The 56,445-nt window shown below is 66.5% G+C and carries 59 protein-coding genes (2 of these 59 cut by a window edge); 42 read left to right on the top strand and 17 right to left on the bottom strand.

The window, feature by feature from the left end:
- The 4 genes in view from G6N32_RS07445 to G6N32_RS07430 are tightly spaced (at most 16 nt apart) and all read left to right on the top strand, a layout consistent with a single transcriptional unit that may run on beyond the window.
- Positions 1-195, top strand: the 3' portion of a protein-coding gene (locus G6N32_RS07445; protein WP_115316551.1) for an alpha/beta hydrolase family protein. The gene continues 990 nt to the left of window position 1, outside the view; the window shows 195 of its 1,185 coding nt (coding positions 991-1,185); the start codon falls outside the window, past its left edge; its stop codon occupies positions 193-195.
- Positions 196-1,407 (top strand): CaiB/BaiF CoA transferase family protein, encoded by a 1,212-nt coding sequence (locus tag G6N32_RS07440; RefSeq protein WP_115316552.1) that lies wholly within the window; start codon positions 196-198, stop codon positions 1,405-1,407.
- Positions 1,404-2,309 (top strand): hydroxymethylglutaryl-CoA lyase, encoded by a 906-nt coding sequence (locus G6N32_RS07435; protein ID WP_115316553.1) that lies wholly within the window; start codon positions 1,404-1,406, stop codon positions 2,307-2,309. The genes G6N32_RS07440 and G6N32_RS07435 overlap by 4 nt, the downstream gene beginning before the upstream one ends.
- A gap of 16 nt (positions 2,310-2,325) precedes the next feature.
- Positions 2,326-2,691 (top strand): Hsp15 family ribosome-associated heat shock protein, encoded by a 366-nt coding sequence (locus G6N32_RS07430; protein WP_115316554.1) that lies wholly within the window; start codon positions 2,326-2,328, stop codon positions 2,689-2,691.
- A 14-nt stretch (positions 2,692-2,705) separates the two neighbouring features.
- On the opposite strand, the gene G6N32_RS07425 is transcribed toward G6N32_RS07430, so the two are convergent.
- Positions 2,706-3,587, bottom strand: coding sequence for a cyclopropane mycolic acid synthase family methyltransferase (locus G6N32_RS07425; protein ID WP_083120983.1), 882 nt, complete (start codon positions 3,585-3,587; stop codon positions 2,706-2,708).
- Positions 3,588-3,808: 221 nt separating this feature from the next.
- On the opposite strand from G6N32_RS07425, the gene G6N32_RS07420 reads away from it, so the two are divergent.
- The 23 genes from G6N32_RS07420 to G6N32_RS07315 all read left to right on the top strand — a co-directional run bounded on the left by G6N32_RS07420 (position 3,809) and on the right by G6N32_RS07315 (position 25,424).
- Entirely contained in the window at positions 3,809-4,468 is a 660-nt protein-coding gene (locus G6N32_RS07420) for a TetR/AcrR family transcriptional regulator (RefSeq protein WP_115316555.1), read from the top strand.
- A 16-nt stretch (positions 4,469-4,484) separates the two neighbouring features.
- Positions 4,485-5,729 carry an acyl-CoA dehydrogenase family protein gene (locus tag G6N32_RS07415; protein ID WP_115316556.1) on the top strand — a complete coding sequence of 415 codons (1,245 nt, stop codon included), beginning with the start codon at positions 4,485-4,487 and terminating at the stop codon, positions 5,727-5,729.
- 1 nt (position 5,730) lies between these two features.
- Positions 5,731-6,702 (top strand): phosphotransferase family protein, encoded by a 972-nt coding sequence (locus tag G6N32_RS07410; protein WP_115316557.1) that lies wholly within the window; start codon positions 5,731-5,733, stop codon positions 6,700-6,702.
- On the top strand, positions 6,699-7,055 hold the full coding sequence (locus tag G6N32_RS28760; protein ID WP_232077552.1) for a DUF6285 domain-containing protein: 357 nt from the start codon (positions 6,699-6,701) through the stop codon (positions 7,053-7,055). Before G6N32_RS07410 ends, G6N32_RS28760 begins: the two co-directional genes overlap by 4 nt.
- Positions 7,052-7,435, top strand: a complete 384-nt coding sequence (locus G6N32_RS07405) for a nuclear transport factor 2 family protein (RefSeq protein ID WP_115316559.1) — start codon at positions 7,052-7,054, stop codon at positions 7,433-7,435. Before G6N32_RS28760 ends, G6N32_RS07405 begins: the two co-directional genes overlap by 4 nt.
- A gap of 15 nt (positions 7,436-7,450) precedes the next feature.
- On the top strand, positions 7,451-7,981 hold the full coding sequence (locus G6N32_RS07400; RefSeq protein WP_115316560.1) for a YceI family protein: 531 nt from the start codon (positions 7,451-7,453) through the stop codon (positions 7,979-7,981).
- Between the two features lie 73 nt (positions 7,982-8,054).
- On the top strand, positions 8,055-8,459 hold the full coding sequence (locus G6N32_RS07395; protein WP_115316561.1) for an Rv3143 family two-component system response regulator: 405 nt from the start codon (positions 8,055-8,057) through the stop codon (positions 8,457-8,459).
- Positions 8,460-8,618: 159 nt separating this feature from the next.
- Positions 8,619-8,978 (top strand): NADH-quinone oxidoreductase subunit A, encoded by a 360-nt coding sequence (locus tag G6N32_RS07390; RefSeq protein ID WP_102807480.1) that lies wholly within the window; start codon positions 8,619-8,621, stop codon positions 8,976-8,978.
- Positions 8,969-9,523 carry a NuoB/complex I 20 kDa subunit family protein gene (locus G6N32_RS07385; RefSeq protein WP_036339917.1) on the top strand — a complete coding sequence of 185 codons (555 nt, stop codon included), beginning with the start codon at positions 8,969-8,971 and terminating at the stop codon, positions 9,521-9,523. Before G6N32_RS07390 ends, G6N32_RS07385 begins: the two co-directional genes overlap by 10 nt.
- Positions 9,520-10,185 carry an NADH-quinone oxidoreductase subunit C gene (locus G6N32_RS07380; RefSeq protein WP_115316562.1) on the top strand — a complete coding sequence of 222 codons (666 nt, stop codon included), beginning with the start codon at positions 9,520-9,522 and terminating at the stop codon, positions 10,183-10,185. The genes G6N32_RS07385 and G6N32_RS07380 overlap by 4 nt, the downstream gene beginning before the upstream one ends.
- Positions 10,185-11,483 carry an NADH dehydrogenase (quinone) subunit D gene (nuoD, locus tag G6N32_RS07375; RefSeq protein ID WP_115316563.1) on the top strand — a complete coding sequence of 433 codons (1,299 nt, stop codon included), beginning with the start codon at positions 10,185-10,187 and terminating at the stop codon, positions 11,481-11,483. The genes G6N32_RS07380 and nuoD overlap by 1 nt, the downstream gene beginning before the upstream one ends.
- A 7-nt stretch (positions 11,484-11,490) precedes the next feature.
- Positions 11,491-12,222, top strand: coding sequence for an NADH-quinone oxidoreductase subunit NuoE (nuoE, locus tag G6N32_RS07370; protein WP_115316564.1), 732 nt, complete (start codon positions 11,491-11,493; stop codon positions 12,220-12,222).
- Positions 12,222-13,547: an NADH-quinone oxidoreductase subunit NuoF gene (nuoF, locus tag G6N32_RS07365; protein ID WP_115316565.1), complete on the top strand. Its 1,326-nt coding sequence runs from the start codon at positions 12,222-12,224 to the stop codon at positions 13,545-13,547. Before nuoE ends, nuoF begins: the two co-directional genes overlap by 1 nt.
- Complete coding sequence (locus tag G6N32_RS07360) at positions 13,547-15,943, top strand: NADH-quinone oxidoreductase subunit G (RefSeq protein ID WP_115316566.1); 2,397 nt, start codon at positions 13,547-13,549, stop codon at positions 15,941-15,943. The genes nuoF and G6N32_RS07360 overlap by 1 nt, the downstream gene beginning before the upstream one ends.
- The gene (gene nuoH / locus G6N32_RS07355) at positions 15,940-17,166 is read left to right on the top strand and encodes an NADH-quinone oxidoreductase subunit NuoH (RefSeq protein ID WP_115316567.1); all 1,227 of its coding nucleotides are present in this window, start codon (positions 15,940-15,942) and stop codon (positions 17,164-17,166) included. The genes G6N32_RS07360 and nuoH overlap by 4 nt, the downstream gene beginning before the upstream one ends.
- Positions 17,090-17,680, top strand: coding sequence for an NADH-quinone oxidoreductase subunit NuoI (gene nuoI, locus G6N32_RS07350; RefSeq protein WP_410432556.1), 591 nt, complete (start codon positions 17,090-17,092; stop codon positions 17,678-17,680). The genes nuoH and nuoI overlap by 77 nt, the downstream gene beginning before the upstream one ends.
- Positions 17,677-18,423, top strand: a complete 747-nt coding sequence (locus tag G6N32_RS07345) for an NADH-quinone oxidoreductase subunit J (RefSeq protein ID WP_115316569.1) — start codon at positions 17,677-17,679, stop codon at positions 18,421-18,423. Before nuoI ends, G6N32_RS07345 begins: the two co-directional genes overlap by 4 nt.
- Positions 18,420-18,719, top strand: a complete 300-nt coding sequence (gene nuoK / locus G6N32_RS07340; protein WP_115316570.1) for an NADH-quinone oxidoreductase subunit NuoK — start codon at positions 18,420-18,422, stop codon at positions 18,717-18,719. Before G6N32_RS07345 ends, nuoK begins: the two co-directional genes overlap by 4 nt.
- Before the next feature lies 1 nt (position 18,720).
- A complete protein-coding gene (gene nuoL, locus G6N32_RS07335) occupies positions 18,721-20,604 on the top strand; it encodes an NADH-quinone oxidoreductase subunit L (RefSeq protein ID WP_115316571.1) in 1,884 nt (627 codons plus the stop codon).
- A gap of 5 nt (positions 20,605-20,609) precedes the next feature.
- Positions 20,610-22,169, top strand: a complete 1,560-nt coding sequence (locus G6N32_RS07330; protein WP_232077551.1) for an NADH-quinone oxidoreductase subunit M — start codon at positions 20,610-20,612, stop codon at positions 22,167-22,169.
- A gap of 35 nt (positions 22,170-22,204) precedes the next feature.
- The gene (gene nuoN, locus G6N32_RS07325; protein ID WP_232077720.1) at positions 22,205-23,728 is read left to right on the top strand and encodes an NADH-quinone oxidoreductase subunit NuoN; all 1,524 of its coding nucleotides are present in this window, start codon (positions 22,205-22,207) and stop codon (positions 23,726-23,728) included.
- Complete coding sequence (locus tag G6N32_RS07320) at positions 23,728-24,486, top strand: enoyl-CoA hydratase (RefSeq protein WP_163789174.1); 759 nt, start codon at positions 23,728-23,730, stop codon at positions 24,484-24,486. The genes nuoN and G6N32_RS07320 overlap by 1 nt, the downstream gene beginning before the upstream one ends.
- A 44-nt stretch (positions 24,487-24,530) precedes the next feature.
- Positions 24,531-25,424, top strand: a complete 894-nt coding sequence (locus G6N32_RS07315; RefSeq protein ID WP_232077550.1) for a DUF4344 domain-containing metallopeptidase — start codon at positions 24,531-24,533, stop codon at positions 25,422-25,424.
- Between the two features lie 15 nt (positions 25,425-25,439).
- Here the strand turns inward: G6N32_RS07315 and G6N32_RS07310 are convergent, their stop codons facing one another.
- Both G6N32_RS07310 and G6N32_RS07305 read right to left on the bottom strand, forming a co-directional pair.
- Positions 25,440-26,327, bottom strand: coding sequence for an SDR family NAD(P)-dependent oxidoreductase (locus G6N32_RS07310; RefSeq protein WP_115316575.1), 888 nt, complete (start codon positions 26,325-26,327; stop codon positions 25,440-25,442).
- Positions 26,328-26,340: 13 nt separating this feature from the next.
- Positions 26,341-26,943, bottom strand: a complete 603-nt coding sequence (locus G6N32_RS07305) for a TetR/AcrR family transcriptional regulator C-terminal ligand-binding domain-containing protein (protein WP_115316576.1) — start codon at positions 26,941-26,943, stop codon at positions 26,341-26,343.
- A gap of 42 nt (positions 26,944-26,985) precedes the next feature.
- Here G6N32_RS07305 and G6N32_RS07300 point away from each other — a divergent pair, with 42 nt between their 5' ends.
- From G6N32_RS07300 to G6N32_RS07285, 4 genes are all read left to right on the top strand, one after another.
- Positions 26,986-28,125: a phosphotransferase family protein gene (locus G6N32_RS07300; protein WP_115316577.1), complete on the top strand. Its 1,140-nt coding sequence runs from the start codon at positions 26,986-26,988 to the stop codon at positions 28,123-28,125.
- Positions 28,126-28,129: 4 nt separating this feature from the next.
- On the top strand, positions 28,130-29,242 hold the full coding sequence (locus G6N32_RS07295) for an Rv3169 family protein (RefSeq protein WP_115316578.1): 1,113 nt from the start codon (positions 28,130-28,132) through the stop codon (positions 29,240-29,242).
- A gap of 7 nt (positions 29,243-29,249) precedes the next feature.
- Positions 29,250-30,230, top strand: coding sequence for a TIGR03617 family F420-dependent LLM class oxidoreductase (locus G6N32_RS07290; RefSeq protein WP_083121008.1), 981 nt, complete (start codon positions 29,250-29,252; stop codon positions 30,228-30,230).
- 87 nt (positions 30,231-30,317) lie between these two features.
- Positions 30,318-31,658, top strand: coding sequence for a flavin monoamine oxidase family protein (locus G6N32_RS07285; RefSeq protein WP_115316579.1), 1,341 nt, complete (start codon positions 30,318-30,320; stop codon positions 31,656-31,658).
- On the opposite strand, the gene G6N32_RS07280 is transcribed toward G6N32_RS07285, so the two are convergent.
- Positions 31,648-32,592: an alpha/beta fold hydrolase gene (locus tag G6N32_RS07280; protein ID WP_115316580.1), complete on the bottom strand. Its 945-nt coding sequence runs from the start codon at positions 32,590-32,592 to the stop codon at positions 31,648-31,650. The two genes, G6N32_RS07285 and G6N32_RS07280, sit on opposite strands and share 11 nt — an antisense overlap.
- Before the next feature lie 125 nt (positions 32,593-32,717).
- Between G6N32_RS07280 and bluB the strand changes: the two genes are divergently transcribed.
- Positions 32,718-33,362 carry a 5,6-dimethylbenzimidazole synthase gene (bluB, locus tag G6N32_RS07275; RefSeq protein WP_115316581.1) on the top strand — a complete coding sequence of 215 codons (645 nt, stop codon included), beginning with the start codon at positions 32,718-32,720 and terminating at the stop codon, positions 33,360-33,362.
- 10 nt (positions 33,363-33,372) lie between these two features.
- Here bluB and G6N32_RS07270 read toward each other — a convergent pair whose 3' ends face one another.
- Positions 33,373-33,777 carry a hypothetical protein gene (locus G6N32_RS07270; RefSeq protein WP_115316582.1) on the bottom strand — a complete coding sequence of 135 codons (405 nt, stop codon included), beginning with the start codon at positions 33,775-33,777 and terminating at the stop codon, positions 33,373-33,375.
- Between the two features lie 106 nt (positions 33,778-33,883).
- On the opposite strand from G6N32_RS07270, the gene G6N32_RS07265 reads away from it, so the two are divergent.
- Positions 33,884-34,273 carry a hypothetical protein gene (locus tag G6N32_RS07265; protein WP_147291937.1) on the top strand — a complete coding sequence of 130 codons (390 nt, stop codon included), beginning with the start codon at positions 33,884-33,886 and terminating at the stop codon, positions 34,271-34,273.
- A gap of 14 nt (positions 34,274-34,287) precedes the next feature.
- Here G6N32_RS07265 and G6N32_RS07260 read toward each other — a convergent pair whose 3' ends face one another.
- Positions 34,288-34,632 (bottom strand): hypothetical protein, encoded by a 345-nt coding sequence (locus tag G6N32_RS07260; protein WP_147291938.1) that lies wholly within the window; start codon positions 34,630-34,632, stop codon positions 34,288-34,290.
- A gap of 484 nt (positions 34,633-35,116) precedes the next feature.
- Here G6N32_RS07260 and G6N32_RS07255 point away from each other — a divergent pair, with 484 nt between their 5' ends.
- The gene (locus G6N32_RS07255; protein ID WP_115316585.1) at positions 35,117-35,401 is read left to right on the top strand and encodes a hypothetical protein; all 285 of its coding nucleotides are present in this window, start codon (positions 35,117-35,119) and stop codon (positions 35,399-35,401) included.
- Between the two features lie 264 nt (positions 35,402-35,665).
- Complete coding sequence (locus tag G6N32_RS29290; RefSeq protein WP_115316586.1) at positions 35,666-36,001, top strand: STAS domain-containing protein; 336 nt, start codon at positions 35,666-35,668, stop codon at positions 35,999-36,001.
- Between the two features lie 23 nt (positions 36,002-36,024).
- On the opposite strand, the gene G6N32_RS07245 is transcribed toward G6N32_RS29290, so the two are convergent.
- Positions 36,025-37,197: a serine/threonine-protein kinase gene (locus G6N32_RS07245; RefSeq protein WP_115316587.1), complete on the bottom strand. Its 1,173-nt coding sequence runs from the start codon at positions 37,195-37,197 to the stop codon at positions 36,025-36,027.
- 833 nt (positions 37,198-38,030) lie between these two features.
- Here G6N32_RS07245 and G6N32_RS07240 point away from each other — a divergent pair.
- Positions 38,031-39,263 carry a pyridoxal phosphate-dependent aminotransferase gene (locus G6N32_RS07240; protein ID WP_410432513.1) on the top strand — a complete coding sequence of 411 codons (1,233 nt, stop codon included), beginning with the start codon at positions 38,031-38,033 and terminating at the stop codon, positions 39,261-39,263.
- Positions 39,264-39,291: 28 nt separating this feature from the next.
- Here G6N32_RS07240 and G6N32_RS07235 read toward each other — a convergent pair whose 3' ends face one another.
- From G6N32_RS07235 to G6N32_RS07190, 10 genes are read right to left on the bottom strand one after another with little or no spacing between them, the layout of a single operon-like run.
- Positions 39,292-40,053, bottom strand: a complete 762-nt coding sequence (locus G6N32_RS07235; RefSeq protein ID WP_115318757.1) for a MerR family transcriptional regulator — start codon at positions 40,051-40,053, stop codon at positions 39,292-39,294.
- Between the two features lie 57 nt (positions 40,054-40,110).
- Entirely contained in the window at positions 40,111-41,415 is a 1,305-nt protein-coding gene (locus G6N32_RS07230; RefSeq protein WP_232077549.1) for a cytochrome P450, read from the bottom strand.
- A complete protein-coding gene (locus G6N32_RS07225) occupies positions 41,412-42,137 on the bottom strand; it encodes a class I SAM-dependent methyltransferase (RefSeq protein WP_115318759.1) in 726 nt (241 codons plus the stop codon). The genes G6N32_RS07230 and G6N32_RS07225 overlap by 4 nt, the downstream gene beginning before the upstream one ends.
- A gap of 29 nt (positions 42,138-42,166) precedes the next feature.
- On the bottom strand, positions 42,167-43,270 hold the full coding sequence (locus G6N32_RS07220; RefSeq protein ID WP_115316591.1) for a methyltransferase: 1,104 nt from the start codon (positions 43,268-43,270) through the stop codon (positions 42,167-42,169).
- Positions 43,263-45,473, bottom strand: coding sequence for an MMPL family transporter (locus G6N32_RS07215; protein ID WP_115318760.1), 2,211 nt, complete (start codon positions 45,471-45,473; stop codon positions 43,263-43,265). The genes G6N32_RS07220 and G6N32_RS07215 overlap by 8 nt, the downstream gene beginning before the upstream one ends.
- Positions 45,467-47,077: an AMP-binding protein gene (locus G6N32_RS07210; RefSeq protein ID WP_115316592.1), complete on the bottom strand. Its 1,611-nt coding sequence runs from the start codon at positions 47,075-47,077 to the stop codon at positions 45,467-45,469. The genes G6N32_RS07215 and G6N32_RS07210 overlap by 7 nt, the downstream gene beginning before the upstream one ends.
- Positions 47,074-47,328: an acyl carrier protein gene (locus G6N32_RS07205; protein ID WP_115318761.1), complete on the bottom strand. Its 255-nt coding sequence runs from the start codon at positions 47,326-47,328 to the stop codon at positions 47,074-47,076. The genes G6N32_RS07210 and G6N32_RS07205 overlap by 4 nt, the downstream gene beginning before the upstream one ends.
- Entirely contained in the window at positions 47,325-48,347 is a 1,023-nt protein-coding gene (locus G6N32_RS07200) for a 3-oxoacyl-ACP synthase III family protein (protein WP_115316593.1), read from the bottom strand. The genes G6N32_RS07205 and G6N32_RS07200 overlap by 4 nt, the downstream gene beginning before the upstream one ends.
- A complete protein-coding gene (locus tag G6N32_RS07195) occupies positions 48,344-49,015 on the bottom strand; it encodes a DUF8713 domain-containing protein (protein ID WP_115316594.1) in 672 nt (223 codons plus the stop codon). Before G6N32_RS07195 ends, G6N32_RS07200 begins: the two co-directional genes overlap by 4 nt.
- Positions 49,015-50,691, bottom strand: coding sequence for a thiamine pyrophosphate-binding protein (locus tag G6N32_RS07190; protein ID WP_115316595.1), 1,677 nt, complete (start codon positions 50,689-50,691; stop codon positions 49,015-49,017). Before G6N32_RS07190 ends, G6N32_RS07195 begins: the two co-directional genes overlap by 1 nt.
- 656 nt (positions 50,692-51,347) lie before the next feature.
- On the opposite strand from G6N32_RS07190, the gene G6N32_RS07185 reads away from it, so the two are divergent.
- The 6 genes in view from G6N32_RS07185 to G6N32_RS07160 are tightly spaced (at most 3 nt apart) and all read left to right on the top strand, a layout consistent with a single transcriptional unit that may run on beyond the window.
- Entirely contained in the window at positions 51,348-52,325 is a 978-nt protein-coding gene (locus G6N32_RS07185; protein ID WP_115316596.1) for an MlaE family ABC transporter permease, read from the top strand.
- On the top strand, positions 52,325-53,194 hold the full coding sequence (locus G6N32_RS07180) for an MlaE family ABC transporter permease (RefSeq protein WP_115316597.1): 870 nt from the start codon (positions 52,325-52,327) through the stop codon (positions 53,192-53,194). Before G6N32_RS07185 ends, G6N32_RS07180 begins: the two co-directional genes overlap by 1 nt.
- Positions 53,195-53,197: 3 nt before the next feature.
- Positions 53,198-54,250, top strand: a complete 1,053-nt coding sequence (locus G6N32_RS07175) for an MlaD family protein (RefSeq protein WP_115316598.1) — start codon at positions 53,198-53,200, stop codon at positions 54,248-54,250.
- Positions 54,247-55,257, top strand: a complete 1,011-nt coding sequence (locus G6N32_RS07170) for an MlaD family protein (RefSeq protein ID WP_115316599.1) — start codon at positions 54,247-54,249, stop codon at positions 55,255-55,257. Before G6N32_RS07175 ends, G6N32_RS07170 begins: the two co-directional genes overlap by 4 nt.
- The gene (locus G6N32_RS07165) at positions 55,257-56,297 is read left to right on the top strand and encodes an MlaD family protein (RefSeq protein WP_115316600.1); all 1,041 of its coding nucleotides are present in this window, start codon (positions 55,257-55,259) and stop codon (positions 56,295-56,297) included. The genes G6N32_RS07170 and G6N32_RS07165 overlap by 1 nt, the downstream gene beginning before the upstream one ends.
- 1 nt (position 56,298) lies before the next feature.
- Positions 56,299-56,445: the 5' end (the start) of an MlaD family protein gene (locus tag G6N32_RS07160; protein WP_232077548.1), read on the top strand. It continues 1,032 nt past the right edge of the window; 147 of the gene's 1,179 nt are visible here — the first part of the coding sequence; it begins with the start codon at positions 56,299-56,301; the stop codon falls past the right edge of the window.

The raw sequence follows: 56,445 nt of genomic DNA, 5'->3' as shown, positions 1-56,445 counted from the left end.
CTCGCCGACGACGCCTGCACGCCCAGCCACACCCGCCGGCTGTTCGAGGCGATCGGACATCCCGACAAGGAGATGCACGAGATCCCCGGCGCCAACCATTACTACTCCGGGCCGGACCAGAAGGAGACGCTGCGTCAGGCCGTCGGGATCGTCACGGACTGGCTGGTTCGGCACGACTTCGCGAAGGCGGACTAGATGGGTGACCACGTCACCGGTCCGCTCGACGGCATCCGGGTCATCGAGGTCGGCACGCTGATCTCCGGGCCGTTCGCGGGGCGGCTGCTCGGCGACATGGGTGCGGAGGTGATCAAGGTGGAACCACCGGGCGCGCCCGACCCGTTGCGCACCTGGGGTCAGGCCGAATTGGACGGCCACCACTTCTTCTGGACCGTGCACGCCCGCAACAAGAAGGCCGTCACCCTCAACCTGCGGGAAGCCCGCGGCCGCGAGCTGTTCCTCGATCTGGTCGAGTGCTCCGACATCATCGTCGAGAACTTCCGGCCCGGCACGCTGGAGAAGTGGGGTCTCGGTTACGACGTTCTGCGCGAACGCAATCGGGGCATCATCCTGGTCCGGGTGTCCGGCTATGGGCAGACCGGACCGGAGTCGACGAAGGCAGGTTACGCCTCGGTCGCCGAAGCGGCCAGCGGGTTGCGGCACATGAACGGCTTCCCCGGCGGACCGCCGCCGCGCCTGGCCCTGTCACTTGGCGACAGCTTGGCCGGGATGTTCGCCGCGCAGGGCGCGCTGGCGGCGCTGTACCGGCGGACCGTCACCGGCGAGGGACAGATCGTCGACGCGGCGCTGACCGAATCGTGCTTGGCGGTGCAGGAATCGACGATCCCGGACTACGACGTCGGCGGCGTGGTCCGCGGACCGTCGGGCACCCGACTGGAGGGCATCGCCCCGTCGAACATCTACCGCAGCGCCGACGGCAGCTGGGTGGTGATCGCCGCCAATCAGGACACCGTCTTCCGGCGACTGTGCGCAGCGATGGGTCAGCCCGAGCTGGCCCAGGACGAACGATTCGTCAATCATGTTGCGCGCGGGCGCAATCAAGACGAACTGGACAAGATCATCGGCGACTGGGCCGCTGCCCGCGAGCCGGCCGACATCATCGAGACGCTCAGTGAAGCCGGCGTCATCAGCGGACCGATCAACACCGTCGCCGAAGTCGTCACCGACCCGCAGCTGCTGTCCCGGGGCATGATCGCCGACCACTGGGATGAGCGCATCGGACGCAATGTGAAGGGCCCCGGCGTGGTTCCGGTGCTCTCGGAGTCCCCCGGCACCATCCGATCTGCGGGCTCGTCGCGGCCGGGACAGCACAACGGCGAGGTGTACGGTGAGCTTCTGGGCCTGCGGTCCGAGGAGATAGCGGAGTTGGAGTCCCAGGGAGTGCTATGAGCGAGCTGCCCGGCCACGTCACGATCCGCGAGGTTGCCCTGCGCGACGGCCTGCAGATCGAAGATCCGATTCCGTTGTCCGCCAAGCTCGAACTGCTCGCGGCGATCGCCGCCACCGGAGTCCGGGAAGTGGAGGCGACGGCCTTTGTCTCCCCGTCGAAGGTGCCCGCCCTGGCCGACGCGCCGGAGCTGGCCGCCCATCTCGGTGACTATCCCGACATCGACTTCTCCGCCCTGGTGGCCAGCCCGAACGGCGCCAAGCGGGCCATCGCCGCCGGGCTGCGTTCGGTTGAATACGTGGTCTCGGCGGCCGACGCCCACAGTCGGGCCAACGTCGGCCGCAGCAGCGCGGACGCCACCGCGCAGATCGCCGACATCGTCGCCATCGCCCACGACTCGGGAGCCAGCGTCGAGGTCATCATCGCCACCGCGTGGGACTGCCCGTTCGACGGCCCGACCCCGCCGCAGCGCGTCCTCGACATCGTCGACGCCGCGTGCGAATTCGGTGCGGACCGGCTGGCCATCGCCGACACCATCGGCACCACCACGCCCGGGCGCGTCACCGCCCTGATGAATCAGGTGAGACCCCGCATCGGTGATCTGCCGCTGGGCGCCCACTTCCACAACACCCGCGGCGCCGGATTGGCCAGCGCGTATGCGGCGGTCGCCGCCGGCGTCACGCGGCTGGACTCGTCGGTGGGCGGTCTGGGCGGCTGCCCGTTCGCGCCGGGGGCGAGCGGCAACATCGCCACCGAGGACCTCGTATACCTGTTGCGCGACAGCGGAATCGGCGTCGACATCGACCTGCCCGCGGCGATCAGCGCGGCAGCCGTCGCGAAGTCGGTGGTCGGCCACGATCTGCCCAGCGCGCTGCTGCGCGCCGGCGACCGGATACTGAGCTGAGCTGACACCGAGCCTCATGGAATCGACTCGGGTGGATCGGTGGCTGTGGGCGGTCAGGCTGACGAAGACCCGCCCGGACGCCGCCGCCGCGTGCCGAGGCGGGCACGTCCGCGTGAACGACCGGTTGGCCAAGCCTTCGACGACGGTCTCACCCGGCGACGAGGTGCGTGCACGCGTCGGCGACACGACGAGAATCGTCGAGGTCGTCCGGGTGATCGCCAAACGGGTCGGGGCCGCCGACGCCGTCACCTGCTACCTGGACCGCACACCCAAGCCGCCCACCGTTCCCGTCGTGCCGGTGGCGGCCCGCGATCGCGGAGCCGGCCGGCCGACCAAACGGGACCGCCGAGCGCTCGACAAGTGGCGTGCGAGCCAGGGCTGAGCTGACCGGTCGCGCTACTTGCTCAGGGTGAACTGGCAGACGTCGGTGTAGCGGTTGCGGAACAGGTCCGCGCACCCGGTCAGGTACTTCATGTAGCGGTCGTAGACCTCTTCGGACTGGATCGCGATCGCCTCATCCCGACGCGCCTCGAGTGCGGCCGCCCACAGGTCGAGGGTCTTCGCGTAGTGCTGTTCCAGCGACTGGACGAGATCGGTTGTGAAGCCGGCCTTTCCGGCCAGGTCCTTGACGATCTCGCGGGTCGGCAGGTGCCCGCCGGGGAAGATCTCCACCGAGATGAACTTGAAGAACCGCAGCAGGCTCATCGTGATGGGCAGTCCGCGTGCCTCCATCTCGGCCCGCGGTATCTGCATGATGGAGTGCAGCATCATCACGCCGTCGTCGGGCAGGACGTCATAGGCGAAGTCGAAGAACGCGTTGTAGCGGTCCGCCCCGAAGTGCTCGAAGGCGCCGATCGACACGATCCGGTCCACCGGCTCGTCGAACTGCTCCCAGCCGCACAGCAAAACGCGGCGGCTGCGCGTCGTATCCATCTCGGCGAACGCCCGTTCGGCGTGAGCCTGCTGATTGCGGCTCAGGGTCAGCCCGACGACATTGACGTCATACTTCTCGATCGCACGGCGCATCGTGGCGCCCCAGCCGCAGCCGACGTCCAGAAGTGTCATCCCGGGCTCCAGACCCAGCTTGCCCAGCGACAGATCGATCTTGGCGAGCTGCGCCTCCTGCAGCGTCAGATCGTCGCGCTCGAAGTAGGCGCAGCTGTAGGTCTGCGTCGGATCGAGGAAGAGCCGGAAGAAGTCGTCGGACAGGTCGTAGTGCGACTGAACGTCCTCGAAGTGCGGCTTCAGGTGTGATGTGGTGCTTGCTGGGTGTGACAAGGAAGGGCCTTTGACTTTTCGGCTGACATTCGCGCAGCTCCAATTGCTCAAGAGCCTCCCCGACCTCTCGTAAGAGTACGCAACGATGTCAAGCTGTCGTTGCCAGGAACGGTGTCCCAGCAGGTCAGCTCCGGAATTCACGGTCGCGAGAGATCTTGCCAACCGTTGAAACGAAAAGTAACGTCAGCTTTAGTTCCGCACAGAGAGCACGGGGGCCAGCCATGGAACCGTCCAGCCGTTCGCGTAAGGCGGACGGGGCCGCCGACGGCCCGCGCGAACTGAGCTCCAAGGGTCGCCAAACCCGCAAGGCCATCGAGGACGCCGCCCGAAAGCTTTTTGCCGAACGGGGTTTCCACGGCACCACGCTGGTCGACATCACGTCGGCGGCGGGCAGGTCCCCCGCGGTGTTCTACCGCTACTACGACGACAAAGAGGACCTGTTGGCCGCACTGGCCGGTTCGTTTCTGCACGACGTCGTACTCCCGTCCGGCCTGCGACTGCACCTGCCCGAATCCCCGGACGACACCCGCTTTTTCGTCACGGTCGTCAGCGCCTACTGGGACATGTTCAAACAGAGCATCGGCGTGATGGTCGCGGTCGACCAGCTGGCCGCCACCGAACCGCGGTTCGCCGCGCTGCAAAACCAGTTCCGTCAGTTCGGCATCGACATCGTCGCTGCGTCGGTGCTGCGCGCCCAGGAACACGGGTACGCCGCCGGCCTGCAACCCGAGCACACCGCGCTGGCGATCGCGCTGCTGTTCGAACAGTTCACCACCGTGTGCCTGCGCCCCGACAGCGCAGGACTGGGTCTGCGCCTGTCGGACGACGACGCCGTCACGACCCTGTCCGCCATTTGGAAGAAAACGCTCTACGGCTATTGATTGATAGGAGATCAGCGTGGATTTCGCTCTGCCCGAACACCTTACGACCCTGCTGGCCGAGATGGACGCGTTCATCGAAGCCGAGATCAAGCCGCTGGAGCGGGAACACATCCAGTATTTCGATCAGCGCCGCGAGTTCGCCCGCACCGACGTCGAGAACGGCGGTATCCCCCGCCGGGAGTGGGAGGATCTGCTCGACGAGATGCGCCGGCGAGCCGACAAGGCGGGGTGGTTGCGGTACGGGCTGCCGTCGAAGTTCGGTGGTCGGGATGGCACCAATCTCGACATGGCCGTGATACGGGAACACCTGGCACACAAGGGACTTGGCCTGCACAACGATCTGCAGGACGAATCCTCGATCGTCGGGAACTTCCCGCAGGTCATCATGATGGACCGGTTCGGCACCGACGATCAGAAGAGCGAATGGATCGAGGCGATGCTGACCGGCACGCGGTCCATGGCATTCGGACTCACCGAACCGGACCACGGGTCGGACGCCACCTGGCTGGAGACCCGCGCCGTCCGAGACGGTGACGACTGGGTGATCAACGGCAACAAGCGCTGGAACACCGGTGTACACCGGGCCACCCACGACCTGGTGTTCGCCCGCACCTCCGGCGAGGCCGGCCAGGCGCGCGGCATCACCGCGTTCCTGGTTCCGTGCGACGCCGAAGGGTTCGAGGTGCCGTACTACTGGTGGACGTTCAACATGCCGACCGACCACGCCGAGGTCGTCCTGCGTGACGTGCGGATCCCCGCCGACGCCGTCCTCGGCGAGGTGGACCACGGCCTGGAAGTCGCCCAGACCTTCCTGCACGAGAACAGGATTCGGCAGGCGGCAAGCAGCCTCGGCGCCGCCCAGTACTGCATCGACCGCGCCGTCGACTACGCGGGCAAGCGGGTGACGTTCGGCAAGCCGCTGGCGGTCAACCAGGCCGTGCAGTGGCCGCTGGTCGAGTTGCAGACCGAGGCGCAGATGGTGCGGCTGCTGGTCCGCTATGCGGCCACCGAGCTCGACCGCAACCATCACCTCGAGGTCTCCGACAAGGTGTCGATGGCCAATTACCGCGCCAACCGGCTGGTGTGCGAGGCCGCCGACCGCGCCATGCAGGTGCACGGCGGAGTCGGCTACAGCCGCCATGAACCGTTCGAGCACATCTACCGGCACCACCGCCGGTATCGCATCACCGAGGGCGCCGAGGAGATCCAGATGCGTCGTGTAGCCCAGCGGATGTTCAAGTTCGGCAAGCCGGCTCGCTGACGTGGCCGCCGACACGCTGGCCGCGGATCTGGCCGATGTGCTGCGTCCACTGCTCGGCCCTGAGACAGATGTGGACAACCTACGCGCGCTGACCGGTGGGGCCAGCCGCACCACCTGGGCATTCGACGCGGTGACCGGGTCAGAGCGCCGCGCACTGATTCTGCGCACCGGTCCGCCGGATGACGTCCACGCCGGAATGGAACTGGAGGCGGCCGTCCAGGTGGCGGCCGCGGAGGCAGGCGCGCCGGTGCCTGATGTCCTTGTTGCCTCCGATTCGGTTGAGGCACTGGGTAATCCGTTTCTGATCTGCGGTGAGATCGCCGGCGAGACCATCGTGCGACGCATCCAACGCCAGCTCGACGATGACGGCCGGGCGAGGTTGCTGCGTCAGTGCGCACAGGCGCTGGCGGCGATTCATCGCGCCGCGGCCGACGCTCCCGGGCTGGCCGAGCAGGACCAGATGACGGAGTGGCATCAGCGTCTCGACGAAATGGGCGACACCACAGCGACATTCGAGTGGGCGTTTCGATGGCTGGAGGCCCACCGGCCGCCGCCGTCGCCGCTGCGCCTCGTGCACGGCGATTTCCGGATGGGCAACCTGATCGTCGACGGGTCGGACCTGGCCGCCGTACTGGACTGGGAACTGGTCCACATCGGCGAGATCTACGAAGACCTGGCGTGGTTCTGCATTCGAGCATGGCGGTTCGGCGCCCCGTCGAACATGGCAGCCGGCGGCCTGGGCAGCATCGACGATTTCGTCGCGGCCTACGAGCAGGCCGGCGGCGCGACCGTCGACCGCGCGACGTTGCGGTGGTGGCTGGTGCTGGCCACCCTGCGCTGGGGAGTGATCTGCCGTTTTCAGGCCGAACGACACCTCAGCGGCCAGACCCGATCGGTCGAGCTGGCCGCGATCGGCCGGCGGGTATGCGAGACCGAATGGGATGTGCTCGACCTACTGGAGGGCGCCTTGTGAGCGGACTCAACGGACGGCCCACAGCCGCCGAACTCGTCGCCGCCGTTGCCGAATTCCTCGAGGGCGACGTCCGGTCCAACACCACCGGATCGGTGAACTTCCACGCCCTCGTCGCCGTCAACGTACTGCGCACCGTGGAACGCGAGTTGCTCGACGAGACCGCCGCCGAACCGCAGGCCGCGCTCGAAAGGCTCGGCTACCCGGACGAAAGCGCACTGGCCGCGGCCATCCGCGCCGGGGAACTCGACGGTCGCAGCGACGACGTCATGGGCTGCCTTCGCACTGTGGTCCAGCACCGGCTGGCCATTGCCCACCCTGGATACGACTCACCCGAGGGAGGTTCGCCGTCATGACCACCGAGAGCCAGATCCTGCAGGCCGCCGACCGGCTGTTCGCCGCGATCACCCAAGGCGATGTAGCCGCGGTGGCAGCGCTGTGGGCCGACGATGTCACCGTCTGGCACACCGGCGACGAGCGCGACAGCGACAAGACCCGCGCTCTCAAGGTGATCCGATGGTACGTCGGCGCCACCACCTACCGGCATTACGACGTGCTCGACCGGCAGGTGTTCGACGGCGGCTTCGTCCAGCAGCACATTCTGCGGTGCACCAGTACCCGTGGTGAAGACGTGGCCTTGCGGGTATGCCTGATCGTGAAAGTCGGAGACGACGGCCTCATCCGCCGAATCGACGAGTACCTCGATCCCGCCGATCTGGCACCGCTGCTGTCCTGAGAGAAGGCAGATCACATGTCCGCACTGCAGGCGTTACTCAACGATCCCGGGGCCGCCGGGGTGTGGCGATTGGTTCCCGCGCGCTCCTCGGTGCGGTTCAAGAACAAGACGTTCTGGGGGTTGGCCACCGTCACGGGCAAATTCGGCGATGTGAGCGGCACCGGGCAGGTCGGCGCGAACGGCGCGGTGTCGGGCCGGCTGGAGATCGGCGCGTCGTCGCTGAAGACCGGTATCGGAAAACGTGACGAACATCTGCGATCACCCGACTTCTTCGACGTCGAGAACCATCCAGCGATCCGCGTCGAGGTGACCGGGCTGGAACCCACCGGCGCGGACACTGCCGATCTCACCGCGACTCTCACCGTCCGAGGGGTGAGCACGCCGCTGCCGCTGTCGGTCACGATCACCCCGCTCGGCGACGGCTCTGTGCAGCTGACCACCACAACAACGGTCGATCGCACCGCACTGGGTGTCAGCGGCAACATGATCGGGATGATGCCCGCGACCACCACGCTGCTGGCCGACGTCGTCTTCGCGAAAGAGTGACCGGGGCGCGCATTCGTTCGTCCAGCGAACGTTTCCGCGCCGAAATCGCAGATGCGGCAGTAGCATCGGCTGCGTGTCTCGCCCGGGCGCGCAGCCCCTTCACGTGCTGGTCTACAGCAGCAATGCCCGCACCCGTGATGAGGTGCGCCTGGCTCTGGGGAAGCGGGTCCACCCCGAACTCCCGGATCTCACCTACACCGACGTGGCGACCGGACCGATGGTGATCCAGCTGATGGATGCCGGCGGATTCGATCTGGTGATCCTCGACGGCGAGGCGGCTCCCGTCGGCGGGATGGGCATTGCCAAACAACTCAAAGACGAGATAGACGACTGCCCGCCGGTGCTGGTGCTGACGGGCCGATCCGACGATGCGTGGCTGGCCAACTGGTCGCGCGCCGAGGCCGCGGTGCCTCACCCGATCGACCCGGTGCGACTCGGCGAGGCGGTCGTAGATTTGCTGCGCACATCCGTGCAGTGACCTAAACGCCAAATACACTGTCGCCCTTGCCCTCTCGATAAGAGATGGACCGCGCTCAGCTATTCAAGCCATCCTAACGAAATCGCGACAGCGAGTCTCAAGATCGCTAGGCTGTGTCGTAGCTCACATCTCCAGCCCAGCGAGGAGTGACACAGCTCTATGAATTTGTATCTGCCCATCCTGGTGTTGGGTGTCATCGCGGCCGCGTTCGCGATCGTGTCGGTGGTGATCGCATTGGTGATCGGTCCGCGGCGGTTCAACCGGGCCAAGCTCGAAGCCTACGAGTGCGGGATCGAACCGGTGGCCGGCGAGTCGGCTGGTCAGCGCTTCCCGATCAAGTACTACCTGACCGCGATGTTGTTCATCGTCTTCGACATCGAGATCGTGTTCCTGTATCCATGGGCCGTCTCCTTCGATTCGTTGGGGACGTTCGCGCTGGTAGAGATGCTGATCTTCATGGCGACGGTGTTCGTCGCGTACGGGTACGTGTGGCGCCGGGGCGGTCTGGAATGGGATTAGAAGAGCAGCTGCCGGGCGGCATTCTGCTGTCGACGGTGGAGAAGGTCGCCGGGTTCGTGCGCAAGGGGTCGTTGTGGCCGGCGACGTTCGGGTTGGCGTGTTGCGCCATCGAGATGATGGCGACGGCGGGCCCGCGGTTCGATATCGCCCGGTTTGGCATGGAGCGGTTTTCGGCCACGCCCCGGCAGGCCGATCTGATGATCGTGGCAGGCCGGGTGTCGCAGAAGATGGCGCCGGTACTGCGGCAGGTCTATGACCAGATGGCCGAACCCAAGTGGGTGCTGGCCATGGGGGTGTGCGCATCCAGCGGCGGCATGTTCAACAACTACGCCGTGGTCCAAGGTGTGGATCACGTGGTGCCGGTGGACATCTATCTCCCCGGGTGCCCGCCGCGTCCGGAGATGTTGTTGAACGCGATTCTGGCCCTGCACGCCAAGATCGCCGAGATGCCGTTGGGGGTGCACCGCGCCGAAGCCGTCGCCGCAGCCGAAAAGGCCGCGCTGGCCGCACCGACCACCTTGGAGCTCAAAGGTCTGCTGCGGTGAGCGAGGACGGTGAGGTCATCGGCGTGCGCCGGGGGATGTTCGGCATCAACGGCAGTGGTGACACGTCCGGCTACGGCCGCCTGGTTCGCGAAGTCGCGCTTCCCGGCAGCACACCGCGGCCCTACGGCGGCTATTTCGACGACATCGTCGACCGGTTGGCCGAGGTGCTGGGCGACGACGCGTTCGGTGCGGCCGTCGAACGCATCGTCGTCTTCCGCAACCAGCTCACCCTCGAAATCCGCCGCGAACACCTTCTGCCCGTGGCCCGGGCGTTACGCGACGACGAGCGGTTGCGCTTCGAATTGTGTTGTGGGGTTTCAGGAGTGCATTACCTGCAGGATGCAGGCCGGGAGCTGCACGCGTTCTATCCGCTGCTGTCGATCACACACAATCGCCGGGTGCAGGTGGAGGTGGCCTGCCCCGACGCCGATCCGCATGTGCCGTCGCTGTTTTCGGTGTATCCGACGGTCGACTGGCATGAGCGTGAGACGTATGACTTCTTCGGCATCGTGTTCGACGATCATCCCGGTCTGACCCGGATCGAGATGCCCGATGACTGGGTGGGGCATCCGCAGCGCAAGGACTACCCGCTGGGCGGCGTGCCGGTCGAATATCACGGCGCCCAGATCCCGCCGCCCGACGAACGCAGGTCGTATCACTGATGACCACCGATGAGAATGTGATCGTCCTGGGCGGCCAGGACTGGGAGGAAATCGTCGCCGCCGCCCGCCAGGGTGAAGCCGGCGAACGCATCGTGGTGAACATGGGTCCGCAACACCCCTCCACCCACGGGGTGTTGCGGCTCATCCTGGAAATCGAGGGTGAGACGGTCACCCAGGCGCGCTGCGGGATCGGCTATCTGCACACCGGGATCGAGAAGAACCTGGAATACCGCACCTGGACCCAGGGTGTCACCTTCGTGACCCGAATGGACTACCTGTCACCGTTTTTCAACGAGACCGCCTACTGCCTGGGTGTGGAACAGCTGCTGGACATCACCGATCAGATCCCGGAACGCGCGAGCGTGGTTCGGGTGATGATGATGGAACTCAACCGCATCTCAAGTCATTTGGTGGCGCTGGCCACCGGCGGCATGGAGTTGGGCGCGATGACGCCGATGTTCTTCGGCTTCCGCGAGCGCGAGCTGATCCTGTCGGTGTTCGAGGCGATCACCGGGTTGCGGATGAACAACGCCTACATCCGTCCCGGCGGGCTGGCCACCGACCTGCCCGACGACGGACCCCAACGTGTGCGGGATCTGCTCACGATCCTGCCGGGCCGGTTGCGTGAGCTCGAAGACCTACTGACCCAGAACTACATCTGGAAGGCCCGCACCCAGGGCATCGGCTATCTGGATCTGACCGGCTGCATGGCGCTGGGCATGACCGGACCGGTGTTGCGCTCCACCGGACTGCCGCACGATCTGCGCAAGACCCAACCCTATTGCGGCTATGAGAATTACGACTTCGACGTCATCACCGATACCGGCGCGGACTGTTACGGCCGCTATCTGATCCGGGTCGGCGAGATGCACGAATCGCTGAAGATCGTCGCCCAATGTCTGGAGCGTCTGGAGCCGGGTCCGGTGATGATCAGCGACAAGAAGCTGGCCTGGCCCGCGGATCTGCAACTCGGCCCCGACGGTCTGGGGAACTCGCCCGCCCACATCGCCAAGATCATGGGCACCTCCATGGAGGGGCTGATCCACCACTTCAAACTGGTCACGGAAGGAATCCGGGTGCCAGCCGGCCAGGTGTACATCGCGGTGGAATCCCCTCGCGGCGAGCTGGGGGTGCACATGGTGTCCGACGGTGGCACCCGCCCCTACCGGGTGCATTACCGCGACCCGTCGTTCACCAATCTGCAAGCGGTGGCAGCGATGTGCGAAGGCGGCATGGTCGCCGACGTCATCGCCGCCGTCGCGTCCATCGACCCGGTCATGGGAGGTGTAGACAGGTGAGGGCCCGATGACGATTGATTTGGTGTTGGGTCCGCGCCCCGATGAGCCCGGCCCACCGATCGGCGGCCACAGCGCCTACCCCGCCGCGGTAACCGAGCGGCTGAGCGCCGATGCGGCGGCGATCATCGCCCGCTACCCGCAGGCCCGTTCCGCGCTGTTGCCACTTCTGCATCTGGTCCAGTCCGAGGACGGTTACCTCACCGGAGCCGGAATCACCTTCTGCGCCGGACAACTGGGGCTCACCGAAGCCGAAGTGGCCGCCGTGGCCACGTTCTACTCGATGTACCGCCGCACCCCCACCGGGGACTACCTGGTCGGGGTGTGCACCAACACCCTGTGCGCCATCATGGGCGGCGACGCCATTCTGGACACCCTGGAGACCGAGCTCGGCATCCACGCCGGGGACACCACCGCCGACGGACGTATCACCCTCGAGCACATCGAATGCAATGCCGCCTGCGATTACGCCCCCGTGATCATGGTGAACTGGGAGTTCTTCGACAACCAAACCCCCTCCAGCGCACGACGACTCGTCGACGACATCCGAACCGGCGAGCAGCCCCAGGCCACTCGCGGATCGCGGGTGTGTTCGTTCCGGGACACCGCGCGCACACTTGCCGGGCTGTCCGGCGAGGTCAGCTCCGGTGGAGGCGCCCCGGGTGACGCGACGCTGGCCGGCCTTCGGGTGGCCCGCGAGTTGGGCATGACGGCACCGCCAGTTCCAGAGAGCGAGGGGTAATGACGCCCGCCACGCCGCTGACGCCGGTCCTCAGCCGATTCTGGGACGAACCCGAACCGTGGACGCTGGACACCTATCGGCGCCATGACGGTTATCAGGCCCTGCGAACGGCGCTGCGCATGACGCCCGACGAGGTGATCGCTACGGTCAAGGAATCCGGGTTGCGCGGCCGCGGCGGCGCGGGGTTCCCCACCGGCACCAAATGGTCGTTCATTCCGCAGGATGACACCGGAGCGGGGGCCAAGCCGAAATACCTGGTGGTCAACGCCGACGAGTCGGAACCCGGTACGTGTAAAGACATTCCGCTGATGCTGACCACTCCGCATCTCCTGGTCGAGGGTGTGATCATCGCCGCCTACGCCATCCGCGCCCGGCATGCGTTCATCTATGTGCGCGGGGAGGTCGTGCCGGTTCTGCGCCGGCTGCAGGCCGCGGTGGCCGAGGCCTATGCGGCCGGGTACCTCGGCACCGACATCGCGGGTTCTGGATTCGATCTGGATCTGATCGTGCATGCCGGGGCGGGTGCCTACATCTGCGGTGAGGAAACCGCCCTGCTGGACTCGCTGGAGGGCCGTCGTGGTCAACCCCGCCTGCGCCCGCCGTTCCCCGCGGTCGCGGGCTTGTACGCCTGCCCGACGGTGGTCAACAACGTCGAATCCATCGCCAGCGTGCCGCCGATCCTGCTGAACGGCGTCGACTGGTTCAAGGAGATGGGCTCGGAGAAGTCGCCTGGCTTCACGCTGTATTCGTTGTCCGGCCACGTCACCACACCCGGTCAGTACGAGGCCCCGCTGGGGATCACCCTGCGCGAGTTGCTCGAGTACGCCGGCGGTGTCCGCGCCGGCCACGAGTTGAAGTTCTGGACTCCTGGCGGATCGTCGACCCCGCTGCTGACAGCCGAACATCTCGACGTACCACTGGATTACGAAGGCATGGCCTCGGTCGGCTCGATGCTGGGCACCAAGGCGCTGCAGATCTTCGATGAGACCACCTGTGTGGTGCGGGCGGTGCGGCGCTGGACTCAGTTCTACGCCCACGAATCCTGCGGCAAGTGCACGCCGTGCCGGGAGGGCACCTACTGGCTCAGTCAGATCTATGAGCGGCTCGAGACCGGCCGCGGCACCGAGGACGACATCGGCAAGCTCCTCGACATCTCCGACACCATCTTCGGAAAGTCGTTCTGCGCGTTGGGTGATGGTGCCGCATCACCGATCATCTCCTCGATCAAACACTTCCGCGCCGAGTACGAGGCACATCTCGGCGGCAGCTGCCCGTTCGACCCGTACGCCTCGATGCTCGCCGCACCGGAAGGGGTGGGTGCCTGATGACGCAGATATCGGAGACCGGCACCCACGAGGCGCCACCCGTGGAGATGGTCACCCTGGTCATCGACGACGTCGAGGTGGCGGTGCCCAAGGGCACGTTGGTGATTCGGGCCGCCGAATTGATGGGCGTGCAGATCCCCCGGTTCTGTGATCATCCGTTGCTGGATCCGGTCGGGGCATGCCGGCAGTGCCTGGTGGAGGTGGAGGGGCAGCGCAAGCCGATGGCCAGCTGCACCACCACCGTGTCCGATGGCATGGTGGTGCGCACGCAGTACACCTCCGAGGCCGCGGACAAGGCGCAGCACGGGGTGATGGAGCTGCTGTTGATCAACCATCCGCTGGACTGCCCGGTCTGCGACAAGGGCGGGGAATGCCCGCTGCAGAACCAGGCCATGTCCAACGGCCGGGTCGAAACCCGATTCGACGACATCAAGCGCACGTTCCCCAAACCGATCAACCTCTCCAGTCAGGTGCTGCTGGACCGGGAACGGTGTGTGCTGTGCGCTCGTTGCACACGGTTCTCCGAGCAGATCGCCGGGGATCCGTTCATCTCCCTGCTGGAACGCGGTGCGCTGCAACAGGTCGGGATCGGTCCGGGTGAACCGTTCGATTCCTACTTCAGCGGCAACACCGTGCAGATCTGCCCGGTCGGTGCGCTGACCGGAACCGCCTACCGGTTCCGGGCCCGCCCATTCGATCTGGTGTCCAGCCCCAGTGTCTGTGAACACTGCGCCTCCGGGTGTGCCCAGCGCACCGATCACCGCCGCGGAGTGGTGTTGCGCCGGCTGGCCGGCGACGACCCGGAAGTCAACGAGGAGTGGAACTGCGACAAGGGTCGCTGGGCCTTCACCTATACCCGGGTCGGTGACCGCATCACCACCCCGCTGGTCCGCGACGAGAACGGTGCGCTGCGCCCGGCCTCCTGGTCGGAGGCCATCGCGGTGGCCGCCGCAGGCCTGCGGTCGGGACGCGCGGGGGTGCTGGTGGGTGGCCGGGCGACCGTCGAAGACGCCTACGCCTACGCCAAGTTCGCTCGGATTGCGCTGAACACCAATGACATCGACTTCCGCGCACGCCCACATTCGGTGGAAGAGCAGGAATTCCTGGCCGCACACGTGGCCGGTCGCCACGACGTCAGCTATGCGGATCTGGAAGCCGCAGCCACGGTGGTACTCGCCGGGTTCGAGCCCGAGGACGAATCCCCGATCGTGTTCCTGCGCCTGCGCAAGGCGGTTCGCAAACGTGGCCTGCGGGTTGTGAGCATCGCGCCGATGGTGTCCCGCGGCTCGGAGAAGCTCGCGGCGCGGGTGGTGCTCGCCACCCCCGGCCACGAAGCGCCCGCCCTCGATGCGCTGGCCGACGAGCTGCCGTCGGGAGCGATCATCCTCGTCGGGGAACGGCTTGCCACCAGTGCCGGTGCGCTGTCGGCGGCGGCCCGCCTGGCCGAACGCACCGGAGCCCGGCTGGCCTGGGTCCCCCGGCGTGCCGGTGACCGCGGAGCAGTCGAGGCCGGCTGCCTGCCCAACCTGCTGCCCGGAGCCCGGTCGGCCACGAATGACGGTGCGCGCCGGCAGCTGTCGGGTGCATGGCATGTCGACGAGCTCCCGGCCGAAGAGGGTCGCGATGCATCAGACATCCTCACCGCCGCGGCCGGCGGTGAACTCGATGCACTGCTCATCGGCGGTGTCGACGCCATCGACCTGCCGGACCCGCCGGCCGCATTGGCGGCGATCGAGTCGGCCGGCTTCGTCGTCAGTCTGGAGTTGCGGGAGTCGGCGATCACCGCGCTGGCAGACGTGGTCTTCCCGATATCACCTGTTGCCGAGAAGGCCGGTTCATTCCTGAACTGGGAGGGCCGAATTCGTCCGTTCGAGCCGGCGCTGGCCTCCAACGCCTTTCCCGATCTGAGGGTGTTGCAGATTCTGGCCGACGAGCTCGGCGTGGACCTCGGGTTCCGCACCGTCGAGGAGGCCCGCGCCGAGCTGATCGCACTCGGGCAGTGGGATGGTGAACGGCCGGCCCTGTCGTCGGTGGTGCCGAAAGAGCCGCCGCCGTTGGATTCTGGCGAGGCGGTCTTGGCCGGCTGGCGGTTGCTGCTCGACGACGGCCGTTTGCAGGATGGTGAGCCGTTCTTGGCGGGGACCGCACGCCCGTCCGTGGTGCGGTTGTCGGTGGCCACGGCCGCCGGGATCGGCGCGGTCGACGGCGAGGTGGTCAGTGTGTCGACGGGTCGTGGCGATATCGCCCTGCCACTGGCCATCACCGAGATGGCCGACGGCGTGGTGTGGCTGCCGCTCAACTCGCGCGGCAGCGCGGTGTATGAGCGGCTCGGTGTAACCCCGGGCTCCGTGGTACGCATCGAGGTGGTACGCATCGAGCGGGAGGCCGACGCATGATCGCACCCGATCTGAGTGTGTTCGGTCATGATCCGTGGTGGCTGGTGCTGATCAAGGCGGTTGCGGTCTTCGCGTTCCTGCTGCTGACCGTTCTGGTGGCGATCCTGCTGGAGCGCAAGATCCTGGGCCGCATGCAGATGCGCTACGGCCCCAACCGGGTCGGGCCGTTCGGCATCCTGCAGTCCCTGGCCGACGGAATCAAGCTGGCCCTCAAAGAGGGGCTCACCCCGGCCGGGGTGGACAAGCCGATTTACCTGATGGCGCCGGTCATTTCGGTGATCCCCGCGATCATGGCGTTCGCGGTGATCCCGCTGGGTCCGGTGGTGTCGGTGTTCGGTCACCGCACGCCGCTGCAGCTGACGGATCTGCCGGTGGCGGTGCTCTACATCCTGGCGGTCACCTCGATCGGGGTGTACGGCATCGTGCTGGCGGGTTGGGCCTCGGGTTCCACCTACCCGCTTCTGGGTGGTCTGCGGTCCAGCGCACAGGTCATCTCCTATGAGATCGCGATGGCGTTGTCGTTCGCCGCGGTGTTCCTCTACGCAGGCACCATGTCCACCTCGGGGATCGTCGCCGCCCAAGAGCACACCTGGTATGTCTTCCTGCTGCTGCCCAGCTTCGCGGTGTACGTGACGTCGATGGTCGGCGAGACCAACCGGGCCCCGTTCGACCTGCCCGAGGCTGAAGGCGAACTGGTGGGCGGCTTTCACACCGAGTACTCCTCACTGAAGTTCGCGATGTTCATGCTCGCCGAATACGTCAACATGACCACCGTCTCGGCGCTGGCCACCACCCTGTTCCTGGGCGGCTGGCATGCGCCGTGGCCGATCAGCCTGATCGACGGCGTCAACACCGGCTGGTGGCCGCTGATCTGGTTCGTGGCCAAGGTGTGGACGTTCCTGTTCGTCTTCATGTGGCTGCGGGCCACCCTGCCGCGGCTGCGTTACGACCAGTTCATGGCACTGGGCTGGAAACTGCTCATCCCGGTCTCGCTGGTGTGGATCATGATCGTCGCGGTCCTGCACAGCATCGGCCACACCGGAATCGTTCCCAACCTCATCGCCGCCGCGGCACTGCTGCTGGCGGTGCTGGGCGCGAACTCGCTGCGCAACAAGCTGATCCAGCGCAATGCCGCGCCCACTGCCCCTGCGGTCGACGGATCGTTCCCCATACCTCCGATACCCGGTTCGCCGGCACCGAGCAAGGAGAAAGCAGATGCCTAAGTTCCTCGATGCGGTCAAGGGTTTCGGCGTGACGTTCGGGACCATGTTCAAACGCCCGATCACCGAGGAGTATCCGGAGAAGCCGGGCCCGGTGGCGCCGCGCTATCACGGCCGCCACCAACTCAACCGTTACCCCGACGGGCTGGAGAAGTGCATCGGCTGCGAGCTGTGCGCCTGGGCGTGCCCCGCCGACGCCATCTATGTCGAAGGCGCCGATAACACCGAGGAGCAACGCTTTTCGCCCGGCGAACGCTACGGCCGGGTCTACCAGATCAACTATCTGCGCTGCATCGGCTGCGGACTGTGCATCGAAGCCTGTCCCACCCGCGCGCTGACGATGACCAACGTCTACGAGATGGCCGACGACAACCGCTCCGACCTGATCTACGGCAAGGACAAACTGCTGGCCCCACTGCAGCCCGGCATGGCGCCGCCGCCGCACGCGATGGCGCCGGGGACGACCGACGACGACTACTACCTGGGCCGAATAAGCGGAAATCAGGAGGTTCGGTGACGATCACGCTGCTGGCCGCCGAAACCCTGACTCGCACCTCCACTCCCGAGACCATCGCATTCTGGATCCTCGCCGTCATCGCGGTGACCGGCGCGATCGGAGTGGTCGCCGCGCCCAAAGCCGTCTATTCGGCGATCTTCCTCGCGACCACGATGATCGCGCTGGCCATGATCTACGTCGCGCAGGACGCCTTGTTCCTGGGGGTGGTGCAGGTGGTGGTCTACACCGGCGCGGTGATGATGTTGTTCTTGTTCGTGCTCATGCTGGTCGGCGTCGACTCCTCGGAGTCGTTGGTGGAAACCATTCGGGGACAGCGGGTCGCCGCGATCGTCGCGGGTCTCGGATTCGGCGTCCTGCTGATCGCCGGGATCGGCAACATCGCCACCACCGGATTTGTCGGGCTGACGCAGGCAAATGCGGGCGGCAACGTACAGGGTTTGGCGACGCTGATCTTCACCCGCGATCTGTGGGCGTTCGAGTTGACCAGCGCACTGCTGATCACCGCAGCCCTGGGGGCCATGGTCTTGGCCCACCGGGAGCGCTTCGAGCGGCGAAAGACGCAGCGTGAGATGGTCGTCGAACGCTTCCAAACCGGGGCGCGGGCAACGCCGCTGCCCAACCCCGGCGTCTTCGCCCGCCATAACGCCGTCAACACCTTCTCTCGGCTCCCCGACGGCACCGACGAGGAATCGTCGGTCAGCACGATCCTTCGCACCGACGGCAACGGAGGCGGTCCGCGATGAACCCGGCCAACTACCTGTATCTGTCGGCGTTGCTGTTCACGATCGGTGCCGCGGGAGTGCTGTTGCGCCGCAACGCGATCATCATGTTCATGTGCGTCGAGTTGATGCTCAACGCCGCGAACCTCGCGTTCGTGACCTTCTCACGTATGCATGGCCATCTCGACGGACAGGTGGTGGCGTTCTTCACCATGGTGGTCGCGGCCTGCGAAGTGGTGGTCGGCCTGGCCATCATCATGACCATCTTCCGGACCCGGCGCAGCGCCAACGTCGACGACGCCCACCTGTTGCGGCACTGACATGCAGACACTGGTGTGGTTGACCATCGCGCTGCCCTTGGCCGGCGCGGTGATCCTGCTGCTGGGTGGCAAGGCCACCGATGCGTGGGGGCATCTGCTGGGCTGCGCCGCGGTGATCGGCGCGTTCGCTTGCGGCGCGGTGCTGTTCACCCACCTACACGGCCTGCCCGGAGAAGACCGGACCGTGCACGAGGTGCTCTTCTCCTGGGTGCCGGTCGGAGTCCTGCGGGTGGACTTCGGCCTGCAGCTCGACGCGTTGTCGATGTGCTTCGTGCTGTTGATCACCGGCGTCGGCGCTCTGATCCACATCTACTCGATCGGCTACATGAAAACCGACCCCGGCCGCCGGCGGTTTTTCGCCTACCTCAACCTGTTCGTCGCCGCGATGCTCCTGCTGGTGCTTGCCGACAACTACCTCGGCCTCTACATGGGTTGGGAGGGTGTGGGTCTGGCGTCGTATCTGCTGATCGGGTTCTGGTCGCACAAGCCGAGCGCGGCCACCGCGGCGAAGAAGGCGTTCGTGGTCAACCGGGTCGGCGACATGGGTTTGGCGATCGCGCTGATGGTGCTGTTCGCCACGCTGGGCTCGGTCACCTTCAGCACGGTGTTCAGCGCGGTGCCCCAGATGACATCAGGTGCGCTGACCGCCGTCGGTCTGCTCCTCCTTCTCGGCGCATGCGGCAAGAGCGCGCAGGTACCGCTGCAGTCCTGGCTCGGTGACGCCATGGAGGGCCCCACCCCGGTCTCGGCTTTGATCCACGCCGCCACCATGGTCACTGCCGGCGTCTATCTGATCGTCCGCTCCGGCCCGATCTTCACCGCCGCGCCCGCCGCGCAGACCGCCGTCGTCACCGTGGGTGCGGTCACCCTGCTGTTCGGCGCGATCATCGGCTGCGCCAAAGACGACATCAAAAAGGCCCTCGCCGCCTCCACCATGAGCCAGATCGGCTACATGGTGCTCGCCGCCGGCCTCGGCCCCGCCGGCTATGCGGTGGCCATCATGCATCTGCTCACCCACGGCTTCTTCAAAGCCGGCTTGTTCCTCGGCGCCGGCTCGGTCATGCATGCCATGGACGACGAAACCGACATGCGCCGCTTCGGCGGCTTGCGGACGCTGCTGCCCGTCACCTTCGTCACCTTCGGGCTGGGCTACCTCGCCATCATCGGCGTCCCACCGTTCGCCGGGTACTTCTCCAAAGACGCGATCATCGAAACCGCCCTCAACAGCGGCGGACTCAAAGGGTTGCTCCTCGGCGGCGCCGCTCTGCTCGGCGCCGGCATCACCGCGTTCTACATGACCCGGGTGATGCTGCTGACGTTCTTCGGGCAGCGGCGCTGGAAGCCCAATACCCACCCGCACGAGTCCCCCGCCTCGATGACGGCACCGATGATCGTCCTCGCGGTCGGCTCGGTCGGCGCCGGGGCGCTGCTCGCCATCGGCAACACCCTGGAGCACTGGCTCGAACCCGTCGTCGGCCATCACGAGGCAGCACATGTCTATCCGGCCTGGATCATCACCGTCACCGCATTGGGCGTCGTCGCGATCGGCATCGCGGTGGCGTACCGCCAGTACGCGAACCACAACGTCCCCGAGTCCGCCCCGCTGGATGTTTCCGCATTCACCGTCGCGGCGCGCAACGACCTCTACGGTGACGCGTTCAACGAGGCGGCGTTCATGCGGACCGGCCAAGAACTCACCAAAGGCCTTGTCGCCGTCGATGAGAAGGGCGTCGACGGGGTGACGCAGGGCCTTGCATTTGCGGTCGGCCGGTTCTCGGACCGCCTGCGCCAGGTGCAGACCGGCTACGCCCGCTCCTACGCGCTGTCCATGTTGGCCGGTACGGCGCTGGTGGTCGCCGCAGTCCTCGTCACGGCGTGGAGGTGAGTGGCATGTTTCCCTGGCTGACCATCCTGTGGGCCATCCCGGTCGTCGGCGCCGCGCTGATCATCGTGCTGCCTGCCTCGCTGCGACAGTTCGCGAAGTACGCCGGCGTGGTGGTGTCCCTCGCGGTTCTGGCGCTGTCACTGATGCTCGCCGTGCGGTTCGATCCGGCCGGCCAACAATTCCAATTCGTCGAAAACCATCCGTGGATACCGTCGTTCGGCACCGGATACATTCTCGGCCTCGACGGGATCGCCCTGGCTCTGGTGGTGCTCACCGCCGTGCTGGTGCCGATCCTGCTGATCGCCGGCTGGAACGACGCCGACGACCGGCCCGGGCTGTCCGGCCGGGCATCGCACAGCTATATCGCGCTGACGCTCGCCGTCGAGGGCATGGTGATGATGTCGCTGGTCGCCCTGGACATCCTGCTCTTCTACGTGTTCTTCGAGGCCATGCTGATCCCGATGTACTTCCTCATCGGTGGGTTCGGCGCCGAGAACCGGTCCAAGGCAGCGGTGAAGTTCTTGCTGTACAACCTGTTCGGCGGGTTGATCATGCTGGCCGCGGTGATCGGTCTCTACGTCGTGACCTCCGCCAGCAAGGCGTTCGAGGCAGGAACGTTCGACTTCCGCGCCATCACCGACGCCGTGGCCACCGGGAAGTTCACCATGAGCCCCGGCATCGCCAACGCGCTGTTCCTCGGGTTCATGTTCGCGTTCGCGGTCAAAGCTCCGCTGTGGCCGTTCCACCGGTGGCTGCCCGACGCCGCCGTCCAGGCCACGCCCGCATCAGCGGTGTTGATGATGGCCGTGATGGACAAGGTCGGCACATTCGGGATGCTGCGCTACTGCCTGCCGTTGTTCCCCGACTCCGCAACATATTTCCGCCCGGTCATCATCGCGCTGGCCGTGATCGGCATCGTCTACGGCGCCGTCCTGGCGATCGGCCAGACCGATGTCATGCGGCTGATCGCCTACACCTCGATCAGCCACTTCGGCTTCATCATCCTCGGTATCTTCGTGATGACCAGCCAGGGCCAGGCCGGCTCAACCCTGTACATGGTCAACCACGGGATCTCCACCGCCGCACTGTTCTTGATCGCCGGGTTCCTGGTCAGCCGCCGGGGCAGCCGCCTCATCGCCGACTACGGCGGAGTCCAGAAAGTCGCACCCGTGCTGGCAGGCACCTTCCTGGTGGCAGGCCTGGCGACGCTGTCGCTGCCGGGACTGGCGCCGTTCATCAGTGAATTCCTGGTCCTCATCGGCACTTTCACCCGTTACCCGGCCTTCGCCGTCATCGCGTCGGTGGCGCTGGTGCTCTCGGCGGTCTACATCCTGTGGCTCTATCAGCGGATGATGACCGGGCCCGTCACTGACGGAACCGACCGGGTGCGGGATCTGCGGCCACGAGAACTGCTCGTGGTGGTACCGCTGATCGCGCTGTTGATCGGCCTCGGGGTGTACCCGAAGATCGCCCTGGATGTCATCAACCCCGCGGTGGCCGCAACACTGACATCGATTCATCAACCCGACCCGGCGCCGACGGTCGCAGAGGGGACCCGCCCGTGAACGCGCCCAGCATCGAATACAGCCAAGTCTCACCGATGTTGATCGTCCTCGGCGTGGCCGTCGCCGGAGTGCTGGTAGAGGCGTTCGCGCCCCGTAAGAGCCGCTACCCCACTCAAGTCGCCCTGAGCCTGGCCGGCCTGGTGGCCGCGTTCGTCGCCGTGGTTCTGCTGGCTCGGGATATGGACGGGGTCGGCCAGTCCGCGGTGGTCGGCGCGGTCGCGGTCGACGCTCCCGCGCTGTTCCTGCAGGGCACCATTGTGTTGATCGGTGTGCTCGGCGTGTTGTTGATCGCCGAACGCCGCACACCGGCCGAATTCGAGGTCAGCTCGGCCACGTTGGATGCCTTCACCCCCGATGCGTCAACGGTGCCGGGCAGCGTCGCGGAAAAGATCGCCACCAGAGCGGCGTTGGTGCAGACCGAAGTGTTCCCGCTGACCATGTTCGCGGTGGCCGGGATGATGCTGTTCCCGGCCGCCAACGACCTGTTGACGATGTTCGTGGCGCTGGAGGTGTTCTCGCTGCCGCTGTACCTGACGTGCGGGCTGGCGCGCCGCCGTCGGCTGCTGTCCCAGGAATCGGCGCTGAAATACTTTCTGCTGGGCGCATTCTCGTCGGCATTCTTCCTCTACGGTATCGCCCTGCTGTACGGCTACTCGGGCACCCTGAGCCTGCCCGGCATCGCGCGCGCCATCGATGCCGGCACCGACAACTCCACCCTGGCGCTGATCGGCGCGGCGCTGGTCGCCGTCGGTGTGCTGTTCAAGGTCGGTGCGGTGCCGTTCCACTCCTGGATCCCCGACGTCTACCAGGGCGCGCCCACCCCGATCACCGCGTTCATGGCGGCCGCCACCAAAGTCGCCGCCTTCGGCGCCATGCTGCGCATTTTCTACGTCGCACTACCCGGCCTCAACCATGAACTGCGCCCCGTCCTGTGGGCGGTGGCGATCCTCACCATGGTCGTCGGCACCATCACCGCGGTGACCCAGACTGACGTCAAGCGCATGCTCGCGTATTCGGCTGTGGCGCACGCCGGTTTCATCCTCACCGGAGTTATCGCCGCCAACCCGCCGGGGCTGTCGGCCACCCTGTTCTACCTCTTCGCCTACGGGTTCTCCACCCTCGGCGCCTTCGCCGTGGTGAGCGTGGTCCGCGACGCGACCGGGGCCGAGGAGACCGACATGTCTCGCTGGGCTGGGCTGGGACGCCGCTATCCCCTTGTCGGCGTGGTGTTTTCACTGTTCCTACTCGCCTTCGCGGGCATACCGCTGACCAGCGGCTTCGTCAGCAAGTTCGCGGTGTTCAAGGCGGCCGGGCAGGGCGGTGCGATCCCCCTGGTGGTGGTGGGCGTCATCGCCTCGGCGATCGCCGCGTACTTCTACGTGCGGGTGATCGTGCTGATGTTCTTCACCGATCCGCCGCAGGACGCCCCGGAGGTCGTCACGCCCGGCTCATTGAGCGTCGCGACCATCACCGTGACCGCGGCCATCACGTTCGCGCTCGGTGCGCTGCCGCAGCCGCTGCTCGATCTCGTCGACCATGCGGCTAGATTCCTGGATTGATGATTCTTCTCAGCGATGACCACGGCGCCGTCCGGGTTTTGACGATGAACCGCCCCGAGGTGCGCAATGCGTTGAGCACTGAGCTGTTCGAGGCGCTCTATGCCGCCCTCGGTGCGGCCGACGCCGACGAGTCGGTGCGCGCCGTGGTGCTCACCGGCACCGATCCGGCGTTCTGCGCCGGCGTCGACCTCAAACAGGCGCAGAGCCTGGGCATGGACTACTTCGGCCGGTTCGACAAGATGAACTGTATGAACGCCATCGTCGAGCTGAGCAAGCCCGTCGTCGGGGCGATCAACGGTGCGACGTTCACCGGCGGTTTGGAGATCGCGCTGGCGTGCGACTTCCTGATCGCCTCGGAGCGAGCGGTTTTCGCCGACACCCACGCCCGGGTCGGGATCCTGCCCGGCGGCGGGATGACGGCGCGGCTACCCCGAGTGGTCGGATCCGCAATGGCGCGACGGCTGTCGATGACCGGCGAGGTGGTCGACGCCCAGCGCGCCGAGAAGATCGGACTGGTCACCGAAGTCGTTGCCCACGAGCACCTTATGCCCCGCGCGCTCGACCTCGCCGGCCAGATCGCGGAGGTGCCCTCCCCCACCATGATTGGCCTCAAGGAGATCTACCGCACCGGGACCGCAGCGGTCACCGGGCCCGCACTGAAGGCCGAACGCGCGGTGGCCGCCGACTCCCATGTCAGCATCGAGGAGTTGGCCGCGCGCCAGCGCGAGGTCGCCGAGCGCAATAAGCGCCAGATGTAAGTAAAAACGTCGATCTCGGCGTGCGAATGATTGAATATTGTCTCGTGACAAACTGCGCTCGCGTCGGTGCGGCATTCCTCGGCTTGGTGGTAGTCCTCAGCGCGTGCGGCAACACGGGATCGCATCCCGATCAGCTTCGCGAGTCCACGGTCAGTCCCTCGACGGCGCAGGCAAGCCCGGCGCGGTCGGACCAGCCGGCCGAGCCATCCGGGGCAGGCAAGGACGATTCGTCGGGCTCGATGATTCCGAGGTACGACGAGGCCACCTCGCCGGAGGCCAAGACGGGCCGCGATATCCAAGAGCAGGCTGATCTGCTGAACCATCTCTCGAGCAGCGTCAACAACACACTGAAACTGCCGCACGACATCCAGTTGGTCGGTAAGCAGTGCGATACGGCCAACGCGTGGTGGGATCCGAACGATAACTCGGTGACGCTGTGCTACGAAGAAGCGACGGAGGGTCTGGAAATCTACACCAAAGCCGGTGACGCCGATCCGAGGGCGTCCACGGTCAACGGTGAGATCGCCACCTTCTACCACGAGCTCGGTCACATGGTGATCAGCCTGTATGACCTGCCCATCACCGGCCGCGAAGAGGATGTCGCCGACCAGCTTTCGGCTTACATCCTGTTGACGCCGGGGCCGGACGGCAAGGTGGACCCGGCCAATGTACAGGCCATCAAAGACTCGGCACGCGAATTCCAGGGCTATGCCGAGGCTGCCGGTGAACTCGATGACACCGACCTCGCCGGCGGCCATTCACCGAACAAGGTCAGGGCCTTCAACATGGAATGCTGGCTCTACGGTTCGAACCCGGCGGCCAACGGCGACCTGGTCGGCGACGGACATCTTCCGCAGAGCCGGGCCGAGCTGTGCGACGACGAGTGGGACAAGTTGAGCCACGCGTGGAGTCAGTTGCTGGGCCCGCACTTGAAGTAGCAGCGTCGTTCAGCGCTAGCCGAGTGCGGACTCCGTGTTGGTGAACGGCGCAAAGCTGCCGTCCAGCGCCTCGAGGTGACCGATGGTGCGGCCCGTGACGACGTTCGGGTCGACGAGTGTCAATTCGACTGCGGCACGGGCGAACTCGTCCTCGGGTGACACGCTCGCGAATTCGTTGCGGTAGTAGGACAGTCCCGGTGTCGGGATCGGCCGCGACGGCGCCAGCGCGTTGACCGCGATGTTGTGCCGCTGCAGATCGTAGGCCGCACACCAGGTCAGGTGCTCCAGCGCGGCCTTGGATCCGCCGTACCCGGGCAGCACCCCGCCGGCGAAGTTCTGATACGGGCCGTCACCGGGCACCCGGGAAGCCACCGACGTGACGTTGATGATCGAGCCGAAGCCGGCGGCGAACATGTCGGGGCACACCAGCTGCATCAGCTCGTAGGAGGCGAACACACCGATCTCGAAATGCCTGCGATAGGCACTCGGTGGGATCGTCACGAAACCGGGCCACTCGGCGTTGGTGGCCGCCGGCGCAGTCCTGGGCTTCGCCACCTTCGGCGCGGCATCCGGCTTGGGCGGACGTCCCGGCGCGGTGAACGCGGCGTTGTTCACCAGAATCGTGATGGGCCCCAACGCCGCCCGGGCCTCGTCGACCAGCCGGGGCAGGTCGTCGCGCTCGAGGAGGTCGGCGGCGATCGCCACAGCCTGCCCACCGGCGGCTTCGATGGACGCGACGGTGTCGCCGATGGTGCCCGGCAGCCGGTCGTCCCACTGCTGTTGGGTTCGGGCCACCACCGCCACCGCGGCGCCCTCGGCGGCCAGCGCCAGGGCGGTCGCGCGGCCAAGTCCACGGCTCGCGCCGGTGACAATGGCGCTACGACCGGCAAGTCGTCCAGTCATCGCACTCCTCGATTCATAGCGCCACCCCGTGGACGAGAATCGCCGCGGTCTGGTCGACCCAGCTCGCGTCGAGAACGTCATCGGGGCGCAGAAGCAACCGCATCATCGTCGCACCACCGATCAGTTCGATGAGGCGTTCGGGATCGACGTCGGCGTGCACTTCGCGGCAGTGCACCGCTTCGACCAGGCGATCCCGCACCGCAGCGAACACCTCGGTGAATCGGGACATCACCCGGGCGTTCAGCTCCGCGTCGGCGCTCATGTCCGCGATCAGCCCGGGCAGCGCGGCGCGCACCACCGGGCTGGTGAACACATCGCGGGTGGCCGACAGCATCGCGCGGACATCGGCCGCGATGTCGCCGGCCGGGGTCGTCAGTGCCGTCGGCGCGGTCGGGAACGCCGCCTCGTGGACCAGCTCGGCCTTGCTCGACCAGCGGCGGTACAGCGCGGTCTTCGTCGTTCCCGCCCGCTCGGCGACAGCCGCCAAAGTCAGATTCGGATAACCGATTTCGACAAGCAGCTCCGCCGTCGCACGCAGTATGGCAGCGTCGATACGCGGATCGCGGGGCCTCCCCGGGACCGCGGTCTTGTCAAGCGAAGACGCGTCTGATTTCATAACGCTACCCACCGTATCGTAATAGGGTTGGAGAGGACAAAGGTGACCAACCAACCGTCTGTAGAAACCGACGTCGAGCGGTTACAACGTTCCGGTCGTGACGTCAGCACCGTTCCCGCGCTGCTGTCGGAATGGCTGTCGACGGTGATGCCTGGTGGCGTGAAGCCGGAGGTGACCGTCGAAAGCGGCATCGACTCCAACGGCATGTCGTCAGAGACGATCATCCTGACCGGCCGCTGGGTGCAGGACGGCAAACAGGTCGAGCAGAAGTGGGTGGCCCGGGTGGCGCCCACTTCCGAAGACGTCCCGGTCTTCATCACCTACCGGATGGACCATCAGTTCGACGTCATCCGGCTGGTCGACGAACTGACCGATGTGCCGGTGCCGAAGGTGCGCTGGATCGACCCGACGGGCACCGTGCTGGGCGCCCCGTTCTTCCTGATGAACCACGTCGAGGGCACCGTCCCGCCCGACGTGATGCCGTATACGTTCGGCGACAACTGGTTTGCCGACGCACCGGCCGAGCAGCAGCGCGCCCTGCAGGACGCAACGGTCGAGGTGCTGGCCAAGCTGCACTCGATTCCCAACGCCGCAGACACATTTGGCTTCCTCGCCGAGGCCGTGCCCGAGGGTGACACCCCGCTGCGTCGCCAATTGAACTGGCTCAAGGGGTGGTACGAGTTCGCCGTACCAGACATCGGCCGCTCGCCACTGGTCGAGACCGCGCTGGGCTGGCTGGAAGATCACTTCCCCACCGACGTCGCCGCCGGAGAAACCGTGCTGGCATGGGGCGACTCGCGGGTCGGCAACGTGCTCTACGAAGACTTCCGGCCGGTCGCGGTGCTGGACTGGGAGATGGCGACGCTGGGTCCCCGCGAGCTGGACGTGGCGTGGATCATCTTTGCGCACATGGTGTTTCAGGAACTCGCCGGGCTCGCCGGCATGCCAGGCCTGCCGGACGTGATGCGCGAAGAGGACGTTCGCGCCACCTACCAGAAGCTGACCGGCGTCGAACTCGGCGACCTGCGCTGGTTCTACGTCTACTCCGGAGTGATCTGGTGCTGCGTGTTCATGCGCACCGGGGCCCGGCGCGTCCACTTCGGCGAGATCGAAAAGCCAGAGGACGTCGAGTCGACGTTCTACCACGCCGGGTTGCTGCGCCGGCTCATTGAGGAGGCATAGCCGAATGCTCGGACCGCTCGACGAATATCCCGTCCACCAGGCGCCGCTGCCGATCGCCTGGCCGAACTCCTCGGACCGGAACTTCTACGACCGCAGCTATTTCAACTGCCACGACCGCACCGGGGACATCTTCTTGATCACCGGCATCGGCTACTACCCCAACCTCGGGGTGAAGGATGCGTACGTACTCGTCAGGCGGGGCGACACGCAGACCGCGGTGCACGTGTCCGACGTGATCGACCAGGACCGGCTCAACCAGAACTGCAACGGCTACCGCGTCGAGGTGATCGATCCGCTACAGAAGGTGCGGATCGTGATGGACGAGACCGAGGGTATGGCGGTCGACCTCACCTGGGAGGGGTTGTTCCCGGTCGTTCAGGAGCAACCGCACATCATGCGTCAGGGCAACCGGGTGACGCTGGACGCGCAACGGTTCGCCCAATTGGGTTCCTGGGCAGGGCATATCGTCATCGACGGCGAGGAGATCACCGTCGAGCCGTCGGTGTGGATCGGCAGCCGCGACCGGTCGTGGGGTATCCGCCCGATCGGCGAGGCCGAGCCCGCCGGCCGCCCGGCCGACCCGCCTTTCGAAGGCATGTGGTGGCTGTATGTCCCGATGGCCTTCGAGGACTACGCGATCGTCATCATCATCCAGGAAGCACCCGACGGCTTCCGCTCGCTGAACGACTGCACGCGGATCTGGCGCGACGGACGGGTCGAGCAGCTGGGCTGGCCGCGGGTCAAGATCCACTACCGCTCCGGCACTCGCATTCCGACCGGCGCGACCATCGAGGCCACTGACGCCAACGGCGCGACGCTCCGTTTTGATGTGGAGTCGAAATTGCCGGTCCCGATCCACGTCGGCGGCGGCTACGGCGGCGACTCGGATTGGATCCACGGCGTGTGGAAGGGCGAGAAGTTCGCCGAGCGGCTCACCTACGACATGAACGATCCGGCCATCATCGGTCGCTCCGCGTTCGGCGTGATCGACCACGTCGGCCGTGCGGTGTGCCACGACGGCGGCACGTCCGCCGAGGGCTGGGGCCTGTTCGAGCACGGCGCGCTGGGCCGCCACGACCCGTCGGGCTTCGCCGACTGGCTGACGGTCGCGCCGTAACCACGTCGTGAAAGTTCTGACGGCCCTCTTCGGGCCCACCGATGCGGTCGATCGTGCCCGGGCCCTGCGCGACGCCGGCGCCAGCGGAGTCTTCACATTCGAAGGCCCGCACGACGTCTTCGCACCGCTGACGCTGGCCGCCGGCGTCGGCGGCCTGGACCTGATGACCAACGTGGCAATCGCGTTCCCGCGCAACCCGATCCAATTGGCCCACCAGGCCTACGACCACCAGTTGCTTGCCCAAGGCCGGTTCATCCTCGGACTGGGCACCCAGGTGCGGGCCCAGATCGAGAAGCACTACGGCGCGGCGTTCGACAAGCCGGTCGCGCGGATGCACGAGCTGGTCCGCGCGCTGCGGGCCATCTTTGCCACCTGGGAGACCGGCGAGCGACTGGACTTTCGTGGCGAGTACTACCGGCACACTCTGATGACGCCGATGTTCAATCCCGGCCCGAATCCCTTTGGCCCGCCGCCGATCTACGTCGGCGCGCTCGGTCCTCGGCTCACCAGAGCCACCGCGGAGGTGGCGGACGGCCTGCTGGTGATGCCGTTCGGCTCGGCGAAGTTCCTGCGCGAGTCGACGATGCCCGCGGTGCGCGACGGACTGGCCGCGGCCGGACGATCGGAGTCGTCGTTCGCGATCGTGCCCGAGATCATCCTGTCCGCGGGTGAGGATCACGACGCGACGCGGCGGCTGCTGGCGTTCTACGGGTCCACCCCGGCCTACCGCCCGGTGCTCGACATCCACGGCTGGGGCGATCTGCAGCCCGAACTGAATTCGATGTCCAAGCAAGGCAAATGGCAGGAGATGGCCGGCCTCATCAGTGACGAGGTGCTGCACACCATCGCAGCGTGCGGCACCCCCAAGCAGATCGCCGCGCACATCCGGGAGCGGGTGGACGGCGTCGGTGACACCGTCTGCCTGTATCAGCCAGGCCCGATCGCCACCGAGACGCTGGCCGAGATCGTCGACGAGCTGGCCCGCTAGCGCCGAAGTCGACGTTCTGCGGCTCACCACTCGGCCTTTCGCGGCCAAACGTTGGTTTGGGCGAATGGGACAGGCAACACTGGTGGTGTGGTGGGTTACGACGTAGTGGTGATCGGCGCGGGCTTCGCAGGCCTGGCAGCCGCACGTGAACTGGTCAAACACGGGCACGAGGTGCTGGTGCTGGAGGGCCGCGACCGCGTCGGCGGACGCTCGAGCACCGCGTCGCTGGCCGGTGTGCCGGTCGACCTCGGCGGCACGTTCGTCGGCCCCACCCAGGACGCGGTGCTCGCGCTGGCCACCGAACTCGGCTGCCCCACCGAACCGACCTACAGCGAGGGCGCCAACCTCATCCGGTGGCGCGGCAAAGTGCGGTCCTACCGTGGCACCATCCCACGGCTGGGGCTACTTCGGCTGGTCGACATCGCCCGGATCCAATGGCAGGTCGAACGGCTCGGCCGCAACGTCGACATCACCAAGCCATGGGCGTCGCCCAGCGCCAAGAAGCTCGATGGCACGACACTGGGCGGCTGGTTGCACTCCGTCGGCGCCGGCGCGTCGTCGCGGGACCTGCTCGCCGTGATGTCGCGGGTGACCTGGGGTGCCGAGCCCGACCAGGTGTCGATGCTGCATGCGGTGCGCTACGTCAAGGCCGCCGGGGGTTTGGACCGCATGCTCGACGTGGTGGGGGGCGCTCAGCAGGACCACTTCCCCGGCGGCACCCAGCAGATCGCCGAGGCGATGGCCGCCGAACTGGGTGATCGCGTCCGGCTCAATGCGATAGCGACGCGAATCGAATGGTCCGATGACGCGGTCGCGGTCACGTCGTCGGCCGGCGTCGTCGAGGCGCGACGCGTCATCGTGGCGATCCCGCCGGCACACCGGCTGAACATCGACGTCGCCCCGCCACCGCCGATCGGCTACCAGCAGCTGGCCCAGAGCTGGCCGCAGGGGGCACTGAGCAAGGCGTACGCCGCGTATCCACGGCCGTTCTGGCGCGACAAGGGCCTGTCCGGGCAGGCGCTGTCCGACGTGGGGCCGGTGTTCATCACCTTCGACGTCAGTCCCGGTGACGACGGCCCGGGAATTCTGCTCGGGTTCGCCGACTCCCGCGGATTTGACGCGCTCGATGCCGAGGAGCGCCGCAAGCGGGCACTCGCCTGCTTTTCGGCGTTGTTCGGCCCGGACGCCGAGAACCCCATCGATTACCTCGACCACTGCTGGGGCGCAGAGACTTTCGCACCCGGCGGCCCGACCGCGGCGGTTCCGCCCGGCGCCTGGACGGAATTCGGCCACCTGCTGCGCGAACCGGTCGGACCGCTGCATTGGGCGGGCACCGAGACCGCCGACGAATGGACCGGCTTCCTGGACGGCGCGGTGCGGTCCGGCCGACGCGCGGCAGCGGAAGTCGTTGCGGCGCTCAGGAACTGATGCGCTGGGCGGTCACCGCTGAGACCAGTGTCCGAAGATGCCCATTGACGACGTCGGGATGCTCCAGGATCGCGCAGTGCCCGCCCGGTGTCTCGACCAGGTCGACCAGATTGGGAACAGCGTCAGCGATCTTGCGGGACTGGCACATCGGCAACAGCCGGTCGTTGGTACTGCCAATCACCAGCGTGGGCACCGTCAGGCCGGTGAGGTCGATGTGTCGGGCGTTCATCTCGTCGACGAGCACCCGCGCCCACGCGCCGCGGCCACCGGCCGGGGTCTCGGCGAACAGGTCGTGCACCAGCTTGCCGATCGCGGGATCGGCGCCCGCACCGACGGCCATCATCGTGACGAACCAGCGGCTGCCGGGCTGGGCGCCCCATACCAGTGGCGCCCCGCCGAATGTCCTGATGAGGTGGCGTGCGGCGAGGGATCGGCCGGCGGCCAGCAGCGCGGGCACCCGCAGCAGGTTGATCTCTTTGAGCAGGTCGCCGGTGGTGGTGTTGATCAGCGCGACGGCATCGGCACGCTGGGCAACGCGGTGCCGGTAGCGGTCGGCCCACGAACTGATCGCGATGCCGCCCATCGAGTGCCCGGCGATCACCGCTCGTTCGCCCGGGCGCAGGGTCGCCGTCAGGACCGAGTCGAGGTCCCCGGCCAGGTGGCCGAGGCTGTAGCCGGACCGGCGCGGGACCCCGCTGCGACCGTGCCCGCGATGGTCGTAGGCGATTACCCGGAAGTCGCGGGACAGATCGTTGATCTGCTGATGCCAGACCCGCAGCGCGCAGGTGATGCCGTGCGCCAGCACGATCGGATAGCCATCGTCGGGGCCGAAGACCTCGGTGTGGAGGCGGGTGCCGTCGGCGGCCCTCACCTCAATGGTCCGGCTGGACGGCAGGTCGATACCGTTCTTGACGGCAGTACGGGACGCGGACATGGCCCCCTCCTCGCTCGGGACGGCGCCACTGCCGTTCCGGGATCCCTAGAGTAACCACCTCGGGCCCGGTCGAACCGTCGCACCGCGCCGGTCGTTATCGCACCGTGCCTCTCTAGGATGATCCGGTGACCGAGCACGCGTTCACCGACGCCGAACGCCTCGCCGTCTATCGCGTCATTCACCAGCGCCGGGATATGCGCAGGTTCAGCTCCGGAGCTTCGGTACCCGATGCGGTCCTGGCCCGGTTGCTGGCGGCCGCGCACGCCGCTCCCAGCGTCGGGCTGATGCAGCCCTGGCGGTTCCTGCGCATCACCGACACCGGGTTGCGGCACAAGATCCATGCTCTGGTCGACGAAGAGCGCAGGAACACCGCCGACGCCCTGGGTGCCCGGGCAGAAGAATTCCTGGCGCTCAAGGTCGAAGGCATCCTGGACTGCGCTGAATTGCTGGTGGTGGCACTCGGCGACGGCCGGGAGAGCCACGTCTTCGGGCGCCGCACGATGCCTCACATGGACCTGGCTTCGGTGTCCTGCGCGATCCAGAACCTGTGGTTGGCAGCGCGAGCCGAGGGCCTCGGGATGGGTTGGGTGTCCATTTTCGACCCGCAGCGCCTCGGCGAGCTACTGGAGATTCCGGCCGGCGGTGAGCCGGTGGCCGTCCTGTGCCTCGGCCCGGTGCCCGACTTCCCCGACCGCCCGGCGCTCGAACTCGACGAGTGGACTCATCCGCGCCCACTCGCCGAGTTCGTCAGCGAAAACCGTTGGAGCTAGCCAGGTTCGGCTAGCCGACGGAGGCGCAACCGACGTACGGGATGCATCCGGTGGCCCCGCCGGGTCCGGCCGAGCCGCTCGGACCGTTCGGGATGCCGCCGCTGGCGCCGCCGCGGTCCGCGGTGCCCCCGGGACCGTACGGAATCGAGCCGCTGGCGCCGTCGGGACCGGCCGTACCGACCGGACCATTCGGAATCGCACCGGACGCGCCACCCGGGCCTGCCACACCGCCCGGGCCACCGGGAATGACGCCGGACGCGCCGTCCGGGCCTGCGGTGGCCACCGGGCAGGGGCTGCCGTCAGGGTTGACGCAGCCCGGCGCGGGATCGGCGGCAGCCAACGGAGCGACCGCGATCGCGGCAGCTGCCGCACCGGAGAACAGAACTGATGCCAGAGAGAGTGATTTCAGTGCCATGCGAGTGGCTTACCCGAATCGACGACAAAAAATTCGGCGGTGTGGCCGACACCGCACCAGCACAGAGCGGAGACGAGATCGCGCCGCGCACAATAAAATGCGGGGGGTGAACCAGCCCAATCCGGACACTGATATGTCTGCGCGCGATGAAGTGCTGGTGCGTGGGTTGATCGATTGGGTTCCCTTGCAGCGCCTGCACTACCACACGGTCAGGGCGCACCCGGGTGAGCCGATCAAGACGACACAGCAGCGGGTCATGACGTTAATCCACGATCTAGTCCAGGACGATCTCGCGGAAATCGGAGACCTCAACGGTCCCGATGACCGGTTTGCGAAGTGGTCGACGTCCTTGAACGAATCACTCGATCGCGTCCGCCAGATCTACATCGACCAATTCGACGAGGACACCATCTGGCCGTGGTATGCATGGTTGAACCTGACCCCGACGGGCGCTGCTGTTGCGGAAGAGATCGAGCCAAACTTCGCGAGTGAGTAGGAGAAGAACCGCGATCACAAACTGGTTGTAGCGGCGACGAATGCGTTCATCGACTGGTGGTCGAACTCGTCGATCGTCGCCTCGAACCGCGGACGCGCCTTCGCCTCGACGAACCAACACCGCTCGACGAGTCGACCTTCGCCCGGTGTGGCGGAAGGAACGGCGAAGTGGTTCTGCTTCGTCCTGATCAATAATCCGCCGGCTGTCATATAGCCCGAGCACCGCACCGCCGAGGCCCCTGTCCGCTGGTCCGACATCACTACGCTTGATTGGATTTCGAAAGTTCCCTGTGTTGCCAGAGCCTTGTCTGCCCGGCGCTGCAATACCGACGTCGGGATCGTCCCGCTGAAGCCGTACACAGTGACCGTCTCACAGGCGTCCCATCCGCCGTCCTGTTGGGCACCGCACACGGAAATGCGCCACGGACGTCGCGTGTTGAATCCCGAGTATCTTCCCAAGAGCCGGGCGACAGGTTGGCCAATCTCTTTTGCCCACTGCGGAATTTCAGAGTTGTCAGTGATGTAGCGAAGCCCATCAACACCATCTGCTTCATCGGCGGCGGTGGGCGAGGCGCTGAGCGGCTTCCCCGGTTGATCGCGATAGTTCTGCTAGCTGGTCGTCGGCTCGCGATACTGAAGTCGTCGGTGGAAAGTTAGCTCATGCCGGCATAGCTATTCGCCCACGTACCGCCAGTCACCTGCGCCACCGTCGAAACCGAGGTCCAGCAGGTCCGCTGGGATGCAAGGTCGCGGGAAGACTGCGCCGTCGGTGCAGCTGACTCGGGCCAGGCCAATGCGGCCGAAACCAGCATCACCGCGCTCTCCGGCGAGCAAAAACAGACCGATGAAGACACTCTTCGCCGTCGCGGTGATGGTTGCGGCACTGGTGGTGGCACCTTCGCCCGCGCGGGCGGACGATTGCGGCGCCGCGGCCGCCGCGCAGGACGCGACGGGGTGCGTCGTATTCGGCCCCGATGTCATGGTCGGTCCTGGCATCGAGCTGAGTCCCGGTGTGGTACCGCCGGTCGCCTCGCCCGAAGATGCGGCGGCCCAGGCCGCAGCCGGCCGCCCGCCGTGTCTGACCGGCAATGGCGTGGCGTATTACACCCCCGCCGATATGCCCTGCTGACGGTTTTCCTGACGATGCGGCCCTGGTGGCGACCGGCGCTGCCGTCAACCCTGGGCGCTTGATCGCCTGTCGACCGTCCCCAAGAGTAGGTATTCGCCAAGCTGGGCCGCTGGGCGCCTGTGGGTGTAGTGTCGAAGCAGGTTGAATTTCCAGCCACGGTATTCGTCGCAGGCGAGCGGTGCATGTTGCACCCGCAATGCGAGCCTCTCGGGCGCGTCCCACCCACACTTGTTACGTCCTTCTAGTGCTCATTGGAGCCATTCGATGCATTTGATCAGTTCGAATTCGACCGTTGACCCACCCACCGACCGGCTGCAACTCTCCGCGGAATGGTCCAACACCACTGACGTTCGCGTCACCGCAGTCGGCGATGTCGACATGTCAACCGCCCGCCGATTCACCGAGTTCGTCTTCCGGCGCGCAGGCAATTGCCGGCGCCTCACTTTGGACATGACGCAGGTGACGTTCTTTGACTGCGCTGGGATTTCAGCGCTCGAGAGCGTTAAAGAACGCTGTGGAGAAGCCAACGTTGCACTCGAAATCGCACCAGCACAATGTGTTTCGCGAGTCATGATGCTCTGCGAGCAACTGTGCGCGTAACCGCGCATCGCTAGCCTGCGGGGCTAGCCCCGCTTCTTGTCGCCCTTTCCGTGCCCGCGGCCTGCTGGTCCACCCGGCGCAGGTGGCTCGGGACTGGGTTGCTGGACGACAGGGCTCGGGGGCGGAGCGACGTTCGGTGACGGGGTAACAGGGTTGCTGGTGCTGACCGGTTCCGGCGCCCGCGCCGGCGTCGACGATGCCGGATCCAACGCCAAAGCGAACGCCGACACGGCGAGAACACCCAGCACGCCGGCGGCAACGCCGTACTTGCGCATCCGCCGCCGAGGCGCCCGCAGGACGTAAGGGGTGGACGGAATCGGTTGCTCTTCGAGCACTTTGGTTGCCGGTCGCGGGCCGACGGAGACGACACCTCCGCGTAGCGCCCGCTGATCACCGGCCAACGCGGCCCGCATGTGCTCGGCACTCGTGAAGCGCTGCAAAGGATTCCGCGCGATGGCACGGTCGATGACCGCGGCGAGCACTGGATCCACATCGTCACGCACCGCCGCGACCGGTGGAGGCGTGCTATCCATGATCGCGTGCGCCAACGCGGCGGGATTGTCTTGCGGGAACGCTCTTCTGCCCACGAGCGCTTCATAGCCCATCAGGCCGACGGCGTAGAGGTCGTCACCGATGGACGCAGGGGCCCCGGCTACACGCTCAGGACTCATGTAACTCATCGTCCCGACAATCTGCCCGGTCATCGTGTGCGCGACCCCACCGGTCTTGGCGATGCCGAAGTCAGCCACCTTCATCGAGTCACCGGGCGCCGACACCAGAATGTTGCCGGGCTTGATATCCCGATGCAGCACCCCTGCGGCGTGGGCCACGCCGAGACCCGCAAGGACGTCGTCGAGCATCGAGCGCACGTGCGACGCCGGCATCGGCCCGGCGGCGATGATGTCGGCGAGCGTCTGCCCGGGCAACCGTTCCAGCACGATGAACGGGGTGCCCTGGTGATTACCGAAGTCGTAGACCGTAACGATGTTCTGATGGCAGAGCCGGGCCGCTGAACGGGCTTCGTCCTCGAACCGGCGACGAATTCCAGGGTCGGCAGTAAGCGTGGGGTGCAGCAGCTTGATCGCCACCGGCCGATTGAGCCTGGTGTCCCATCCTTCGCGAACCTCAGCCATGCCTCCGCGGCCAAGCACCCCGGCGACTGCATAGCGGTCCACGAGCATCTCGTGGCCGGTCATAACTTCTCCATAGCCGCGATGACGGCGACGCAAACCACGGTCGACTTATCTGCCTTCTCTTCGGCGCTATCTCTCAAGTGACTCATGGTGCGCATGAGCCTAACCGCATCAAAGACTCTGCTGGTAAACAATCGGCTCTCCCATGCGAGGTGCTGGGGCAATTGAAAGTTCAAGCAGCACAAAGCAATGGTACGGATCGGGCCGGTAACGCAGCGCTGCGTCATGGCGATATGAATAGCAATAACAGGCTCGATAGTCCTGCAGATCGCCGGTTCAGAGGTACAACCGTGCCGGTGTCTCGCCAAGCAGCGACACGCACGTCCTACGACGGTAGGGGCCGGTGTTGCCAGACCTTAGGCCGAATTCATGCCACGCATTTCTCGCGGTGGCCTCCTAGTGGGTGCCGTGGTGTTCTCGTCCGCCGCCGTATTGCTCTTCGCTGGACACCGGTTCTGGACCGAGAACCGTTCTCCGACGCCGCCTTCGGCCTCCGCAGTCGACGCATCGCTCGCGGCGCCTACCGCCCCCGCCCATGCCGCTCCACTGCCCACATCAGCGAAAGTCCGGCCCACGCCGTTGACGGCTCAACGGGCCAGCGAGCAGGCCGTTCCGGCGGCTGTGGTCTTGATCATCGCGGTCGTCTCCGTGGCCGTGCTCTTGAAGCGCGGACGAATGTAGTGGCGCGCGCCGCCGATCCCGACCAGCGACTACGCCATTTTCGCTGGTAAGGCTAACCAATGTCGGCGCTCGCGGGTTCACCTGATCGCTCGGTCAGTCGGCACATGGGCGCTACGCTTTTGACGCTTCGGTTAATACACCGCCCGCGATCCGGGATGACCCCGCGAAGGAACCGTATGAAGTTCGCGCAGTCGAGCAGGTTGTCCAACCTCTCGCACGAAGCGCCGGGGCCCATCGCTGAGCAGGTGTCACGACTCGAAGCAGCCGGACACCGGGTCATTCGGCTCGATACAGGCGACCCGTTTCCGTTCGGCTTCGAGGCGCCCGGTGAGCTGGTTCGCCAGATCGCCGAGGCCCTACCGACCGCGGCCGGCTACAGCCCCACCAAGGGCTTGCTGGCGGCCCGAAACGCGGTCGTGCAGTACTACTCCGTCCGCGATGTCCCTGGCATCGACGTCGAGCATGTATTTCTCGGCAACGGCGCGTCCGAGCTGATCGTGATGGCCATGACGGCCTTGCTCGACGAGCGCGACGAGGTCTTGGTACCCGCTCCCGACTTCCCGGTGTGGACCGCCGCGGTGAACGTCAACGGCGGACGCGCCGTCCACTATCGGTGCGACGAGTCGTCGGACTGGTATCCCGATGTCGCCGACATCGCAGCGAAGGTCACCGCGCGCACCAGGGCGATCGTCATCATCAACCCGAACAATCCGACCGGCGCGGTGTACCCGCCCGAGGTGTTGACCGGCATTCTCGACATCGCACGCGAGCACAACCTCATCGTCTGTTCCGACGAGATCTACGACAAGATCCTCTACGACGACGCCGTCCACACCACGACGGCCTCGTTGGCACCGGATCTGCTGTGTCTGACCTTCAACGGACTGTCAAAGGCCTACCGCTGTGCAGGATTCCGGGCAGGGTGGCTCGCGGTGTCCGGACCGACGGATCACGCCGTGAGTTACCTCGACGGTCTGACCACCGTCGCCGGACTGCGCCGATGCGCGAATGTTCCCGGCCAGCAAGCGATTCAGATCGCGCTGGAAGCCGATGGGTCCGGGCACGACCTCACACTGCCCGCCGGTGCGCTGCGCGAGCAACGTGACCGAGCCTGGAAGGCACTGAATTCCATTCCCGGCGTCTCGTGCGTCAAACCCCGAGGAGCGCTGTACGCGTTCCCGAAGATCGACCTGAGCGTGTATCCGATCCGCGACGACGAACAATTCGCCCTGGACCTGCTGCTGCAGGAGAAGATTCACATCATTCCCGGCACGGGCCTCAGCTGGCCCGACCCCGACCACGTCCGGATCGTGATGCTGCCGCGGGCCGATGAGCTGCAAGCCACCATCGGCACGATCGGGCAGTTCCTGGCCACCTATCGCCAATGATGATCCAGCGCAGCAGCTTTCGGTGCGATCAGGTGCCGATACGGTCTGCGTTCGCGTGGATCGCATCGCGGCAATAGGCCGCGAGACCCGGTAGTCCGAACGACTCGTCGTAGGTGGCGACGTATCGGGGATCGCTCACGTACATGTCGCCGAGGTTGCGATGGAAATCCGGCGGGCAGTCGTAGAACCAGCGATTGACGTGGAGCCGATGTTTCTCCGCCGCATCCATCGCCTCGTCGGAGTCAGCGGGCAACCCCGCGCGGAAAGCGTCGGCCAACGCCTTCTCGACCTCCTCCCCTTCGGACTTGATCTGCACCCACTGCTTCTTGCCGTAGGCCTTGGCCCGCCGCTGCGATTCCTTCCACTCGGCGGTCTCACCCCACTTCTGCTCAGCCTCCGCCTGGTAGTCGTCGAAGCCGTCACCGAAGAGTTCGCGCATGTCGTCGTCGGTCATAGGTGTGTTCGTCATTGCCTTGTCCAATGCGTGATCAATTGCCTCGACGAGGTTCTTCATCTCGTCGAGCCGGGACATGACGCGTTCGCGCTGGCGGACCAGGTGGCTGATCGCATCCCCTTCGTCGAGCAGGCTCGCGATCTCGTCGAGAGGTAGCTCGAGGCGGCGGTAGACGATGATCTGGGACAAGCGCGTCAGGTCCGCCACGGTATAGAGCCGATAGCCCGACGCGGCACGCCTGCTGGCGCGCAACAACCCGATCTCGTCGTAGTGATGAAGCGTTCGCACCGTGATGCCAAATCGCTTCGCGACCTCGCCCACGGTGAGCTCGTCCACCCGCATCTCCTGCGTCACATCGTTCATGTTCACGCCTCACGCTGCGTGAGGGTCAACCTAACGCCGGGCGATCACTTCCAACGCGATTTCGCGGCTGGGCTTGGTAGCGATCCCGCGCGGCACCGCACGCGGCGGCCGCCCACGCTGCACAGGCACCAGGTCGAGCCGCTTCATCATCGTGCCGATCGCGACCGACAGCTCGCCGAGCGCGAAGGCCGCGCCGATGCACCGGCGGTAACCGCCGCCGAACGGCGCGTACTGGAACGGCGATGGTCTGGCGTTCAGAAAGCGTTCGGGGTCAAAGGTATTCGGGTCGGTCCACAGGTCCGGATTGACATGCAGTGCCGGCAGCGCGATTCCCACCACATCACCGGTCGCGCAGGCGACGCCGGCGACGGTGAGTGGGCCGGTGAGCCTGCGCAGGACGATCGGCACTGTCGGGTGTAGGCGCAGGGTCTCTTGGATCACCGCGGCGAGGTACGGCAGCGCGGCCATCTCCGCCGGTGTATCGACGGTGGCGAGTTCGTCGAGCACACGAGTGCGGACACGGTCGTCGCGGTGGATGTGATGCAACGCCCACGCCAGCGACGTGGAGCTGGTTTCGTGGCCGGCAGCCAGCATCGTCCTCAGCTGGTCGCGCAGCATCTCGTCGGTGAGGCCGTTGCCCTCGTCATCGGTGGCATCGAGAATCAGCGCCAGCACATCGCCGCCGCGGTACCCACTGTGCCGTCGTTCCTCGATCTGCTCGGACAACAAGTCGTCGAGCTGGGTTCGGAAGGCAACGAGGCGGGCCCATGGCCCCCGCCCCGCGATGTCGCGCCGCAGCCAGGGAACCAGCATCAGCGCCGCGCCGCCGGATCGGAGCAACTGCGTTGTCACTGAGGAGAACTCGCGACGCCGGGCGTCGTCGGTGACGCCGAACACCACCCGGATCACCACGTCCAGGGTGATCGATTGAGCGGTGCGCCCCACCAGCAGGTGATCGCCCGGCCGCACCGCCGCGATCTCTCGCTCGGTGGACTCGGCGATCAGATCGACGTAGTCCCGCATGAGCTCGCCGCGAAACGGCGGTGCCAGGACGCTTCGGGCCCGGCGATGCGCTTCACCGGAGAGCAGGATGAGCGAGTTCTTGCCGACGACCGGCTCGATGGGGTTGGGCAACGGCGCCCGGCACAGTGCGCTGGGCGCGGTGAGAATGTCGCGCGCCCCGTCCATGGTGGTGAAGAACAACACCTCACCCAGCCCGGGAAACAGCACCGTGAACGGTGCGCGGTCGGCGGCGTGGCGGCGGAACAAACCCTCCGGGTCCATGCCGGCCCACGCCGCGCGCCCGAGTGCGGCCGCTGTCGCCAGGAGGCTCACGACAGCCTCGGGCGGCGGGCCAGCACAACGTGGTTGCGACCCAGGCGGCTGAACTCGACGGTGATGGCCGGATCGGCGTAGGCGGCCAACGCGCGGAATGCCGAAGGGCTGTAAGCACGCAACGAACTGATCAGACCGTCGTGGGCGAACGGCAGCAGCACGAACGGCAGCATCGACGCCAACCGCAGCAGATGCACGGGCGCCGACGGCCGATACAGATCGCAGATCAGCAACGTGTCCGCGACGCGGGTTCCCTCCGCCAACACGCGCGCGGCCGCAACCGGCGGCAGATGATGAAACGACAGGGCGAACAACGCGAGATCGTAGGACTGATCGGTGGCGTCGATATCGGTGGCGTCGACGCGGCGGACGACCGCCCTCGGATCGCTGCCGAGATCGCCGGCGGCGATGGTGGCCACCGATACCGGGTCGATGTCGGTCACCGTGACGCGCGCGTCGGGACGCAGTGCCAGCACCGCCCTCGACAGCGCCCCATGACCCGCCCCCAACTCCAGAATTCTCGGCTCGTCGATGTTCGCGACGAGCGGAAGCGCCCTGGCCGCGAGGTGCTCGTGGTCCCGCAGGATGCGGCCCATCCAGTCGAGAGACCAGATCACCTGCCGCTTGACGCGGTCGTCGACATCATCGCGGTCCAGGTATTCCAGCCGTCGGGTCTGCAGACGCCGGTCCAGCCAGGAGGCGTCGAATCCGGCACGAGGCATGGTCGCGATATCCACCTGAGCCTCCTCGGCTACCCAGGAAGGGCTTCGTCGACGACGGCCTCCACCACGCAGAGCGGTGACGCAGTCGGCACCACCCGCGTCATCCGGAAGCCGGCGTTCGCCAACAATGCTCGGTACTCCTCGGCGGTCCGTTCGCGGGATCCGAGGTTCAGCAGCATCTCCAGATCCACCCAGTTCTCTGGCCCGTCGCGCCCGTTGTCGCGGACGACCATCTCGACCAGCAGCACAGTGGCACCTGCGGCGGCCGCGCGGACATTGCGCAGGATCTGCACCGCCTTGTCGTCCGCCCAGTCGTGAATGATGTTCTTCAGCAGGTAGGCATCGCCACCGCCGGGAACATCGTCGAAGAATGAACCCTCGACGACCTGGACACGATCGGCAACACCGTTGGCGCGCAACAACTCCGGCGCACCTGCGACGACTCGCGGGACGTCGTAGAGAACGCCTCGGGACCGAGGTGCCTTCGCCAGGATGGCGGCCAGCATCGCGCCCTGTCCCCCACCGACGTCGACGATCGTGCGGTGTGCGGCGAAGTCGTAGCCGGCCACGACGACGGCCAGCGTCATCTGGGCGAGGCTGGTCATGGTCTGATCGAAAAGCTTGGCGTGCTCGGGTATTTCGATGAGGTAGTCGAAACCCTCCATACCCCTCAGGGCGGGGACGATCGACTCACCCGTTCGGACCGAGTCCGTCAGCAGCGTCCAGCGTTCCCGCTGCTCCTGTGAGCCCTGGAACAGGGCAGCACCCCTCAGCGAGATCGCCGCATCCGAGCGAAGAGTGTCGGCAAGGGAATTCAGCGCGTATCGGCCGTCGCGGCGCAGCCGGAAGATGCCCCGACCGATCAGTGCCCGCATCAGCCGCCGCAACGCGTCGGGGTCGGCGTCCACCCGCGCGGCAAGCTCGTCGATCGGCAGCGGTCCGTCGGCCAGTGCGTCGGCGATGCCCAGCTGCGCGGCGGTGGTGATCGCCTGCGCGGGCCACCCCGACACCACCAGCTCCATCATCGCCATCGGCGCGGGCAGCATCCGCTGATGGAGCAGCAGCAGGTGATGGCGCAACCACTCGACGGCGCGCGCCAGTCCGGCCGGCGGCACCATGGCGTTCCTAGGCATGCGAGGCCTCCCGAATCCCGACCCGATCGTGCAGGCGCGCCAGCGGCTTTGGCGCCCACCAGTTGAAGCGACCCATCAAGTGCATGAAAGCCGGCACCAGCAGGACCCGCACCAGCGTGGCATCGGCGAGGACCGCCAGCGTCAGACCGACACCGAGCATCCGCAGGAAGGACACCTGGGCACCGGAAAGCGCCGCGAACGTGATGGCCATGATCAGTGCCGCGGCCGTGATCACCCGCGCGGTGTGGGCAAGTCCCAGCGCGACGCTCCTGTCGTTGTCGGCGGATGTCTTGGCGCTCGCCAGCCAGAACTCGCGGATCCGCGACACCAGGAACACCTCGTAGTCCATCGAGAGCCCGAAGGCAATGCAGAACAGCAACACCGGAATGCTGATCGCCAGGGTGCCCGTCGAGGTCGTGCCCAGCGCATCGAGGTTGCCGTCCTGGAAGATCCACACCAGCGCACCGAACGCCGCGGTCAACGACAACACGTTGAGGATCAACGCCTTCAGCGGTACCACGATGCTGCCGGTCATCAGGAACAGCAGCACGAACGTGATTCCGGCGATGATCGTCAACACCATCCCGAGCCGGGAGGCGATGGCGCTTGCGGTGTCCCGGTTGACCTGAGGGGTCCCGCCGATCAACACCCGGTGACCGGCCGGGGTGGGGACGGCTTGCAGCTGATCGAGCAGCGTCTCGGATGCCTGGGAGTACAGCGGTGCGGTGCTGGTAACGGTCAGGAACGCGCTGTCGTTCGTGCTCGCGGTCGCCGCCGTCGGCGGACCCACGGAGCTGCCGTTGACGAACGTCACGCCGGGCGAGGAGACCGAGGACACGCCTGACACCCGGGACAGCTGAGCGGCATAGCCGTCCAGCTGTGCCGGGCTGACGCCACTGAGATCCGGTATGACGACGGTCAGATTCTTGGCCAGGTCCGCGGCGAACTGTGTGCGCAGTTGGTCGCCGACCACATGCGCCGAACTCGACGTCGGCAGGACCCGGTCGTCGGGCACTCCCCACTTGACACCGAGGAACGGCGCCCCGAGCAGGATCAGCAGCGCCACGATGGCCACCCCGACCGGCACCGCCCGCCGCATCGAGAACATCGCCACCCGATACCAGGCGCCCTCCTCGACCGGGCGCACGGCCGCGACCGGACGTCGAAGCCACCGGCGAAGGTTCAGCGAATCGAGCCGGTCCCCGAGCACTACGATGGCCGCCGGCGTCACGAAAACCGCGGCAAGAGAGGCGAACGCGACGACGGCGACACCTGCGTACCCGAAAGACTTGAGGGTGTAGATCGGGAACAACACCATCGCCGACATCGACAGCGCGACGGTCATCGCAGAGAACAACACCGTCCGCCCGGCGGACGTCATGGTGCGGATCAGGGCCCGGTCGCGGTCGGCACCCGCAGCCAGTTCGTCGCGGAAGCGGCTCAACAGCAGCAATGTGTAGTCGATCGCCAACGCCAGCCCCAGGGCCACAGCCAGATTGAGCGCAAAGATCGATACGTCGGTGACGAAGGTGATCGCATGCAGCACCGCCATCGCGCCGAAGATCGCAACGGCCCCGACGGCGAGGGGCAGCGAGGCCGCGACCAGACCGCCGAACACCCACACCAGCACCAGGAAGCTCAGTGGAATCGCCACGCCCTCCATGAGTTTCAGATCGTTCTCGCTCTGCTGGTTGATCTCGAGCATCATGGCCGACTCGCCGCCGGCCCGCACAGTCACGCCGTCGCGGTCGTGCACCACCTTGCTGATCAGTGCGCCGGCATTCTTCGGTGCGCCGTTGTCGCCGCCGGTGATGCCGGCCACGATGACGCCGATCGTGCCGTCCCTGCTGACCAGCGATGTGGCTGCCGACGGTGGAGCGGTCCACGGTGAGGTCACCGTCGCAACAGTCGGCGACTGGGTGAGCGTCCGCACGATATCGGTGCCCGCGGTGCGCGCTGCAGTGGAATTGACCCCCTCCGGCGAGCTGACGGTGATCAGCAGCGGCATGTCGCCCTGGCCGAAAGTGCTGGCCAACAAGGCTTTCACCTGTGACGACTGGGCACCGGGGTCGGTGAGACCGCCCGCGGAAAGCCGGCCCGCCACCGGAATCCCGAAAGCCGCCGCTCCGGCGACGACGATCAGCGCGAGCGCGATCATCCGTCCCGGAGCGCGCATCGCAAGCCGCGCGATACCGGCTAACACGGCGACAAAGTCCCCGCCAGCCATTGGGTGCGCGCTTCGAGGCGGCGCATCTTCCCGCTCGACGTCCGTGGCAGGGTGCCCGGTGCCAGCAGCTCGACGTGGCCGACGGCGATACCGGTGCGCTGCAGCACCCGGGCCGCGACATCGCTCGCCAGATCCTCGGGGGCGTCCGCGGTGGTTTCGACCAGCATCGCCAGTGCCTCGTCCTGCGCGTCGGGGGGAACGTACCCCACCGCAACCGCACATCCGGCGCGGACACCCGGAAGTCCGTCAAGGGCGGCCTCGAAATCCTGCGGAGCGTGGTTCGCACCGCGGATGATCACGGTCTCCTTGGTGCGGCCACACACGAAAAGCTCACCGTCGTGGACGAATCCGACGTCGCCGCAATCCAGCCAGCCGGCGGACAACACCTGTGCGGTGAGGTCGGCACGGCCGAAGTACCCGGCCATCACGCTGGGTCCACGAACGAAGATGTGCCCCACCTCGCCGTCGGGTAGCGCCCGGGAATCGTCGTCACGGATCTGCACTTCGACGCCGGCCAGCGGGCGGCCAGTGCTCACCAGTTCCCGGTCGCCGAGCCAATGCACGCCGAACATCGTGCCCGGCGGCTTGAACGTGACCGCCAGCGACGCCTCGGCCAGGCCGTAGACCGGTGTGAACGCCCGCGCGTCGAACCCCCAACGCCCGAACCGCTCACCGAATCGGCGCTGCACCTCGGCGCTGGTCAACTCGGCGCCGTTCAGGCACAGACGCCACGAGCTCAAGTCGACACCGTCGAGTTCGTCGTCGCGGATCCGCTTGATGCACAACCCGAACGCGAAGTTCGGTGCGGCGGTGACAGTTCCGCGATGCCGTGAGATCGCACGTAACCACGCCGCAGGGACGGCCAGGAACAACTCTGGTGGCAACAGCACCAATGGCCGCGGAAGATAGAACGCGCTCAGCAGATTCCCGATCAGTCCCATGTCGTGATAGAGCGGCAGCCAGGTGACACCGACCTGATCGGGCATGTTCGCCGCCGCGAAATAGTCCGCGATCGCGGCGAGATTGGACAACAGGTTGCGGTGGCTGAGTGCAACCGGTTTCGGGTCATGGGTGGTGCCGGAGGAGAACTGGATCAGCGCGATGTCGTCGGCGGACACATCGATGTCACGCCGACCCGGGCGTGCGAGTTCCGCGGCCGTTCGGCACTTCGCACCGACGGCCTCGAGCAGCGGACGAATGCGATCCTCGGTGACCACCACGACCGCACCGACCGCCCGCAGCATCGCTGCGGTGCGATGCCGATACTCGTCGAGCTTGCCAAGACGGACCGGCGGGTACAGCGATACGGGAATCGCGCCGGCGCACAGGGCACCGAAGAAGCAGGCGACGAATTCCGGGCCGGTGGGCAGTACCAGGGCGACCCGGTCGCCGGGCCGGATCCCGTTGTCGTGCAGTCCCGCCGCGACCGAACGCGCCCGCCGAGCCACCTCCGCCATCGGAACCTCGGTGTCCACCTCGTTCCGGTCGACGAAGATCAGGCGGTGGCTGCTCTGGGCTGCCGCGTCGAGCATCTCGGTGAGCGTCTCGAACTTGGGCCGGATCGCGGGGGTGCCGATCATGACCGTTCCTGGATGCGACGCAGCACCAGCCGGGCCAAGTCACCGACGGTGCGCAAGTCGTCGCTATCCTCGGCGTCCAGCTCGACGTCGTAGCGGGCTTCGATCCGGAATACCAGCGACAGGACCCGGGCCGAGTCCATGCCCGCATCCTGGAGTCCCGACTCAGCGGTCAAGGATGTGGCGCCGTCGGTCTCGGCCTGGATCAGGCCGATGATGTCGTCGACGACTGCCTCCAGGGTGGCGCGTGTCATGTCCGGGTCCCGCTCCACTGGATGGCGGCGGCGCCCGCGAAATCCCCGGCATGCGCGAACCCGGCCATCATCACGATGTCACCGGCACCGATCTGGCCGTCGAGGATCGCCGCCTCCAGGTTTACCGGGATGGCAACAGCGAACAGGTTGCCACATTCCTGGAATGTGTCGCGATGCCGATCCGGCGAAATACCCAGTGCCTCATTCCAATTCCGCAACAGCAGTCGATTCGGCTGATTGGTGACCAGCAGGTCGAGGTCGCCCGGCTTCACGCCGATCCGGTCGCACACCGCGCGCACCACCTGGGGTACCTGCCGGTTGCCCCGGGCGAGGACCTTGATGATCTTGCCTTCGTTGAACCCGACGTAGCCCTGGCCGGGTCCCGCTTCCCACCACCGTCGCGCGGGATCGGCGGCCAACGTCATGTCGGAGGCGTTCTCGCCGAAGTAGCGGCATTCGATGTCCAGCACCGGTGAGCTGTCCGACACGGTGACCAGTCCGACTGCCGCGCCGTCGCCGGGCACCGACGCCTGGGCGAGCTTTCGCACCTGCTGCTGCTCGAAGATCTTGCCAGCGGCGTTCTGCGCGACCGCGATCAGTGCGGTCCGCCCGGCGCCACTGGCCAGCAGCTGGCGAGCGAGCTTGAGCATCAACACAAATGCGGCGCAGCCACCGTTGTGGACATCGATGATCCATTCGGGGCTGATGCCCAGCCGCTTGGCGACTTCGCCGCCGGCGCCGAGGATCGGCAGGTCCGGCAGCTGTGAATGAGTCAGCAGCACATCGACATCGTCGAGCACCGCGGGCCCGTGCCGATCGATCAGTGCGCCCACGGCACGCTGGATCATGTCGACGTTGGACTCGTCGTCGGCCGCATGGTGACGAAACTCCGGCGGCCGGAACATAGGGTTGTCCCGCAGGTCGTCGTCACCGCTGAATTGCGTGTACCACTCTGCGGGGACCCGGTTTTCAGGCAGATAGGTGGCGACGTCGATCAGACTGACGTTGGGGCGGCTCATGATTCACGCATCCAGTCCGGGGTGATCGGCAACCCGTTACGGTGGCGGTATTCGGCGATCGCCTTGAGATTCTTCAACTCCAGGAGGTGTCCGGCGCCGAACATGTCCCAGAAGTCCCCCACCCAGACCGGCCGCTGCGGCGGCGCGGCGTCCGGGTACGGGTTTTCGTCGTAGAACGGGTGGTGGCAGTTCGTCCACAACACCACCGACCCCGGCTTGTTGAACACCACCTGCGCGTCGACCACCCGCATCAGGTAGATCATCCACAGGTGCTTGCCCTGATCCCAGGCGCAGTGGTAGTCCACGGTGCGGGCATCCCGGTTGGCCACCGTGCGGGTGTAGATCTCGGTCTCGGTGCCCAGCCGGTCGTAGGCCAGCCACAGGCCGTCCTCCTCGGTGCGGGTGAATCCCCGCAGGCTGTAGGTCCATTCCTCCAGGGACCGGGTGTCCGACAGATAGTCGAACAATTCGTCGGGCGGGCAGTCGATGTAGTCGTTGACGGTGCAGAACTCGCCGAAGACCTCGTCGTGCGGATACACCGCGTGGATCATCTCCATCAGGACCGGGGTGGCTTTCTCCCGGGGCGAGGTCTCGATGCGCATCAGCCCCGGAATCGGGTCGGTACCGCCGTGGTGTGCGGCGATGTCCTCGAGCGCAGGCAGTGTCATCAGCTTCTCCTCGAATTCAGCTGTGTTGTTGCATTCAGGAATGCTGTGAAGGGCGGGATTTCGTCGGCGGAGCATTCCACCGACACCACGGACGGGCCGTCGGCGTCGAGCGCTGCCGTGACGGCCACGCCGAGCTCGCCGATGTCGGTGACATCCACCGCCGGCAGGGCCGGGAACATGGCCGACAGGCCCGCGCCCAACCGGCTGGGGCCGAACCGGTTGTAGCTGTAGCGGTCGCCGTAGAACAGCTGCTCGCGGGTGACGCACATGGCGTGTGCGTGGTTGTCGAACAACAGGAACGTCACCGGAAGCCGGTAGTGCAGCGCGGTGTGAATCTCCATGCCGTGCATGAAGAACGATCCGTCGCCGGCGATGACGACGGTGCGGCGATTCCGGGCGAAGGCCATGCCGATGCCGGCGCCGAAGCTGTAGCCCATGCCGCCCATTCCGAGGGCGACCAGGAAGCGGCCGTCGCGTCGGGCCGGGAGCCAGTGGATCGCCGCCGCACCGATGTTGCCTGCGTCCACGACGATGTCGGCATCCTGGGGCAGCAGCCCGTCCACCACCCGCATCGCGTCGCGGTACCGCACTGCCGCGCCGACGTGCTCGGGCGGGGTGAGCTCGCCGGGCGCGGGGCGCGCCGCCGGCGTCCGGTCCGGCCCACGGGTCAGCGCCGTCGCCAGCTGAGACAGGGCGGCGCGGAGGTCGTGGCTCTGCACATGTGTGCACGGCAGATAAGGGGCCTCCGCCCCGAGCGACGCGATCGGCAGCGAACCCAATACCGCATCCAGACCGCCGCGGGCCATCAGCGGAAGCCGGGTGCCGATCGCCAGGCACAGTGCGCTGCCGGCCAGTGCCGCAACCACTGTCGGATGACCCATCACCCCGACGACGCCCAACGCCTCGGCCGCGGCGTCCTTCGCGTCGGGCACAGTGGCCACGGTCGCCTGCAGGACCGCACGAAGCGTCTCCAGTTCGGCCCGGGCGTCGTCGCGGGCAACCTGGTCACCGGCGATGATCGTCACCGGCCCCTCGGTGCTGCCCAGCAGTCGAACCAATGCCGCGAGGTCCCCGGCCTCGGGTTGCGCGTCGCCGGCAGGATCGGGCGTGGGCTCCACCACCGCCTGCTGAATGTCCTTGGGCAACAGCAGGACCGCAGGCCCACCGATACTCGTCGCGGCCGACAACGCCCGGGGCAGCGCGGTCATGATGTCGTTTGCGGTCACGACCCGTTCGCAGAACACCGACACCGCCGCGAACAGCGCTTCGCCGGGCAGCGCTCCGTTGACCCCGCTGGTGTCCTGGAATGAGCCGAGCCCGTCCGACACCGTCGGCGGCTGGCCGATCAATGCCAGCACCGGCACCCGGCTGGCGAACGACTCCCCCAGTCCCGGGACGGTGTTCAGCGCTCCCCCGCCGGACGTCGCGCAGACGACGCCGATAGCGCCGCCGGACCGGCTGTAGGCATCGGCCATGGCAACCGCGGAGAACTCGTGCTTGGCCACCACCGCGGTCAGATCCGGACAAAAGTGCGCGGCGTCGTAGAAATCCTCGATGTTGGCGCCGTCGACGCCGAACACATGGCGAACGCCGCGGCGAACGAGGCGCTCGGCGATGTAATCGACTACTCGCGTGCGCCCATCCCCCGCGCCGTTGCGCTCAGAGCCGACCGGCATGTCGTTCGAGCGCGACCGCCCCCGGCACGTGTCCAGAAACAGCGCTCGCCATGACCCCCACCTAGTGTGTCTAACTTGCACGAACCCTAGTGCAGGGCCGCTGCTCTTCGCCGGGGTTTGGGGATCTCACCGACAGCCATACCGGCATTTGCCCGGACCGCCCTTCGGCGACGCCTGCGCGAAATGTGAACACGGCGGTGCGCGGTAGCGCAAGCGATCGACCGGCCGGAGTCGGGTGGTCAGCGGCGTGGTCGCCACGCGGCCACCCGAGTAACCGCGCAGCAATTTGACCCGCTGGCAAATTCCTGTGCATTTCCCGGGTGTTCAGGCCAACCGCGCGACGGCCCGCACCGATCGGCGACGGGGTGAAACCCTCGCCCGTGCTGCGGACTTGCCGCCGTCGGCGCTCGATCAGCGCATCCGCGCACGTTATTGACCCTTCCGAAGGAAATTGGCGGCCACCGCCGTGGCGCGGCGGCGGAAACCGACCTTGACGCTTGAATGTGGCGTACATCACACTGATCTTCTTTCCGCGAACACACGCACGCCGCCGCTGGTACAACGCACGTACTCGTACCGCTGGTAAACGCGCAACAACCAAGCTCGAACTTTGCTGGGGGAACTGGCCACACCAGCGATTAAGGAGGTGCCTGCCGTTGACCGCAGGTGTCGATGACGCGACTGCGGCCCAAGCAGCGACCGAGACAGAAGCCAGCGAACTTGCGTGCGTCGATATCGACGCATTCGTGGCAGCCGCCACCCCCGAGCCAACCGTCGATCCCCCGGCCTCAGCGGAACCAGCGTTGGGCCGCCAGGTCGCCGACATCCTGAGCAGGCCCTTCCGACGCTTCCTGTCCCGAACCGATTCGTCGCTGCAGACATTGGGCCGGTTCTTCGGCCTCGGCGCACAAGCCCTCGGCTTCCTCGTCACCGACCTCATCCGGTTGCGCCACCCATGGCGAGACACCCTCAACCAGGCGTGGTTCATCATCAGTGTCACGGCGATCCCGGCGCTGCTGGTGTCCATACCGTTCGGCGTGATCGTGGCCGTCCAGGTAGGCAACTTCATTCAGCAGGTCGGGGCCTCCTCGGTATCGGGCGCCGCCGGCGGTCTGGGCGTGATCCGGCAGGGCGCACCGATGGTGGCGGCCTTGCTGCTCGGCGGGGCGGCCGGCTCGGCAGTGGCCACCGATCTCGGCGCCCGCACCATCCGCGAAGAGGTCGACGCGTTGCGGGTGATGGGAGTCGACCCGGTGCAGCGCCTGGTCACCCCCCGCCTCGCCGCGATCGTGTTCGTCGCACCGGTGCTGTGTGCCTTCATCATCTTCATGGGGCTGGCAGCCGGTTACGCGATCAACGTCGGTTTCCAGTCCGGCACACCCGGAAGCTACATCGCGTCCTTCGCCTCGTTCGCCAGTGTCAACGACGTCATCGTGGCGATGGTGAAGACCTGGCTGTTCGGTGTGGTCGTGATCCTGGTGGCCTGCCAACGCGGCTTGGAGGCCACCGGCGGCGCGCGCGGCGTGGCCGACGCCGTCAACGCGTCGGTGGTCATCGGTGTGGTGGCCGTGTTCGTCCTCAACCTGATCATCACCCAAGGCGTTTCGATGTCGATGCCGCTGAGGATGGGCTGATGGCTCGGGTCTCCACGCCGTCGCGCCACATTCCCCATGCCCTACGGGCGCCGTTGTGGATCGCCGACCAAGGCGACTCACTGATCCAGCGCCTCGGGCACCAGGTCAACTTCCTGGCCCAGGTACTCGGCGCGATCCCGCACACGCTGCGGCACTACCGGCATCAGACCGGGGTGCTGCTGGTCGACGTGATGTGGGGCAACGGCTCACTGATCGTCGGCGGTGGCACCATCGGTGTGCTGATCTTCATGGGCACCGCCGTCGGCGGGTCGGTGGGGATCGAAGGCTACAGCGCCCTCGACATGGTCGGAATGGGCCCGCTGACCGGTTTCGTCTCGGCGTACGCCAACACCCGGGAGATGGCGCCGATGATCGCCGGGATCGGCTTTGCCGCACAGGCCGGCTGCCGAATGACCGCCGAGATCGGCGCCATGCGGATCTCCGAGGAGATCGACGCCCTGGAAGCGCTTGGTATCCGGTCGATCCCGTTCGTCGTCACCACCCGGGTGATCGCCGGCATGCTCACCATCATCCCGCTCTACGTGGTGACGCTGGCGCTGAGCTATGTGTCCTGTGCGCTGGTGGTCAACGTGATGCACGGTCAGTCGTCGGGCACCTACTACCACTATTTCGACTCCTTCATCCAACCCTCCGACGTGGTGTTCTCCGTACTCAAAGCCGTGATCTTCGTGACGCTGATCATCGCCATCCACGGCTACCAGGGCTATTACGCCGTCGGCGGTCCCGAAGGTGTCGGCCGCGCCTCCGGACGGGCCATCCGGGCCAGCATCGTCACGGTGGTCGCCGCGGATATGGTTCTGACACTGCTGTTCTGGGGCAACAGCCCCGGGATTCGGATCTCGGGATAGGGCATGTTCGCATCTGCCGACCAGGGCGGGCGCAGGCCCACCTCGCGCGCGTTGCGCATCCGCGGCCTCCTCGCCGCGATCGTGTTGCTCGTCGCGGGAACTGTCCTCTATCAGCTCGGAACCGGCGGCTACGCCGACACATTCAAGCTGACGGTGATGGCGGACAAGCTCGGCGAGGGCCTGACCCCCGGTGCGGAAGTGAAGTTCCGGGGGCTGACCATCGGTTCGGTGAAGACGCTGCAGTCGGCCGGCTTCAACAAGCAGAAGATCACCCTCGAACTCGAACCGCGCCAGGCGGCAGCCTTGGCGGCCGACACCACCGCGAACTTCACCTCGTCCAACACCTTCGGCTTGGCCGCCGTCGAATTGGTCAGCAGCGGAACCGGCCCGCGGCTGGGGACGAACCAGACGCTGACGGTCGACACCAATGTGCGTTCGGCGTCCATCACCGGGCTGCTGCGCCAAGGCCAGAAGTTCGGCCGGATCATGGATTCGCCCGATATCGACCACATCATCGCGATCGTGCGTAAGCACGCCGACCTCACCGAGCCGGTCACCCGGTCCTACTTCGATCTGATCAAAATGGTCACCGACTCGCAGAAAGTTCCGGTCTCACAGTCGCTTTCAGTACTCGCGTCACTGGTCAACGGGGTCAGCGACGCGGTTCCGCTGGTCAGCCTGGCCTATGACCTTCTCAACGGGATGGAGTTCCTGGCGCACCCGGACGGCGTGGACCGGATGAACCTGATCATGGACCAGCTGGCGAAGCTGCTGTTCACCACCGACGGGATCTTCGCCAAGCACATCTCGTGGCTCGTCCCGTTGTTCGGCGGCATCATGAGCGTGTTTGTGCCGTACGCGTACATGTACGGAAGCATGTCGCCGGCCTATGACCGAATCTCCGGTCTGCTGGACCGCACCAGCACGGCGTTTCCGATCATCAACGGCAAGGTCCGGTTGAATCTCGAACTGACCCTGGACACCATGCCCGGGCTGGCCGCGGCCTTGCCCGCCGAGGCTCCCGCCCCGGCACCCTCACAAGGTGGTGGCCGGTGAGAAGCGTTACCAAGTCGGTGTTCTGGCTGACAGCGTTCACGGCGGTCGCGGTGGTGTGCACGCTCATCGTGCTGACGGCCCTGCGCAGTCCGGTCACCGGAGCGCTGTCCGGGTACACCGCCACATTCTCGGATGTGTCGGGCCTCTACGTCGGTGACGACGTCCGCATATCCGGGGTGCAGGTCGGCAAGGTGCAAACCATCCGGCTCGACGGGCGGGTGGCGAAGGTCGATTTCACCGCCCAGGCCGACCATCCGGTCTACACCAACACCGTCGCCGCGGTGCGCTATCAGACCCTGATCGGGCAGCGCTACGTGGAACTGGTCCAGCCGGCCAAGCCTGACAACCGGCTGCCGGACGGGGGCACCATTCCCATCGGGCAGACCATCCCGTCGTTCGACGTGGCCAAGCTGTTCAACGGATTTCAGCCCATCTTTCAGACCCTCGACCCCGCGCAGTTCAACTTGCTGGGCGAGAACCTGCTGCGGCTCATTCAGGGAGACGAATCGGGGATCGGCCCGTTCCTTCACGACCTCGACGAAATCTCCACGCTCGCGGTGGACCGCCAGCTTGTCATCACCACCATGATCCGCAATCTCAGCGCGATCTCCCAAGATCTGGGCGGCAAGTCCGGCGAGCTGTTCCAGCTGATCTCCCAGCTCAATGTGGTGCTCGCTCAATTCGGCTCCAAGGCAGAGGAATTCCGTCAGTCGCTGGACAGCGGGCTGCCTGTCCTGCGGAACACCACGCATGTCATGCAGTACTTCGAGCGCACCTTCGACGGCACGACGGGCCCGCTCTATGACCTGAGCAGCCGGATGTGGCCGCAAACCCCGACCATCATCGCGGGCCTCTCCCTCGCGCCATCGTTGATCCAGGGCATGCGGGACTGGCTGGTCGACGAACAGCCGGCCACCCCGACGTTCTCCTGCTCGCGCGGCGAGGTCACGCTCCCGGGGATCGGCGAGGTCTCCTTCGCACAGCAGAACCTGGTGGTGTGCAGGTAATGCAACTCGACAGGCACCTCACCACGTTGCGCGCCACAATCGGTGGGCGCCAAGGCGCGCGGGACGAGCGCGCCACCGCCAACCGCAACCGGCGAAACGGGATCATCGGCGTCCTGGTCATCATCGCCGCGCTCGCCGGCACCGCGATGGCCTACCTGAATCCGGGCGACGAGGCGGGCTACACCGCGCACATGCCCAACTCGGCGGGGCTGCGCGCCGGCGACCAGGTGCGGGTGGCCGGTATCGCGGTTGGAAAGGTCACCAGCGTCCGCCTGGACGGCGCCTTGGTCGAGATGAGGTTCGACGTCGAGAACTCGGTGAAGGTCGGCTCGGACTCCACCCTCGACATCAAGCTACTGACCCCGCTCGGCGGCCACTACGTCGCGCTGGACCCCAAGGGGACGGCTCCGTTGGGCCGCAACGGCATTCCGCCGCAGCGCGTCACCCTGCCGTTCGAGGTCAACGACATCATCCAGGCGGCCACGCCGGTGGTGAAAGAAGTCGACGGCCACGTCATCCACGACACCTTCGCCGAAGTCGCCAACGCGGCCAACCGCTACCCCGACGCGGTGCGCAACCTGCTGCAGTCCGCCGACCGGCTGACCGAATCGATGAGCAGATCCACCGCCGACTTTCATCGCGGCCTGGACTTCGTCAACGACGGGCTGCGAGCCATGACGGCCGGACGCGCACAGCTCATCACCCTGTTCGAGCAGTTCGACATCCTGGGCAAGATGTACACCTCCAAGGCCGTCGACATCGTCGAATTCTTCGCTCTGATCAAGGAATTGACCCGTGTCCTCGACCGGCTGACGATGTGGTACGGCAAAGATGTCATGCCCATCGCCGAGGGAATCGAGGACATCAGCGACACGCTGGCAGCCCACCCGGAACGCTGGGGCATGGCTCTGGACGGTCTCGGGCAGACGCTCAACATCATCGGGCCGATGCTCAGCGGCAACGGTGTCACCTTCGACCAGCACAACCGGTTGGTCCCCGGTCAGGACCTCTGTCTCCCCAACATCATGAAGACCTGTTGACATGGCTCCTGCAGACCTGACGACGGCATCGCGCATCGGCGCGCGGCTGCGGTCGCGGCGTGGAGTCGCCATAGCGGTGGTGATCCTCACCGTACTGGCGGTCGCGGTGGCGGTCAGCGTCACAGTGCTGGCCCCGAAGATCAATCCC

Origin of the sequence: Mycolicibacterium aichiense (assembly GCF_010726245.1) — a bacterium.
Classification (GTDB): Bacteria; Actinomycetota; Actinomycetes; order Mycobacteriales; family Mycobacteriaceae; genus Mycobacterium; species Mycobacterium aichiense.
This window is presented reverse-complemented; position numbering and strand designations above follow the sequence as displayed.

What these genes read in the sequence shown, in the direction of transcription:
- G6N32_RS07165 (WP_115316600.1), top strand. Translation starts at nt 55,257, where the DNA reads ATGCAACTCGACAGGCACCTCACCACGTTGCGCGCCACAATCGGTGGG.
- G6N32_RS07225 (WP_115318759.1), bottom strand. Translation starts at nt 42,137, where the DNA reads ATGCCTCGTGCCGGATTCGACGCCTCCTGGCTGGACCGGCGTCTGCAG.
- G6N32_RS07200 (WP_115316593.1), bottom strand. Translation starts at nt 48,347, where the DNA reads ATGAGCCGCCCCAACGTCAGTCTGATCGACGTCGCCACCTATCTGCCT.
- G6N32_RS07175 (WP_115316598.1), top strand. Translation starts at nt 53,198, where the DNA reads ATGTTCGCATCTGCCGACCAGGGCGGGCGCAGGCCCACCTCGCGCGCG.
- G6N32_RS07440 (WP_115316552.1), top strand. Translation starts at nt 196, where the DNA reads ATGGGTGACCACGTCACCGGTCCGCTCGACGGCATCCGGGTCATCGAG.
- G6N32_RS07240 (WP_410432513.1), top strand. Translation starts at nt 38,031, where the DNA reads ATGACCCCGCGAAGGAACCGTATGAAGTTCGCGCAGTCGAGCAGGTTG.
- G6N32_RS07280 (WP_115316580.1), bottom strand. Translation starts at nt 32,592, where the DNA reads ATGTCCGCGTCCCGTACTGCCGTCAAGAACGGTATCGACCTGCCGTCC.
- G6N32_RS07220 (WP_115316591.1), bottom strand. Translation starts at nt 43,270, where the DNA reads ATGCCTAGGAACGCCATGGTGCCGCCGGCCGGACTGGCGCGCGCCGTC.
- G6N32_RS07320 (WP_163789174.1), top strand. Translation starts at nt 23,728, where the DNA reads ATGATTCTTCTCAGCGATGACCACGGCGCCGTCCGGGTTTTGACGATG.
- G6N32_RS07295 (WP_115316578.1), top strand. Translation starts at nt 28,130, where the DNA reads ATGCTCGGACCGCTCGACGAATATCCCGTCCACCAGGCGCCGCTGCCG.
- G6N32_RS07430 (WP_115316554.1), top strand. Translation starts at nt 2,326, where the DNA reads ATGGAATCGACTCGGGTGGATCGGTGGCTGTGGGCGGTCAGGCTGACG.
- G6N32_RS07205 (WP_115318761.1), bottom strand. Translation starts at nt 47,328, where the DNA reads ATGACACGCGCCACCCTGGAGGCAGTCGTCGACGACATCATCGGCCTG.
- nuoF (WP_115316565.1), top strand. Translation starts at nt 12,222, where the DNA reads ATGACGCCCGCCACGCCGCTGACGCCGGTCCTCAGCCGATTCTGGGAC.
- G6N32_RS07255 (WP_115316585.1), top strand. Translation starts at nt 35,117, where the DNA reads ATGAAGACACTCTTCGCCGTCGCGGTGATGGTTGCGGCACTGGTGGTG.
- G6N32_RS07245 (WP_115316587.1), bottom strand. Translation starts at nt 37,197, where the DNA reads ATGACCGGCCACGAGATGCTCGTGGACCGCTATGCAGTCGCCGGGGTG.
- G6N32_RS07420 (WP_115316555.1), top strand. Translation starts at nt 3,809, where the DNA reads ATGGAACCGTCCAGCCGTTCGCGTAAGGCGGACGGGGCCGCCGACGGC.
- G6N32_RS29290 (WP_115316586.1), top strand. Translation starts at nt 35,666, where the DNA reads ATGCATTTGATCAGTTCGAATTCGACCGTTGACCCACCCACCGACCGG.
- G6N32_RS07195 (WP_115316594.1), bottom strand. Translation starts at nt 49,015, where the DNA reads ATGACACTGCCTGCGCTCGAGGACATCGCCGCACACCACGGCGGTACC.
- G6N32_RS07210 (WP_115316592.1), bottom strand. Translation starts at nt 47,077, where the DNA reads ATGATCGGCACCCCCGCGATCCGGCCCAAGTTCGAGACGCTCACCGAG.
- nuoL (WP_115316571.1), top strand. Translation starts at nt 18,721, where the DNA reads ATGCAGACACTGGTGTGGTTGACCATCGCGCTGCCCTTGGCCGGCGCG.
- G6N32_RS07270 (WP_115316582.1), bottom strand. Translation starts at nt 33,777, where the DNA reads ATGGCACTGAAATCACTCTCTCTGGCATCAGTTCTGTTCTCCGGTGCG.
- nuoE (WP_115316564.1), top strand. Translation starts at nt 11,491, where the DNA reads ATGACGATTGATTTGGTGTTGGGTCCGCGCCCCGATGAGCCCGGCCCA.
- G6N32_RS07180 (WP_115316597.1), top strand. Translation starts at nt 52,325, where the DNA reads ATGGCTCGGGTCTCCACGCCGTCGCGCCACATTCCCCATGCCCTACGG.
- G6N32_RS07435 (WP_115316553.1), top strand. Translation starts at nt 1,404, where the DNA reads ATGAGCGAGCTGCCCGGCCACGTCACGATCCGCGAGGTTGCCCTGCGC.
- G6N32_RS07390 (WP_102807480.1), top strand. Translation starts at nt 8,619, where the DNA reads ATGAATTTGTATCTGCCCATCCTGGTGTTGGGTGTCATCGCGGCCGCG.
- nuoD (WP_115316563.1), top strand. Translation starts at nt 10,185, where the DNA reads ATGACCACCGATGAGAATGTGATCGTCCTGGGCGGCCAGGACTGGGAG.
- G6N32_RS07405 (WP_115316559.1), top strand. Translation starts at nt 7,052, where the DNA reads ATGACCACCGAGAGCCAGATCCTGCAGGCCGCCGACCGGCTGTTCGCC.
- G6N32_RS07330 (WP_232077551.1), top strand. Translation starts at nt 20,610, where the DNA reads ATGTTTCCCTGGCTGACCATCCTGTGGGCCATCCCGGTCGTCGGCGCC.
- G6N32_RS07400 (WP_115316560.1), top strand. Translation starts at nt 7,451, where the DNA reads ATGTCCGCACTGCAGGCGTTACTCAACGATCCCGGGGCCGCCGGGGTG.
- G6N32_RS07385 (WP_036339917.1), top strand. Translation starts at nt 8,969, where the DNA reads ATGGGATTAGAAGAGCAGCTGCCGGGCGGCATTCTGCTGTCGACGGTG.
- G6N32_RS07310 (WP_115316575.1), bottom strand. Translation starts at nt 26,327, where the DNA reads ATGACTGGACGACTTGCCGGTCGTAGCGCCATTGTCACCGGCGCGAGC.
- G6N32_RS07305 (WP_115316576.1), bottom strand. Translation starts at nt 26,943, where the DNA reads ATGAAATCAGACGCGTCTTCGCTTGACAAGACCGCGGTCCCGGGGAGG.
- nuoK (WP_115316570.1), top strand. Translation starts at nt 18,420, where the DNA reads ATGAACCCGGCCAACTACCTGTATCTGTCGGCGTTGCTGTTCACGATC.
- G6N32_RS07360 (WP_115316566.1), top strand. Translation starts at nt 13,547, where the DNA reads ATGACGCAGATATCGGAGACCGGCACCCACGAGGCGCCACCCGTGGAG.
- nuoN (WP_232077720.1), top strand. Translation starts at nt 22,205, where the DNA reads ATGTTGATCGTCCTCGGCGTGGCCGTCGCCGGAGTGCTGGTAGAGGCG.
- G6N32_RS07190 (WP_115316595.1), bottom strand. Translation starts at nt 50,691, where the DNA reads ATGCCGGTCGGCTCTGAGCGCAACGGCGCGGGGGATGGGCGCACGCGA.
- nuoH (WP_115316567.1), top strand. Translation starts at nt 15,940, where the DNA reads ATGATCGCACCCGATCTGAGTGTGTTCGGTCATGATCCGTGGTGGCTG.